Source organism: Gulbenkiania mobilis (genome assembly GCA_004346645.1).
Taxonomy (GTDB): domain Bacteria; phylum Pseudomonadota; class Gammaproteobacteria; order Burkholderiales; family Chromobacteriaceae; genus Gulbenkiania; species Gulbenkiania mobilis.
The window spans coordinates 102317-159326 of sequence record SMDA01000006.1 but is presented as its reverse complement, the minus strand read 5'-3'; the positions used below and the strand labels follow the sequence as shown (position 1 = coordinate 159326).

53 protein-coding genes (2 of these 53 cut by a window edge) are annotated in these 57010 nt (G+C 63.4%); 21 read left to right on the top strand and 32 right to left on the bottom strand.

The window, feature by feature from the left end:
• A protein-coding gene (locus EV669_RS10605) for a hypothetical protein (RefSeq protein WP_207913870.1) crosses the window boundary here: on the top strand, positions 1 to 1245 show its 3' portion. 123 nt of this gene lie to the left of the window's left edge; 1245 of the gene's 1368 nt are visible here — the last part of the coding sequence; its start codon lies beyond the left edge, outside the window; its stop codon occupies positions 1243 to 1245.
• Here EV669_RS10605 and EV669_RS10600 read toward each other — a convergent pair.
• Positions 1179 to 1934 (bottom strand): ZIP family metal transporter, encoded by a 756-nt coding sequence (locus EV669_RS10600; protein WP_132098646.1) that lies wholly within the window; start codon positions 1932 to 1934, stop codon positions 1179 to 1181. The genes EV669_RS10605 and EV669_RS10600 overlap by 67 nt on opposite strands.
• Positions 1935 to 2108: 174 nt before the next feature.
• Here EV669_RS10600 and ccoG point away from each other — a divergent pair, with 174 nt between their 5' ends.
• Positions 2109 to 3473, top strand: coding sequence for a cytochrome c oxidase accessory protein CcoG (ccoG, locus tag EV669_RS10595; protein ID WP_132098645.1), 1365 nt, complete (start codon positions 2109 to 2111; stop codon positions 3471 to 3473).
• On the opposite strand, the gene EV669_RS10590 is transcribed toward ccoG, so the two are convergent.
• From EV669_RS10590 to EV669_RS14075, 24 genes are all read right to left on the bottom strand, one after another.
• The gene (locus tag EV669_RS10590) at positions 3470 to 4795 is read right to left on the bottom strand and encodes an aminotransferase-like domain-containing protein (RefSeq protein ID WP_132098644.1); all 1326 of its coding nucleotides are present in this window, start codon (positions 4793 to 4795) and stop codon (positions 3470 to 3472) included. The genes ccoG and EV669_RS10590 overlap by 4 nt on opposite strands.
• A 121-nt stretch (positions 4796 to 4916) precedes the next feature.
• Positions 4917 to 5447, bottom strand: a complete 531-nt coding sequence (locus EV669_RS10585) for a hypothetical protein (protein WP_054286439.1) — start codon at positions 5445 to 5447, stop codon at positions 4917 to 4919.
• Positions 5448 to 5615: 168 nt separating this feature from the next.
• Positions 5616 to 6545 carry an NAD(P)H-hydrate dehydratase gene (locus tag EV669_RS10580; protein WP_132098643.1) on the bottom strand — a complete coding sequence of 310 codons (930 nt, stop codon included), beginning with the start codon at positions 6543 to 6545 and terminating at the stop codon, positions 5616 to 5618.
• Between the two features lie 12 nt (positions 6546 to 6557).
• The gene (locus tag EV669_RS10575; protein WP_207913867.1) at positions 6558 to 7328 is read right to left on the bottom strand and encodes a histidine phosphatase family protein; all 771 of its coding nucleotides are present in this window, start codon (positions 7326 to 7328) and stop codon (positions 6558 to 6560) included.
• Positions 7329 to 7509: 181 nt separating this feature from the next.
• Positions 7510 to 8811, bottom strand: coding sequence for a DEAD/DEAH box helicase (locus tag EV669_RS10570; RefSeq protein WP_132098642.1), 1302 nt, complete (start codon positions 8809 to 8811; stop codon positions 7510 to 7512).
• A gap of 310 nt (positions 8812 to 9121) precedes the next feature.
• A complete protein-coding gene (locus tag EV669_RS10565) occupies positions 9122 to 9478 on the bottom strand; it encodes a 2Fe-2S iron-sulfur cluster-binding protein (RefSeq protein ID WP_054286436.1) in 357 nt (118 codons plus the stop codon).
• On the bottom strand, positions 9475 to 10689 hold the full coding sequence (locus tag EV669_RS10560) for a molybdopterin molybdotransferase MoeA (RefSeq protein ID WP_054286435.1): 1215 nt from the start codon (positions 10687 to 10689) through the stop codon (positions 9475 to 9477). Before EV669_RS10560 ends, EV669_RS10565 begins: the two co-directional genes overlap by 4 nt.
• Positions 10690 to 10774: 85 nt before the next feature.
• A complete protein-coding gene (locus tag EV669_RS10555; protein WP_132098641.1) occupies positions 10775 to 11254 on the bottom strand; it encodes a DNA-deoxyinosine glycosylase in 480 nt (159 codons plus the stop codon).
• A gap of 18 nt (positions 11255 to 11272) precedes the next feature.
• Positions 11273 to 11860 (bottom strand): ribonuclease HII, encoded by a 588-nt coding sequence (rnhB, locus tag EV669_RS10550; protein ID WP_132098640.1) that lies wholly within the window; start codon positions 11858 to 11860, stop codon positions 11273 to 11275.
• The gene (lpxB, locus tag EV669_RS10545) at positions 11860 to 13029 is read right to left on the bottom strand and encodes a lipid-A-disaccharide synthase (protein ID WP_055433751.1); all 1170 of its coding nucleotides are present in this window, start codon (positions 13027 to 13029) and stop codon (positions 11860 to 11862) included. The genes rnhB and lpxB overlap by 1 nt, the downstream gene beginning before the upstream one ends.
• Positions 13030 to 13031: 2 nt before the next feature.
• On the bottom strand, positions 13032 to 13805 hold the full coding sequence (gene lpxA / locus EV669_RS10540) for an acyl-ACP--UDP-N-acetylglucosamine O-acyltransferase (protein ID WP_054286431.1): 774 nt from the start codon (positions 13803 to 13805) through the stop codon (positions 13032 to 13034).
• A gap of 2 nt (positions 13806 to 13807) precedes the next feature.
• The gene (gene fabZ, locus EV669_RS10535) at positions 13808 to 14275 is read right to left on the bottom strand and encodes a 3-hydroxyacyl-ACP dehydratase FabZ (protein ID WP_054286430.1); all 468 of its coding nucleotides are present in this window, start codon (positions 14273 to 14275) and stop codon (positions 13808 to 13810) included.
• A complete protein-coding gene (lpxD, locus tag EV669_RS10530) occupies positions 14272 to 15315 on the bottom strand; it encodes a UDP-3-O-(3-hydroxymyristoyl)glucosamine N-acyltransferase (protein WP_054286429.1) in 1044 nt (347 codons plus the stop codon). Before lpxD ends, fabZ begins: the two co-directional genes overlap by 4 nt.
• A gap of 47 nt (positions 15316 to 15362) precedes the next feature.
• The gene (locus EV669_RS10525; protein ID WP_235445597.1) at positions 15363 to 15851 is read right to left on the bottom strand and encodes an OmpH family outer membrane protein; all 489 of its coding nucleotides are present in this window, start codon (positions 15849 to 15851) and stop codon (positions 15363 to 15365) included.
• Positions 15852 to 15864: 13 nt separating this feature from the next.
• Positions 15865 to 18153 carry an outer membrane protein assembly factor BamA gene (bamA, locus tag EV669_RS10520; protein WP_132098639.1) on the bottom strand — a complete coding sequence of 763 codons (2289 nt, stop codon included), beginning with the start codon at positions 18151 to 18153 and terminating at the stop codon, positions 15865 to 15867.
• Between the two features lie 9 nt (positions 18154 to 18162).
• Positions 18163 to 19509, bottom strand: a complete 1347-nt coding sequence (rseP, locus tag EV669_RS10515; protein ID WP_132098638.1) for an RIP metalloprotease RseP — start codon at positions 19507 to 19509, stop codon at positions 18163 to 18165.
• Positions 19506 to 20684 carry a 1-deoxy-D-xylulose-5-phosphate reductoisomerase gene (ispC, locus tag EV669_RS10510; RefSeq protein WP_055433748.1) on the bottom strand — a complete coding sequence of 393 codons (1179 nt, stop codon included), beginning with the start codon at positions 20682 to 20684 and terminating at the stop codon, positions 19506 to 19508. Before ispC ends, rseP begins: the two co-directional genes overlap by 4 nt.
• 9 nt (positions 20685 to 20693) lie before the next feature.
• Positions 20694 to 21494, bottom strand: coding sequence for a phosphatidate cytidylyltransferase (locus tag EV669_RS10505; RefSeq protein WP_132098637.1), 801 nt, complete (start codon positions 21492 to 21494; stop codon positions 20694 to 20696).
• A gap of 2 nt (positions 21495 to 21496) precedes the next feature.
• Positions 21497 to 22252, bottom strand: a complete 756-nt coding sequence (gene uppS / locus EV669_RS10500) for a polyprenyl diphosphate synthase (RefSeq protein WP_054286423.1) — start codon at positions 22250 to 22252, stop codon at positions 21497 to 21499.
• Between the two features lie 4 nt (positions 22253 to 22256).
• The gene (frr, locus tag EV669_RS10495; protein WP_054286422.1) at positions 22257 to 22814 is read right to left on the bottom strand and encodes a ribosome recycling factor; all 558 of its coding nucleotides are present in this window, start codon (positions 22812 to 22814) and stop codon (positions 22257 to 22259) included.
• 75 nt (positions 22815 to 22889) lie between these two features.
• A complete protein-coding gene (gene pyrH, locus EV669_RS10490; RefSeq protein ID WP_054286421.1) occupies positions 22890 to 23609 on the bottom strand; it encodes a UMP kinase in 720 nt (239 codons plus the stop codon).
• Positions 23610 to 23703: 94 nt separating this feature from the next.
• Positions 23704 to 24576 (bottom strand): translation elongation factor Ts, encoded by an 873-nt coding sequence (tsf, locus tag EV669_RS10485; protein ID WP_055433746.1) that lies wholly within the window; start codon positions 24574 to 24576, stop codon positions 23704 to 23706.
• A gap of 78 nt (positions 24577 to 24654) precedes the next feature.
• Entirely contained in the window at positions 24655 to 25383 is a 729-nt protein-coding gene (gene rpsB, locus EV669_RS10480; protein ID WP_054286419.1) for a 30S ribosomal protein S2, read from the bottom strand.
• 132 nt (positions 25384 to 25515) lie between these two features.
• Positions 25516 to 25686, bottom strand: a complete 171-nt coding sequence (locus EV669_RS14075; RefSeq protein ID WP_165922746.1) for a hypothetical protein — start codon at positions 25684 to 25686, stop codon at positions 25516 to 25518.
• Positions 25687 to 25752: 66 nt separating this feature from the next.
• On the opposite strand from EV669_RS14075, the gene EV669_RS10475 reads away from it, so the two are divergent.
• Both EV669_RS10475 and EV669_RS10470 read left to right on the top strand, forming a co-directional pair.
• On the top strand, positions 25753 to 26784 hold the full coding sequence (locus EV669_RS10475; RefSeq protein WP_132098636.1) for an NAD(P)H-dependent flavin oxidoreductase: 1032 nt from the start codon (positions 25753 to 25755) through the stop codon (positions 26782 to 26784).
• 195 nt (positions 26785 to 26979) lie between these two features.
• Positions 26980 to 28308: an MFS transporter gene (locus EV669_RS10470; RefSeq protein WP_132098635.1), complete on the top strand. Its 1329-nt coding sequence runs from the start codon at positions 26980 to 26982 to the stop codon at positions 28306 to 28308.
• A 64-nt stretch (positions 28309 to 28372) separates the two neighbouring features.
• Here EV669_RS10470 and EV669_RS10465 read toward each other — a convergent pair whose 3' ends face one another.
• On the bottom strand, positions 28373 to 29191 hold the full coding sequence (locus tag EV669_RS10465; protein ID WP_318271421.1) for a M90 family metallopeptidase: 819 nt from the start codon (positions 29189 to 29191) through the stop codon (positions 28373 to 28375).
• A 101-nt stretch (positions 29192 to 29292) separates the two neighbouring features.
• On the opposite strand from EV669_RS10465, the gene EV669_RS10460 reads away from it, so the two are divergent.
• From EV669_RS10460 to nudC, 3 genes are read left to right on the top strand one after another with little or no spacing between them, the layout of a single operon-like run.
• Positions 29293 to 30486 carry a cation:proton antiporter gene (locus EV669_RS10460; protein ID WP_054286450.1) on the top strand — a complete coding sequence of 398 codons (1194 nt, stop codon included), beginning with the start codon at positions 29293 to 29295 and terminating at the stop codon, positions 30484 to 30486.
• A 15-nt stretch (positions 30487 to 30501) separates the two neighbouring features.
• Complete coding sequence (locus tag EV669_RS10455) at positions 30502 to 31635, top strand: YbdK family carboxylate-amine ligase (protein WP_054286415.1); 1134 nt, start codon at positions 30502 to 30504, stop codon at positions 31633 to 31635.
• A gap of 21 nt (positions 31636 to 31656) precedes the next feature.
• Positions 31657 to 32472, top strand: coding sequence for an NAD(+) diphosphatase (nudC, locus tag EV669_RS10450; protein WP_132098633.1), 816 nt, complete (start codon positions 31657 to 31659; stop codon positions 32470 to 32472).
• A 53-nt stretch (positions 32473 to 32525) separates the two neighbouring features.
• Here the strand turns inward: nudC and EV669_RS10445 are convergent, their stop codons facing one another.
• Positions 32526 to 33977: an aminoacyl-histidine dipeptidase gene (locus EV669_RS10445; RefSeq protein WP_055433741.1), complete on the bottom strand. Its 1452-nt coding sequence runs from the start codon at positions 33975 to 33977 to the stop codon at positions 32526 to 32528.
• A gap of 305 nt (positions 33978 to 34282) precedes the next feature.
• Between EV669_RS10445 and EV669_RS10440 the strand changes: the two genes are divergently transcribed.
• Entirely contained in the window at positions 34283 to 35413 is a 1131-nt protein-coding gene (locus EV669_RS10440; RefSeq protein WP_055433740.1) for an HD-GYP domain-containing protein, read from the top strand.
• Between the two features lie 68 nt (positions 35414 to 35481).
• Here the strand turns inward: EV669_RS10440 and EV669_RS10435 are convergent, their stop codons facing one another.
• Together EV669_RS10435 and apaG are read right to left on the bottom strand one after the other, a co-directional pair.
• Positions 35482 to 37287, bottom strand: a complete 1806-nt coding sequence (locus tag EV669_RS10435) for an ABCB family ABC transporter ATP-binding protein/permease (RefSeq protein ID WP_055433739.1) — start codon at positions 37285 to 37287, stop codon at positions 35482 to 35484.
• Between the two features lie 158 nt (positions 37288 to 37445).
• Positions 37446 to 37820 (bottom strand): Co2+/Mg2+ efflux protein ApaG, encoded by a 375-nt coding sequence (gene apaG, locus EV669_RS10430; protein ID WP_054286410.1) that lies wholly within the window; start codon positions 37818 to 37820, stop codon positions 37446 to 37448.
• A gap of 125 nt (positions 37821 to 37945) precedes the next feature.
• On the opposite strand from apaG, the gene EV669_RS10425 reads away from it, so the two are divergent.
• The 9 genes from EV669_RS10425 (at position 37946) to prmB (ending at position 46473) form a co-directional block, all read left to right on the top strand.
• Entirely contained in the window at positions 37946 to 38563 is a 618-nt protein-coding gene (locus tag EV669_RS10425; RefSeq protein ID WP_132098632.1) for a hypothetical protein, read from the top strand.
• A gap of 75 nt (positions 38564 to 38638) precedes the next feature.
• Positions 38639 to 39325 (top strand): ribulose-phosphate 3-epimerase, encoded by a 687-nt coding sequence (gene rpe, locus EV669_RS10420; RefSeq protein WP_132098631.1) that lies wholly within the window; start codon positions 38639 to 38641, stop codon positions 39323 to 39325.
• A complete protein-coding gene (locus EV669_RS10415) occupies positions 39322 to 40080 on the top strand; it encodes an SDR family NAD(P)-dependent oxidoreductase (protein WP_132098630.1) in 759 nt (252 codons plus the stop codon). The genes rpe and EV669_RS10415 overlap by 4 nt, the downstream gene beginning before the upstream one ends.
• 10 nt (positions 40081 to 40090) lie before the next feature.
• Positions 40091 to 40765: a phosphoglycolate phosphatase gene (locus tag EV669_RS10410; protein ID WP_132098629.1), complete on the top strand. Its 675-nt coding sequence runs from the start codon at positions 40091 to 40093 to the stop codon at positions 40763 to 40765.
• 134 nt (positions 40766 to 40899) lie between these two features.
• Positions 40900 to 42363, top strand: a complete 1464-nt coding sequence (gene trpE / locus EV669_RS10405) for an anthranilate synthase component I (RefSeq protein ID WP_132098628.1) — start codon at positions 40900 to 40902, stop codon at positions 42361 to 42363.
• A gap of 46 nt (positions 42364 to 42409) precedes the next feature.
• On the top strand, positions 42410 to 42982 hold the full coding sequence (locus EV669_RS10400; RefSeq protein ID WP_054286404.1) for an anthranilate synthase component II: 573 nt from the start codon (positions 42410 to 42412) through the stop codon (positions 42980 to 42982).
• A gap of 33 nt (positions 42983 to 43015) precedes the next feature.
• Positions 43016 to 44044: an anthranilate phosphoribosyltransferase gene (gene trpD / locus EV669_RS10395; RefSeq protein WP_132098627.1), complete on the top strand. Its 1029-nt coding sequence runs from the start codon at positions 43016 to 43018 to the stop codon at positions 44042 to 44044.
• 46 nt (positions 44045 to 44090) lie between these two features.
• A complete protein-coding gene (locus tag EV669_RS10390; RefSeq protein ID WP_055433731.1) occupies positions 44091 to 45473 on the top strand; it encodes a phosphomannomutase/phosphoglucomutase in 1383 nt (460 codons plus the stop codon).
• An 85-nt stretch (positions 45474 to 45558) separates the two neighbouring features.
• The gene (gene prmB, locus EV669_RS10385) at positions 45559 to 46473 is read left to right on the top strand and encodes a 50S ribosomal protein L3 N(5)-glutamine methyltransferase (RefSeq protein ID WP_055433797.1); all 915 of its coding nucleotides are present in this window, start codon (positions 45559 to 45561) and stop codon (positions 46471 to 46473) included.
• A gap of 51 nt (positions 46474 to 46524) precedes the next feature.
• Here prmB and EV669_RS10380 read toward each other — a convergent pair whose 3' ends face one another.
• Entirely contained in the window at positions 46525 to 47142 is a 618-nt protein-coding gene (locus EV669_RS10380) for a LysE/ArgO family amino acid transporter (RefSeq protein WP_132098626.1), read from the bottom strand.
• 99 nt (positions 47143 to 47241) lie between these two features.
• Between EV669_RS10380 and EV669_RS10375 the strand changes: the two genes are divergently transcribed.
• The gene (locus EV669_RS10375; RefSeq protein ID WP_054286399.1) at positions 47242 to 48153 is read left to right on the top strand and encodes a LysR family transcriptional regulator ArgP; all 912 of its coding nucleotides are present in this window, start codon (positions 47242 to 47244) and stop codon (positions 48151 to 48153) included.
• On the opposite strand, the gene EV669_RS10370 is transcribed toward EV669_RS10375, so the two are convergent.
• Positions 48154 to 50535, bottom strand: coding sequence for an EAL domain-containing protein (locus EV669_RS10370; RefSeq protein WP_132098625.1), 2382 nt, complete (start codon positions 50533 to 50535; stop codon positions 48154 to 48156).
• A gap of 220 nt (positions 50536 to 50755) precedes the next feature.
• Here EV669_RS10370 and EV669_RS10365 point away from each other — a divergent pair, with 220 nt between their 5' ends.
• Positions 50756 to 51181, top strand: coding sequence for a cytidine deaminase (locus EV669_RS10365; protein WP_082446399.1), 426 nt, complete (start codon positions 50756 to 50758; stop codon positions 51179 to 51181).
• A gap of 66 nt (positions 51182 to 51247) precedes the next feature.
• Here the strand turns inward: EV669_RS10365 and purL are convergent, their stop codons facing one another.
• Entirely contained in the window at positions 51248 to 55204 is a 3957-nt protein-coding gene (purL, locus tag EV669_RS10360; RefSeq protein WP_132098624.1) for a phosphoribosylformylglycinamidine synthase, read from the bottom strand.
• 133 nt (positions 55205 to 55337) lie between these two features.
• Here purL and EV669_RS10355 point away from each other — a divergent pair, with 133 nt between their 5' ends.
• Positions 55338 to 55676 (top strand): P-II family nitrogen regulator, encoded by a 339-nt coding sequence (locus tag EV669_RS10355; RefSeq protein WP_054286397.1) that lies wholly within the window; start codon positions 55338 to 55340, stop codon positions 55674 to 55676.
• A gap of 287 nt (positions 55677 to 55963) precedes the next feature.
• Positions 55964 to 57010 carry the 5' portion of a poly-beta-1,6-N-acetyl-D-glucosamine N-deacetylase PgaB gene (gene pgaB / locus EV669_RS10350; protein ID WP_054286396.1) on the top strand. Its footprint extends 918 nt past the window's final position, so the window shows 1047 of its 1965 coding nt (coding positions 1–1047); it begins with the start codon at positions 55964 to 55966; the stop codon falls past the right edge of the window.

Here is a 57010-nt window from a genome sequence, read left to right as displayed (position 1 = left end):
TACTGGATCGAATCGCGCCTCGACGAACTGGGCAGCATCTGGGGTGGATCGTCGTTCAAGTTCGGCGTGTTCTCGCGCAAAGACACCGAGGATAAGAAATCCGACGCCAAGCTTTCCTACTCGGATACACACGGCTGGTATTCATCGCTGGGCACCACGGCACAAGATGCCTTCGAGAAAGTGCGCGGCTTCGTGGTGCAGGTGGCCGACTGGGCGGCTCAGGGCGATCTGAAGGCCATCGAGTCATTCGAGCATCTGGGTGAAGCCTTCAAGTGGAAGATCGCCTTTCACTACCAAAACCGTCAGACGCCGGTGATCGTGGACATCTTCAAGCGTGCACCGCTGGCGGTATTCGTCAGCGGTACAGCCAGCCAAAGCATGGCCGCGTTGCAGCAGGCCACGGTAGCCAAGCGGCCCGGTGGACTGGGAATTCTGGAGTTTGGGCGGCAGGTGTGGGAAGCGTGGAGCCAGAAGAATCTGGCGATCTGGAAGCTCTCCCACGGCAACCCACCCAATTTCACCGATGCGGAGCGCCAGCAGTATCTGGATGGCCAATGGGCGGTGATGCACCGGGACACCGGCAAGGAGCAAGGCAAGAAGTTCGCGGAGGCACCGGTAGGCGCCTTGTTCTTCCTGTGCCACGGCAACAGCCCGCAGCGTATTGCTCAGTTCACATCGGCTGCCATGCCCTGCGACAAGGGTGACGGCTGGTTGCAGCGCAGCTACCGCGTGCTCAAGCCTGCCCAGCGTACCGACCGCTACACCGCCAACTCCAAGAACTGGTCGCCGCAGGGCAATTCGACCTTCTGGCAGGTGGGCGCACACGATCTGCCGGAATTCGAGTCCACTTTGCTCAAGCCGTTCTTCGGTACGGACTTGGCAGAAGTGGCCGCGCTGGCGGGCGAGCCAATTGAAGCTGCCAGCCTGGATGAAGGGGTGACTCCGCCGCCAACCACCACGCCGAGCACGGGCAACAAACACCCACCTACTTGCTTCAACCGCGTCTACTACGGCCCGCCCGGGACGGGTAAAACCTACACGTTGATGCAGTTGCTCAAGCGTGATTACGAGCCGCAGGCTGCATCCATCACCACGGAGGAATGGCGCACCCAGATCATTGCTGAGAAGGTCGCGGTGCTGAAGTGGTGGGAAGGCGCTGCCGCTGCGTTTCTGAGGCCTCAGCCGGCCCACTTGCTCAGCAGAAAGGCAAGCAGGAAACCAGTGGCCGTGATCAGCCCGCTGTAGTCGTGCGCGGACTCGTAGGCCTCTGGGATCATTGTGTCGGCCAGCATGGCCAGGATCGCCCCGGCGGCCACGGCATTGGTGGCCGCCACCACTTCGCCCGGAAAACGGCTGAACACGGTATAGCCTGCCAGCGCTGCCAGTCCCACCAGCAGGGCGATTCCGGTCCACAGTCCAAACACATACGCGGCCGAGCGCCCGCTCTTCTTCATGCCGGCCGCGCTGGAGAGGCCTTCCGGAATGTTGGACAGAAATACGGCCGCAACCGCGACGGTGCTTACCTTGCCGCTGCCGATCAGGCTGACGCCGATCACCACTGCTTCGGGAATTCCGTCCAACAAGGAACCTACGGCTATGGCCAGCCCTCCGCCTGCCCCCGAGGCTTCCTCCCGCTGCTGCGACCCCGAACGCTTGCGGTGGCGAGCGCCGGCCCGTGCCAAGAGCACGTTGGCGCCGGTGTAGACAGCAGCGCCCGCCAGAAAACCAAGCATGGTGGCGTCAAAGCCCCCCTGCTCGAAGGCTTCCTGCATCAACTCCAGCGACAGAGCGGAAATCAGGACGCCGCTGCCAAAAGCCATCACCGCAGCCACCATGCGCTGCGACAGGCGCGTGCAGTAACCCAGCGTCGCTCCGATGACCAATGCGCCCCCGGACAGCAACCCCCACAACAATGCCTGTAGCCAGACCGGCATGATGACCCTCCTTCAATTCGTGCCTTCGCCCCGGCAAGCGCGGTGCCAGGCACCTGGCGGCGTGGAAGCGGCCAGAGGCCGCGGCTGTGCCCCGCACTGAGGTACGGTCTGTGTCTGTTGCCCGGGTGCACGCTTCCCTAAGCTGCCGGCATTTCATCGCAGGATTTAGGCACCATGTCGCAAAAGCTACAGTTTCAGACCCTCAAGATTTATCCCAGGCCGGTGACGGGGCGCTTCAATCGCTGGCGTGTCGGCTTCGTCGCCGTTACCCAGCTCGTCTTCTTCCTGCTGCCCTGGCTGATGTGGAATGGCCGGCCGGCGGTGCGGTTCGACTTTGGCACCATGCGGGGCTACCTCTTCGATCTGGTGTTACTGCCGCAGGACCTGATCTATCTGGCCGGGGCGCTGATCCTGTCGGTGCTGGGCCTCTTCCTTTGGACCACGCTGGCCGGCCGGCTGTGGTGCGGATTTTCGTGTCCCCAGACGGTGTACACGCAGATCATGCTCTGGATTGAGCAAGTGTTCGAAGGCCCACAGCGCACACGCCGGCTGCGTGATGCAGGGCCATGGACACCGGAAAAAATCCTGCGCAAGACGGCAAGCCAGGGCGCCATGGCCGTGTTCGCGCTGTGGACTGGGCTGACGTTGGTGGGCTACTTCAGCCCGATGCGCCCTATGGTGGCAAGGTTGGCCGAAGGAATGCTGGGCCCTTGGGAGACCGGCTTCGCCTTGGGCTATGCCGCTTTCACCTGGCTCTTGGCAGGACACCTGCGCGAAGCGGTGTGCAAGCACATGTGTCCGTATGCGCGCTTTCAGGGAGTGATGTACGACCGGGACACACTGCATGTGACCTACGACCCCACGCGCGGCGAACCGCGCGGGGCACTGCGGCGGTCAACGCCTGCCGCCGCCCGGCCGCAAGGGGACTGTGTGGATTGTGGGCTGTGTGTACAAGTGTGCCCTGCCGGGATCGACATTCGCCAGGGGCTGCAGTACGAATGCATCAACTGCGGGCTTTGCATTGATGCCTGCGATCCAGTGATGGACAAGACCGGGCGACCACGCGGGCTGATCCGTTTTTCTACCCAGAATGCACTGGAGAGCGGCCAGCCGCCCTTGGGCTGGCTACAGCGCCCGCGGGCACTGTTCTATAGCGGGCTGATGATTGTATGCAGCGCGGTGATGGGGGTCGGGCTCTACCTGCATGCGCCGTTCAAGGTGGATGTGCTGCGGGACCGGGCGGTATTCGCACGCGAGAATGAGGCGGGAGAGATCGAAAATGCCTACACGCTGCGTATCTTCAACACCCGGGGCGAGCACCGCCACTACCGGGTGCGTCTGGAAGGCGCCCCAGGTGTGCGCCTGGAGGGGGCGGATGGTTTTCAAGTGCCGGCAGACGCCGATGGAAGCTTCGTGGTGACGGTAGCCGCCCAGCCGGAGGCGCTGTCCAGCGGCAGCCACCCGCTGCGTTTTGTGGTGGAGGACGCCGCCGATCCGCTGCGCACGGTGGAAGCCCATGCTCCCTTCCTGATGCCCTAGGCCAAGCGACGCAGACGCAGCGCCAAGGCCTCCAGGGCCGGCCGCTGCTGCGCGGGCTGATAGAAGCTGGCATTCAGGCGCAGTGCATGCGCTCCGGCCAAGCCCGGGTGACAGGCGTTGCCCGGCGTGAAGTGCAGCGCCGGATGGCCCGAACCCGTCGCCAGTTGCGTGACAGGCGCCGGAAGGCCCGGCAGCCAGATAAAGCAGCCTCCCTCTGCCGTCTGCGGCACGGGTAGGCCCACCTCGGCCAGATCCGCCTCCAGCCGTCGCACACGCTGCCCCAGGCCGGCAGTCAGACGCGCGAGCGCCGGGCGGTAACGGTTGCCCGCCAACAGCTCAGCCAGCGCCAACTGATTGGGCAAAGGAGATGCCAGTGTGTGGGACGTCTTCAGCCGGGCCGCGATGGCCGCGTACCGCCCCGGTAGCAGCCAGCCCACCCGGTAACCGGGTGACAGGGACTTGGAAAAGGTGCCGCACAAGAGGATGCGCCCTGCCCGGTCCTGTGCCTTGAGCGGTGACGGGATGTCGCCGGAAAACCCGAGCCAGCGGTAGGCATCATCCTCGATCAACGGCACGTCGTAGCGTTCGGAGAGCGCCAGCAGTTGTTGGGTCACAGCCGAAGGGAGGCTGCGGCCGTGCGGATGGGCATGCACCGGCATCAAGGCAATCGCCTGCAGTTGCCCCGCCGCCAGCGCCGCCTCGAGCCTGGTGGTATCCAGGCGACCGTCCGCCCCCACCTCCAGCGGAAGCATGCGGATCCCCTGCTCGGCCAACCTGCCCAGCAGGCCGGGAAACGCCGGCAACAGTACCGCCACCTGCGGCGAGGCGGCACCATGGGTGACGGCTCCGATCGCCAGTGACAGCGCTTCCATTCCGCCACAGGTGATCAGCATCTCATCGGCATACATCTCCCAACCTTCCTGCGCAGCCAGCCTGGCTAGCTGTCGGCGCAGGGCGGGCAGTCCGGCCGGGGCGGGGTCGACCAGTGCGTCGTGGTAGTGACGCATGGCCCCGACAAAGGCGTGCGAGAGTGCGCGGGTATCGTAAAGCGAGGGATGGGGAAAGGGAGAAGCCAGGCTGGCAGCTTCACCGGACTGATCGGCCGTCCGTCCGCCTGCAGTCACTACATAGCCGCTACGCGGGCGGGCCTCGATATAGCCCAGACGCTCCAGTTCGTAGTAGGCGCGCCGGGCGGTGTTGAGGCTGATGCCATATTGCTGCTGCAGCGTCCGCAAGGAAGGCACCGCCTCTCCCGGGCGGTAATCGCCGCGTTCGATCCGTTCTGCAACCAAGCGCACCAGTTCGCCGTACTTGCTCAACATTGTTCCCCTTGCGGACAAGGGCGTCATTATCGCCGCTGGTCCTTGGGCTGTCATGCCGAGCCCGGACGTGCGCGTGCCCCGGCAGATGCACCCGCCGGGGCACGTTTTAGGCCGCTGGCGCTCAGTAGCTGCCGACCACTTCCACGCCGGCTTCCTTGAGGATGCGGGTGGTATCGGCGCGTTCCTTTTCGCTCTTGGGATGGGCGATTACCGCGCACTTGCCCGTATCCACCGCCTTGCGCACCGTCTCCACCACTACGGTGTGGTCGGGGCGGATGGCGACCAGTCCGCCCAACAGCATGCCGAACACGAGGCCGAGGATGATCGCCGCCAGGAAGGAGGCCACCGGGCTCAGTATCACGAAATCCACATGCAGCAACCACATCAGCCCGTAGGCGAGCAGCCCCACTACCAGGCCCAGTCCACCGAGGATGAGGTGGGTGCGGGCAGCAGTCTTGACCATGCCGCGCGGCTCCGGCTCCAGCTTCAGGCTGAACTTCGGATCGTTGGGGAATACGACCTGCACCTGCTCCTGCGACAGGTGCCCGTCGCGCTGCAGGCGCTGGGCTACCGCGTTGGCCCGGTCAGGGGTGTCGCACACCCCGGCCAGCTTGGTCAGGGCGCGCTCGCCAAATAGCATCGACACATTCATGGTGGATTCCTTTCTCAAGCAGGTTGATCTGACGGATACGACGTGGCGGGTGGTCGTTTGCATACCCCAGAGCAACTTCGATGCCATCGGACTGACGCCAGAGGCAAAGGCATGAAAAAGGCCGAAACCCGAGAGCTTCGGCCAACCTTGCATCTGCCACCGGCAGGCTTACCAGTGACCCAGATAATGCGGCTGTCCGCCACCTGGCTGATGGGCCAGGCTGTGCATCAGCAGCGGGATCTCGTCCAGGATCTCGCGGGCAAGATAGCCCAGCGGGCCCTTGCGCTCTGCCAAGCGTTCCCCTGCGCGTGCGTGCAGGGCCACGCCCCAGGCGCAGGCTTGCGTCAGCGGCGCGCCGCGCGCCACCAGTCCGGCGATGATGCCGGCTAGGGTGTCGCCGGAGCCAGAGCAGGCCAGGCCGACATTACCTCCGGCATGGTGCCATAAGCCGCCTTCGGCATCAGCGATGTAGGTATCCGCCCCCTTCACTGCTACTACGGCCTTCCAGCGTTCGGCAGCGGCCCGGGCGGCCGAGGCCGGGTCTTCCTGCACGGCGGCTTTGGCAGTACCGCTCAGATGCGCCATTTCCCCTGCATGCGGGGTCATCAGCACCGGTGTGTTAAAGGCGAGGTCATCCTGCTGACGCACCACGCCCATGGCGCAGGCATCCAGTAGCAACGGTGTATTGTCCAGCCGGGGCAGCAGCCGCTCCACGAAGGCGGCCGTAGCCGTTTCGTCCACCATGCCCGGCCCGATCAGCACTGCACCGGCACGGCGTGCCAGGTCGGCGATCTCTTCAACGCCTTCCGCAGCCAGGCCGCCCGTCTGGGTTTCCGGCAGGCCGATCACGCGGGATTCTGGGATTTCCATCGCCACCAGCGGTGCGGCGCTGCTACTGGTGGCGATCGCCACCTTGCCGGCACCGGCTCGCAGCGCTGCGGTGGCAGCCAGGATCACGGCTCCCGGCATCTCGCGGGAACCTCCGACGATCAGTACTCGGCCGCGCTCTTCCTTATCGGCCTCTTCAGGGGGCATGGGCAGTGGCCATGCCCCCAGACATGCTTCATCCACACATATGCCAGGGGGAGGCAAGTTCATGCTGTTCTCCGGTCAGGGTTTGGGGGCCGCCGGGGCGTCGGGCTCGGCTGTTACCGGTGCACCCGCCTCCTCCAACGGCACGACGAAGTTGACGAGATCGGTCACCAGTTTTCCGTGGCGGCCGCGCTGGGGGTCAAAACGGTAGGAAGTGACGGCACAGTTGGGCACGTCGCTGTCACGGTCGATCAGTAGGATGGTTTCTTCATCCAGCCGCTCCAGCAGGTAGCGCAGGCAGTTGACGATCACCTGATGTGCCACGATCAACACCCGCTCGCCGCGGTAGTCACGGGTAAGCGTGTCGAGCATGCTGCGCAGGCGCAGGATGACGTCGCACCAGCTCTCGCCGCCTGGAGGGCGAAAGTAGAACTTGCCTACGTGACGGCGCTGGGCGTGTAGCTCCGGATAGCGCTGGGCAATGCCGTGCTTGGTCAGTCGGTCGAGGATGCCGAATTCTTTTTCCCGCAGCCGTTCGTCGGCCACAAGCGGAATCTCTGCCTGGTCGTGTCCGGCATGCTCCAGAATCAGCTTCGCAGTCATCCGGGCCCGCTTGTACGGCGAACACAGCACCACGGTGGGAGTGGCGTCCTCACCCAGGCGGCCAAACCACTGGCCCAGCGCCCGGGACTGCCGTTCCCCAAGGACGGACAAGGGCACATCCATGTCCCGGGTGGCAATGTCGATCAGGGCTAAACCGGCGGACTCGGCCTCGTCTCGTGCCACGTTGCCAGCACTCTGGCCGTGCCGGACCACCCACAGGTAATCTGGCCACTTCTGTTCCATCATCCTCTGCGTTTCCTTCCTCTTGTGCTGGCCATTTGGCCGTTCACTACGTGGGCACTGGCCGCATGTTTTAAACGTGCCATTGCAAATAGCGTGCGTGCGCAACGATTCGTAAAAAGCACAAAACAAAAACGGCAGCGTAAACGCTGCCGTATAAGAAAGGTGTAAAGGTGGGGGGAGGTGATCAGTCGCGCGAAAACTCGCTGCGCGGCGCGCCCCGACGGTCACCACCGTGACGAGCACCCTGGCCGCCCGGCTTCTTGCCGGCATAGCCGCCACCGTTGCCGTAGCGACGCTTGTTGTCGCCCGGGCGACCGGCAGTGTGACGCTTCGGACCCTTGGGGGGGCGACGGGTCGGTTCCATACCCTCAATCACGCCCTCGGTAATCTGGCGCTTCAGGTACTGCTCGATCCGGCGTACCTTGTGAAATTCCTTCACCTCGGCGAGGGTAATCGCCATGCCGTCACGACCGGCACGACCGGTACGGCCGATGCGGTGCACGTAATCTTCGGCCTGCTTGGGCAGATCGTAGTTGATCACATGGGTAATGGTGGGCACGTCGATGCCGCGAGCGGCCACGTCGGTGGCTACCAGAATCTTGATGCGGCCACGACGCAGGTCGTTCAGTGTGCGGTTGCGCCAGCTCTGGGGCATGTCACCATGCAGGCAGGCCGCTGCGTGGCCGTCGTCGGCCAGACGGTCCGCCATTTCTTCGGCGCCAATCTTGGTGGCGGTGAAGATCACGGCTTGGTCGTAGCCAGACTCCTTCAGCACGTGGTTCAGCAGGCGGTTCTTGTGGTTGCCGTCATCCGCGTACAACAGATGCTCTTCGATCTGGCCGCCGGTTTCGACATGGGCGATCTCGATGCGCTGCGGATCGCGTGTCATGCGCTCGGCCAGCTTGCCAACGGTGCCGTCCAGCGTGGCAGAGAAGAGCACAGTCTGGCGGGTGGCCGGCGTGGCGCGAACAATGGTCTCGATATCCTCGATGAAGCCCATGTCCAGCATGCGGTCGGCCTCATCCAGGACCAGCATTTCCAGGCGGGAGAAATCCACGCGACCGGAGCGCATGTGGTCCATCAGCCGGCCAGGGGTGGCCACCACCAGATCAACCGGACGCGACAAGGCGCGGATCTGGAAGCCGAAGGAAGAGCCGCCTACCAGCGTGGCAGTGCGCAGGAAGCGCATGTGCTTGCCGTAGGTGAGTGCGTTCTTTTCTACCTGCTGGGCCAGTTCACGGGTCGGAGTCAGCACCAGCACCCGCGGTCCGGAGCCCGGCAGGGTGGAACGCTCGCTCATTTTCATCAGGGCGGGCAACAGGAAGGCTGCGGTCTTGCCGCTGCCGGTCTGTGCCGACACCAGAAGATCGTGTCCAGCGATAGCGGCCGGAATGGCAGCACCCTGCACCGGGGTCGGGGTGGTGTAGCCAGCTTCGTCAAGGGCGCGGGTAATGATGGGCGCAAGGCCCAGATCGTTGAAATGCATGGAGTTCCTTTCGTGCCGGGTTGTTCGGCGGGAAGGTGCCCGAAGGCGATCAAATGGCGCGAAGCCATGTTCATCGGCACCAACCTGCAAGCGGCGAACAGCAAACCCGGGCGCGTGAAACTCTGCCGGTGGACGAAGCCTGGAAATGGTCAGGGACGATGAGGACAATCTGTCCGGCGGGAGTGCCAGACAGGGAAATCGCTAAAAGTCCGCCATACTAGCGCTTTTTTTGAGTAAAAGCAAGGCTTTTTCATGAAAGGCACGCCAAGCCCATGAATTGTCATACAAACGGAAATCAGCCCCTGCAAAACTAGTTGGTGTCCGGCGCGGGGAGTAGTACGTCGAAGGGTGTCTCACCGGCTTCAAGATAGCAGGCAAGGCGCCAGGTTTCCGGTACATCCGGCCATTGCGTGGCGCCCGCCCGAGCCGCATCGACAAGACCGGCACGCAGCAGTACGTTGCGCTCGCGGCGCCCCACCTCCACTACGGCCGGCTGGGCCGCATGGCGGACATGCACGCGGCAGGTGCCGCAGGTGCCCTGCCCGCAACGCCAGTGCAAGGGAAGATCATGAAAGCGCGCTACATCCAGCAGCAGGTCACCCGGCATCGCATCGACCTCGGCCACGACGTGCCCGCTGGTCAGGTCGATGAAGCGGATGCAGGTCATATTCCCTCCGGGAAAGGCATAAACTCAATCAGGTCACCCGCCGCCAGCACTTGGCCTGGTGCCACACGCGCCAGGCCATGCGCCCATGCGCACGAGGCAAGCACCCCAGAGCCCTGATGCGGAAATTTCTCCAGCCGCTGTCCCGTCTCTCCGGTCACGATGCGCACCCGCAGGTATTCCGTGCGCTTCGGGTCCGGTCGAAGCCAGTCGAAGCCCACTGGCAGGCGCATCACGCGAGGGTGGAGCCGGTCTTCGGCCAACCCTGCCCGTCGCAGAAGGAAGGGGCGCACCAGCGTGGCAAAGGTGACGAAACCCGAAACAGGGTTGCCCGGCAGGCCGATGAAGTCCGCACTGCCGACGCTACCGCACGCGAACGGTTTGCCCGGCTTGATGGCCAGCTTCCAGAGGTCCAGACGGCCTTCAGCCTCCACAGCCGACCGGACATGATCCTCCTCCCCCACCGACACGCCCCCGCAGGTCATGATGACATCACAGGACCCGGCAGCTTGGCGCAGCGCAGCCCGGGTCGCTTCGAGCGTGTCGGGCACGATACCCAGATCGCATACCGTACAGCCCAGGGCTTCCAGCGCAGGCACCAGCCAGTAGCGGTTTGAGTTATAGATCTGCGCTGCACCCAACGCCTGGCCGGGCTCCACGAGCTCGTCCCCGGTGAAAAACACCGCTACCCGTAGCGGCCGCACAACTTCCACCGTGGCCTGACCGATCGACGCCGCAAGCCCCAGGTCCGACGCCGACAGGGGACTGCCCGCCGGCAGGATGACGGCGCCGGCAGCGATGTCCTCGCCGGCGCAGCGGATATTCTGCCCAGCCCGCACCGGACGCGTGAAGCGTACGCGACCATCCTCTTCCTGCAGCGTCTCCTCCTGCATGACCACCGCATCACAGCCAGCCGGAACGGGGGCGCCGGTGAAAATACGCGCAACCGTGCCTGGTTCCAACGGCGCCGGCTGGCTGCCTGCGGGGATTCGCTGACTGACCGGCAATGCCACGTCCGTGCACTCACTACTGCGCACTGCGTAGCCGTCCATTGCACTATTGTCGTGAGGGGGCACGTCCAGGGTCGCCACGACCGGGGCGGCGAGGATGCGGCCACGGGCGCGCAGCAAGGCGCAGGGTTCGGTTTCGGCAAGCGGCGTGGCGCGGGTCAGCAGCCACGCCAGTGCAGCATCGATATCGGTTAGTTGAGTCATGTCGGATTCCGAAAAAAGGTGCCGGCCCAGACCTGGCGACGTGCGGCAATGATAGCACCGCCCCCCGGGGCCCGCCTCTCCGCCATCATAGGTAGTCGCGCAGCACCATCCAGCCAGCCAGTTTCTCCTCGAACGGGCGGGTGTAGGCCGGACTAGAAGATGGCAGGGACAGGCAGGCAAGGTCTGCGCGCCCGAGCTGGTGGCGGGCCTTGTAAGAGGCTGCGCCATTGAATCCCACCGCGCGCAGCGCGGGCAGCTCCGCCACCAGCGAGGCGAGGCTGTTGTACTCGATGGCACGCATCGCACCATCCAGACTGCCTTGCCGCTCGGCACCGGCCACCACGTCCCAGAGCGCAACACCGTGGGCGACCAACCGCTCCAACCGTTGCGGATAAGGCAATGTGGCCAAGTCAGTGTTCAGGACCTCACCCAGAAGGCGCCAGAACTGGTTGCGCGGATGGGCATAGTACTGACTGGCCTTGAGCGAAACCTCGCCTGGCAGGGTACCTAGCAGCAGGATACGCGCATCGGGTGCATAGACAGGAGGAAAGGAATACTTGCGCATGCCGGTACGACCGGCCCATCAACCGAAGAGTTCGCGCTGCCCCGCCTGCAACAGCACCCGTATCGGGCCAAAGGTTCGCCTGTGAATCGGCAACACGCCCAGGCGCTCGATGGCGGCGAGGTGCTCGGCTGTCGGATAGCCCTTGTGCCGGGCAAAACCGTAGTTCGGATAACGGGCATCAAGGGCGACCAGATCGGCATCGCGTGCCGTCTTCGCCAGTATGGAGGCCGCTGAGATGGCTGGCTCGGTGGCATCCCCTTTCACGATGGCTTCGGCCGCTACCGGAAACTGGCGTGGCACCCGGTTGCCATCGATCAGCGCCCGGGCGGGCACGACCGCCAGCCCGGCCACGGCACGCTGCATCGCGAGAAAGGTGGCCTGCAGAATGTTGAGCCGGTCGATCTCCTCCACACTGGCAGAGGCCACATGCCAAGCCAGTGCCCGTTCGCGAATGGCTTCGGCCAAGCTTTCACGTCGCGCAGCAGTAAGCTTTTTGGAGTCGGCCAGCCCGTCGATAGGGCGCTCGGGGTCGAGAATGACGGCAGCGGCAAACACTGCCCCCGCCAGGGGCCCCCTGCCCGCCTCATCCACACCACATACCCACATCAGCCGACCACCCCAAGAATGGCTTGTGCGGCAAGGTTGGCCGAATCGGCCTGCAAGGACGCATGCAGGGTGGTGAAGGTGGCCTCCACTTCTGCCTGATAGCCCTTGTCCTCATAGATGCGCAACATCTCTGCGGCCAGCCGCTCCGGGGTGGCATCGTGTTGGAGCAACTCCGGCACCACCTGCCGCCCGCACAGGATGTTGGGCAGCCCGACGTAGGGCAGCCTGATCTTGCGTTTGACGAGGTGGTAGGTCAGTGCGGACAGCTTGTAGCTGATGACCATCGGCCGTTTGCACAACGCCACCTCCAGCGTGGCGGTGCCGCTCGTGACCAGGACAACATCGCTGGCGATCATCGCCATCTGGGCATGGCCGAACAGCTTGCGAATCGGCAGCTCCCACCCCTTATGTTTTACGAGCAACCGGTCGAACTGGTCCATGGTGGCACGGGTGGCCAGCGGCACCAGAAACTGGGCATCGGGGTGGGCGGCCAAGAGCCGCTTGGCCGTTTCAATGTAAAGCGGCCCCATGTAGTCCAGCTCGCTCTGCCGGCTACCCGGCAGGAGGGCAAACACAGGGCTGCTCTGTGGCAGGGCCAGGCGCTCGCGCATGGCGCGCTTGTCCGGCTGCATCGGAATCTCGCTGGCCAGGGGATGGCCGACGAAGGTAACCGGCACCCCCGCCTGCCGGTAGAGCGGCGGCTCCATCGGAAACAGGCAGAGCATGTGACTTACCGAGCGACCGATGCGCCCTACCCGCTCCGGTCGCCAGGCCCAGACCGAAGGACTGACATAATGCACGGTTGGAATGCCCTGCTTTTTGAGGGCGGCTTCAAGCCCGAGGTTGAAGTCGGGTGCATCGATACCGATGAAGACATCGGGACGCTCCGCCAGCAGCGCTTCCCTAAGCCGGCCGCGAATGCGCAACAGCTCCGGCAAACTGCGCAGCACTTCCAGATAGCCGCGCACGGCCAGCTTTTCCTGCGGAACCTGCGTCCTAAACCCTCGGGCCAGCATGCGCGGCCCACCGATGCCGGCAAACTCGGCATCGGGGCAGTGCTGACGCAGAGCATCGATGAGATGGGCGCCCAGCAGGTCGCCCGAGGCTTCGCCTGCCACCATCGCGATGCGCAGGCCGGCCTTGTTGGGGGTAAACAGCGTTTCGGGCATGGCTAGCGGATAATGCTCCGTTTCGACTGCTCGAAGAAGCGCACGAAGGCCATCAGTTCAGGTTGCCCAGCCGCAGCTTCAATGATGCTGGCGCGCGCCTCCTCATACGACAGGCCCTGACGGTACAGCGCTTTGTACGCATTGCGGATGGCGCGGATCGCTTCGGGTGTGAACCCCCGGCGCTTCAGACCCTCCGCGTTGATGCCACTGGGAGTGGCCCGATTGCCGGCCGCCATTACATAGGGGGGTACGTCCTGCGCCACCGCGCTGGCAAAGGCCGTCATCGCGTGCTCGCCGATCACGGTGAACTGGTGCACGCTGGTGAAACCGCCCAGGATCACCCAGTCACCCAGATGCACATGGCCGCCCAATGTGGCATTGTTAGCCAGGATGGTGTGGTTTCCCACCTGACAGTCATGCCCAAGATGGACGTAGGCCATCACCCAGTTGTCGCTGCCAAGCCGGGTCACGCCCGCATCCTGCGCCGTACCGATGTTGAAGGTGCAGAATTCGCGGATGGTGTTGTTGTCGCCGATCTCCAGCCGGGTGGGCTCGCCAGCGTACTTCTTGTCTTGCGGAATCGCCCCCAGCGAGCAGAACTGGAAAATGCGGTTGTTGCGACCGATGCGGGTGTGGCCCTCGATGACGACATGCGGGCCGATCCAAGTGCCCTCACCGATGACCACATTCGGCCCGATGATCGAATAGGCACCAATCTCAACATTGGCGGCGATCTCTGCATTCGGATCGACGATGGCGGTCGGATGGATGGCCATGCTCAGACCTCCCGCTTGGCGCACATGATCTGGGCCTCGCAGGCCACCTGCCCTTCCACCAGCGCGCGGGCGGTGTACTTGGCAATACCGCGCTTGGAGGCGAGCTGTTCCACCTCCAGCACCAGCACATCGCCCGGCACCACCTGACGCTTGAAGCGCGCGTTATCGATCCCCACAAAGAAGTAGAGTTCGTTCTCGGCGCGGCCGCCCTGGCTACGAATCGCAAGCACCCCGGCGGCCTGGGCCAGTGCTTCGATGATCAGCACGCCGGGCATCACCGGGTACTGCTCGAAATGGCCGATGAAGAACGGCTCGTTGACGGTGACGTTCTTGATCGCCTTGATGCGGTGATCCGCTTCGAATTCGGTTACCTTGTCCACCAGCAGAAAGGGGTAGCGGTGCGGCAAGTAACGCATGATTTCGCGCACGTCGATCTGCACGGCGCTTCCGTTGGCTACGGCTTCAGTCATTCTTTGTCTTCCTCAGAGTTTCGAAGTGCCCCCACCTCGCGCTCGATTTTCTTGAGCCGCTCGACATAGTCGTCCAGATGGCGCAGGTGTACCGCATTGCTCAGCCAGTCCTTCATCGTGGACAAGGGATACGAAGAGGCGTAGTTGTCCGGCTTGCGGATCGATTTGGAAACCAGTGTGCCGCCCCCGATGTGGGTGCGGTCGGCAATTTCGATGTGCCCCACGAACATCGCTGCCCCGCCCACGGTGCAATAGGCGCCGATGTGCGTGCTGCCTGCGATACCGACGCAGCCGGCGATGGCGGTGTGTTCGCCGATGTGGACGTTATGGGCGATCTGCACCAGATTGTCGATCTTCACTCCGTTGGCGATGACAGTATCCGCCATGGCGCCACGATCGATGGTGGTGTTGGCACCGATCTCCACATCATCACCGATCACCACAACGCCCGTTTGCGGAATCTTGAACCAGTGATCCTTGGCCCACGCCAGCCCGAAGCCGTCCGATCCGATCACGGTACCGGCATGGACCGTGACCCGGGAGCCGATGCGGCAGCCTGCATAGATGGTCACATTGGGATGAAGGACAACGTCGTCCCCCAGCACCACATCGTCTCCAACCACCACGCCGGGCAAGAGGCGGCAGCGTTCTCCGATCACCGTGTTGCGACCGATGCTCACGCCCTCCCGCACTTCGCTGCTGCCCCCTACCCGGCTGTCCTCGCCCACTACCGCCCGCGGGTGGATACCGGGAACGGCGACCGGGGTCGGGTGGAACAGCGTGGCCACCTGTGCAAAATAGAGATAGGGATCGCGCGCGACGATCAGGCTACGGCCTGCCGCGGCCTCAGCCATGTCGGGAGAAACAATGACGGCACTGGCCGCCGTGCCGTCCAGCTGCTTGCGATACTTGGGATTGGCGAGAAAGGTCAGCGCGCCGGGACCGGCCGCATCCAGCGGCGCCAGGCGTTCGATCGTGATATCCGGACCAACGAGTTCGCCGCCCAGCTTGGCGACGATGTATGAAAGCAAGTAGCTCATCAAAAATAAAGCCGACCCGAGGCCGGCTTCTCCAGCTTGGGAAAAGCTTACTTTTCCAGTTCTTTCAAGACCTTGGGCGTCAGGTCGTACTTGGGGTTAACGTAGACCGCATCTTGCAGGATGAGGTCGTACTGTTCCTTTTCGGCGATCTGACGTAGCAGACGGTTGGCACGTTCCTGCACTGCGGCGAACTCTTCGTTGCGGCGCTGGTTGAAGTCCTCGGAGAACTCACGTGCCTTGGCCCGGTAGTCACGGTCCAGACCGGCCATCTCGCGCTCAGCCTTCTTGCGATCTGCCGCCGGTAGGTTGGCACGGCCAAGCTGGGCTTCCAGATCCCGGGCGCGCGCCTCCATCTTCTTCAGCTCGTTGCGCCGGTCTGCGAACTCGCGCTCCAGCTTCTTCTGTATGGCCTGCGCAGGCGCGGCCTCACGATAAATGCGCTCGGTGTTGACGTAGCCGAACTTGAAATCGGCGGCCATCAGGTTGGCCGAAACGAGGAGCATGAGGGCGGTCAGCCCATGTTGCAGACGTTTCAAGGGCTCTCTCCGTTTAGAACACGGTACCCAGCTGGAACTGGAACCGCTGCAATTTGTCGCCTTCCTTCTTGCCGAATGGCACGGCGTAGCTGAACTTCATCGGCCCCACCGGGGACAGCCAGGTCAGAGCCAAGCCCGCAGAATAGCGCAGCTCCTCGGACATCGAACTGCCTTGTACCTTAGGATCCCATAGGCTGCCAGCATCGACGAACATACTGGTGCGCAGCGACTTGTTGTCACGCATTCCCGGGAAGGGGAACAGGAGCTCGGCATTGGCCACAATCTTGCGCGTGCCGCCCAGGTAATCGTCGTCCACATCCTTCGGACCCAGGCTGCCGTTGTCGTAGCCACGCACGGAGCCGATACCGCCGAGATAGAAGTTCTGGAAGAACGGCATCCGCGGAGTCTGGCCATAACCGTTGGCATAGCCCAGCTCGCCGTTGAGCATCAGCGTGAAGGTCTTGGACAGCGGGAAGAACCAGGTCTGTTGGTGCGTCAGCCGGTAGTATTCCAGATCACCGCCGGGCAGACCGGCATCGGCCGCTACACGGATCGTAGCGCCACGCGTCGGCCATACCGCGCTGTCTCGAGTATCACGGGCCCAGCCCACCGAACCGAGCAGGGTCAGGTTGGAACGGCCAAATTCGTTGACGAAGTCCTTATAGCGCTGGGGACTGTCCTCGTAGGTGTCGATCGCGGTATGTTCCGGACCGAGGCTAAAGTTGATGCGGTCATACTCGGTTACGGGGACCCCCATCCGCACGGCAAAGCCGGTGGTGGCTGACTTGTACTTTGACCGGTCTACTTTCTTCGGGTTGTAGGTACGGTGATACACGTCATAGCCGAGGCTGACGCCATCTGGCGTAAAGTACGGATCGGTGAACGAGAGCGTGGCGTTCTTGTTGGCCGAACCGGTGGAGATGCTGGCCGACAGGGCCTTGCCCGAACCGAAGATGTTGCTCTGGGAAATATTCCCCGACAGCTGCAAGCCCTCGCCCTGCACGAAGCCGATCCCCGCCGAGATGCTGCCGGTGGGCCGCTCCTTGACGGTCAGGTTCATGTCCACTTGGTCGGGCGAATCCAGCACGGCCGGCGTTTCGATCGTCACATCCTCGAAATAGCCCAGCAGTTCGGCGCGTTCCTTGCTGCGCTTGATTTTCTCGGACGAGTAAACCGCGCCTTCGAGCTGGCGCATCTCGCGACGCACCACTTCGTCACGGGTCTTGGTATTGCCGTTGATGTTGATGCGGCGGACATAGGTCTTGCGGCCCGGGTCGACGAAGAAGGTGAAGGCTACCTGCTGCTTTTCGCGGTCGATTTCCGGCAGTACGTTGACGTTCGCAAAGGCATAGCCGTCATTGCCCAGCCGGTCGCTCATCGCGGTAACCGATTCGTTCACCTTTTCGCGGTTGAACACGTCGCCCGGTTTAACCTGCAGCAACTTGCGCAGGTCGGCTTCTGGCGCTTTCAGGTCACCGGCGAACTTGATGTCGGAGATCGTGTAGCGCTTGCCTTCGTTGACGTTGATTGTCAGATAGATCGATTCCTTGTCCGGGCTGATGGACACCTGCGTGGAGTCGATGTTGAATTCGAGATAGCCCTGGTTCTGGTAGAACGCCTTCAGCTTCTCCAGGTCGCCCGACAACTTCTGCTTGGAGTACTGGTTGTCCTTGGTAATCCACGACAACCAGCCGCCGCTCGTCAGGCCAAACTGGTCCAGGAGATCGTCCTCGGGGAAGGCCTGCGCCCCCACGATGCGAATCTCGTGAATCTTCGCAGTGATACCTTCGGCGATATCGAGCGTGACAGCAACCCGGTTGCGTTCGAGCTTGGTGACATTGGGGGTGATCTCGACCGCGTATTTGCCACGACTGTAGTACTGGCGCTTGAGCTCCTGCAGCGCGCCATCCAGCAGCGCCTGGTCAAAGGTGCGGGACTCGGCGAAACCGTTGTTCTTCAGGGCAGTCTTGAGCTGCTCCTTGTCGAACTCCTTGGCACCGTTGATGTTCAGCGTTGCAATCACCGGACGCTCGGCCACCGCCACGACGATGACATCGCCCTCGGTCTCGATACGCACGTCGTTGAAGAAGCCGGTGGCAAACAGCGACTGGATGGCGTCCTGGGCCTTCTGATCGGTGAAGGTGTCGCCCACCTTCAGCGGCAGGTAGTTGAAGACGGTGCCCGCTTCGGTCCGTTGCAGGCCCTCTACCCGGATGTCCTTGATGGTGAACGGCTCCACCGCCCAAGCAGAGGCAGCGTAAGACAGACCGAGAACGGCTGCCGCGAGGAATTTCAATTTCATAGGCGCGTATTAACCCCCGAAAAGGCGGCTGAGGTCGTTGATGAATGCCAGAGCCATCAGCGATGCCAGCAATGCGAAGCCGATCCGCTGTCCCAGCGCCTGGGTGCGCTCGGACAGGGGGCGACCCTTGATGAGTTCCGCCGTATGATACATTAAGTGCCCGCCATCCAGTACGGGTATAGGCAGAAGATTGAGCACGCCGATGCTGATGCTGATGAGCGCGAGAAACTCCAAGTACGCGATCAGGCCGACACGTGCGGTCTGCCCCGCCACCGAGGCAATCGTGAGCGGACCACTGAGATTGTCGAGCGAAGCCTGTCCGGTCACCATGCGCCCGAGAAAGCGCAAGCTCATCCATGCCGTGTCTGCCGTGCGCTCGACTGCACCCTGCCCGGCTTGGCCGATGCTGTATTCCTTACGAAAGCGCAGGCTGTCGATCCAGGCGCGGTCAGCTGTGGGGCCCGCCCCGATGCGGCCCACCAACCCGTCCGGGGTCTGCTGGCTGTCCGGACGCAGCGCCAGCGCAAGCCGCTTGCCACCCCGCTCCACCTCCACTCGCATCAGACGGCCCGGGTTGTGCTGGATGGTGCGCACCCAGGTCTGCCACGAAGACACCGGGCTGCCATCCAGCGTCAGCAGGCGATCCCCGGGACGCAGGCCGGCTCGCCGGGCGGCCCCCTCTTCTTCCACCATGCCCACCACCGGCAGGTAGCGCGCCGGAGTCAGACCCACTGCGCCCTGACGGTAGCCGGCCTGAACGGCGTCCGGAAATCGTGCCGCCAGCAGCGTGCGACTGGTTTGCCGCCCCTCCTGGTCGCGAACGGCGACCTTGAGCGGTGTTTCCGGATCCATGGGCACATCGAGAAAGGCGCTCTGGATATCCTGCCAGCTGCCCACCGGGACCTCTCCCACCCGGATAATGGTGTCCCCAGGCCGAAACCCAGCCGCCGCGGCCGGTGTTTCACTCAGCACGGTCCCGACCACGGGACGCAGCAGATCCACACCCTGCGCCAAGACCACCCAGTAGAGGACGATTGCTAACACAAGGTTGGCCACCGGGCCCGCAGCCACGATCAGCATCCGCTGCCATATCGGTCGACTGCCAAAGGCCCGTGGCAGGTCTTCGGGTGTAACGGGCTCTTCACTCGCATCGAGCATCTTGACGTAACCGCCCAAGGGGATCGGGCACAGCGCCCATTCTGTTTCACCCCGCTGCCAGGTGAACAGGGGTCGGCCGAAGCCGATGGAAAAGCGCAACACCTTGACGCCACACAGCCGGGCCACCCAGTAATGCCCCAGCTCGTGAAAGGTGACCAGGACGCCAATCGCAACCAGGAAGGCCAGGAAAGTGATCATGCGGCAAGTTGCCTTTCGGTATGGCGCCGTGCCTGTGCATCCTTTTCGAGCAGCGCCTCGAGGGAGGTGCTGGCCGCAAGATCCAGGCCGGCCAGCGAAGAGGCCACCAGTTCCGGAATGCGCATGAAGCCGATTCTTCCTTCCAGAAAGGCTGCCACCGCCACTTCGTTGGCCGCATTAAGGACGGCAGGTGCGTCGCCCCCAGCTTCGAGCGCTTCGAACGCCAGACGCAGACAAGGGAAACGGTCGAGGTCGGGCTTTTCAAAGGTCAAACCGGACAGGGCGTGAAAATCCAGCGGCGCAACGCCAGCCGTAATACGCTGCGGCCAGGCGAGGGCATGGGCGATCGGGGTACGCATGTCGGGCGAACCCAACTGGGCGATCACCGACCCGTCACGGTAGCGGACCATGGAATGGATCACACTCTGAGGATGCACCACGACCTCGATCTGCCGTGCCGGCACACTGAAGAGCCAGCTGGCTTCGATCACCTCCAGCCCCTTGTTCATCAACGTGGCTGAGTCCACTGAAATCTTGCGTCCCATGCTCCAGTTCGGGTGCCGGCAGGCATCCTCAGGTGTCACCCCGTGCAAGGCTGCCCGCGATGTGTTTCGGAACGGCCCGCCGGATGCGGTCAAGATCAGGCTGTCGATGCCGGAAGCCTCCAGGGAGCCGGCATAATCGGCAGGCAGGGACTGGAAAATGGCGTTGTGCTCACTGTCAACCGGCAGCAGGGTAGCGCCACCGGCGCGTACAGTCTCGGTAAACAGCGGGCCTGCCATGACTAACGCTTCCTTGTTGGCAAGAAGGATACGCTTGCCAGCGCGAGCTGCCGCAAGGGTTGGCCGAAGCCCGGCCGCCCCGACAATGGCCGCCATCACCACGTCCACTTCGGGCAGGGATGCGACCTCTTCCAGCGCGGCAGGCCCGGCAAGCACTTCCGTCGTGTCGGCCCGTCCCTGCAGGCGGGCACGCAGGGCAGCGGCATCTTCCGGCGTGCCTGTCACCGCATAGCGGGGCCTGAACCTGAGGCACTGCTCGGCGAGGCGTTCAATCTGGCTGTGACCTGTGAGGGCCACGACATGAAAGCGTTCGGGATGGCGAGCCACCACGTCAAGCGTACTGGTGCCGATGCTGCCGGTGGCGCCCAGTACGGCAATACCTTGTGATTTCATAGGAGAGGCTTAAAGACTGCCAAGCACGCGCAGGGCGTTGCTTACGGCCAGAACGGCCACAAGACTGTCGATACGGTCGTAGACGCCACCATGCCCTGGAAGCAAGTGACTGCTGTCCTTGATGCCGGCAACGCGCTTGAACCAGGATTCCATCAGGTCACCGACGATGCTGACCGCCGTCAGCACCACCGCCAGGGGCAAGAGCACGTAAAGGGGAACCGGGTGTGGGAACCACCCCAGTTGGTGGACGAGAACGGTATAGGCCATTACGGCCACCACGGCGCCAGCCACCCCTTCCCAACTCTTGCCGGGGCTGATGGCCGGAGCCAGCTTCCGACGGCCAAAGGTACGCCCGGCAAAGTAGGCGGCAATGTCAGCCACCCAAACCAAGCCCATGATGGCCAGCAGGATCAGGCCCGAGGCAGAGGTGGGGCGCCACTCCAGAAAACCGAACCACGCCGGCAGTGCCAGCACCCAGCCCACCAGCATGGAAAGTTCGGGCTTGTGTCCCTTCCACTGCCGCTTGAGCCACATGGGGGCCGCCACCAGCCAGAAGAGCAGCGCAATGCCATGCAGCCAGAGCGGCGCGGTACCGTGCTGCAGGTAGAGAAAGCCGGCCACAGCCGTGGAAACTACCAGATAGCCCCAGCGCAAAGGCCCATCGATACCGGTCATGCGTGTGAATTCCCACAGCGCCAGTACCACGATCAGCCAGCTGAACCCCGCCCAGGCTTGCGGCCCCAGGCCGAACAGCGCAAACAGCATCAGGGGCAGCAGCACCAAGGCAGTCAGGACACGGGTGATCAGCATGTTTATTCTCGGCGCAAGGTTTCGGGAAGCTGCTCGCTCGTGCGGCCGAAGCGCCGCTCGCGCTGCCGATAGGAGTCGATGGCCAACTCCAGCGCAGCCCGGTCAAAGTCGGGCCACAACGTATCGGTGAAGTACAGTTCGGCATACGCCAGCTGCCAGAGCAGGAAATTGCTGATGCGCTGCTCGCCACCCGTACGGATGAAGAGATCCGGCTCGGGTGCATAGGCCATGGACAGCCGCCCGGTGAGCGCGGCTTCGTCCAGACTGGTACACCCTTCCGACAGCAAGCTATTGGCGGCCTGCAGGATATCCCACCGGCCGCCATAATCCGCGGCAATGGTGAGCACGAGGCCCGTATTGCCAGCCGTGCGTGCTTCGGCCGCCTCGATGCGCTCCACGAGGGACGGCGCAAGGCGCTCGCGACTGCCGATCACTCGCAAGCGAATATTGTTCCCGGCCAGCTTGGCGACCTCATGTTCCAGGGCCCGCAAAAACAGATCCATGAGGAAGGACACCTCATCACTCGGGCGACGCCAGTTCTCGGTAGAAAAGGCAAACAGCGTCAGATACTGCACCCCCAGTTCGGTGCATGCTGCCACGGTGGCGCGCACTGCTTCCAGACCGCGCTTGTGGCCCGCCACCCGTGGGAGAAACCGCTTCTTGGCCCAGCGGCCGTTGCCATCCATGATGATGGCAACATGCCGCGGAACCGGCAGAACATCCGGAATGACGGATGTCGAACTCTGAAAGAAGGTCAATCTGTCACACCGCGAGCAGGTCGGTTTCCTTGGCCGAAAGCGCCTTGTCGATCTCGGCGATGTACTTATCGGTCAGCTTCTGCACGTCGTCCTGCGCACGGCGCTCCTCATCCTCGGTGATGGCCTTGTCCTTGATGAGGTTCTTGAGTTCGTTGTTGGCATCGCGACGGATGTTGCGGATCGCTACACGGGCGTTCTCCGCCTCGCCGCGCACCACCTTGATCAGGTCACGGCGGCGCTCTTCCGTCAGCATGGGCATTGGTACCCGGATGATCTCGCCCATGGCAGCGGGGTTCAACCCGAGATCGGAATCGCGAATGGCCTTCTCTACCTTGGCCAGCATGCTTTTTTCCCATGGCTGCACACCGATGGTGCGAGCATCCAGCAGGGTAACGTTGGCGACCTGGCTGATCGGCACATCGCTGCCATAGTAGTCCACGACGACGTGGTCAAGAATGCCGGTGTGCGCGCGGCCGGTCCGTACCTTGGTCAGATCGGTCTTGAACGCTTCCAGCGACTTCTGCATCTTTTGTTCTGCCGATTTCTTGACGTCGTTAATCATCTCAGCTCCAGTTCGAAACTCGGAAAAACAAGGCGGAAAGCGGCTTGGCGCCGTTTCCGCCCACAAATCACCAACTCAGCAGTGTACCAGCGTGCCTTCGTCTTCGCCAAGCACGACCCGCTTGAGCGCGCCGCCCTTGAAAATGCTGAACACCTTGATGTTGAGGTTCTGATCACGACACAGCGCGAACGCCGTAGCGTCCATCACCTTCAGGTTGCGGCCGATGGCCTCATCGAAGGTTAGGCTCTGGTAGCGTACCGCGTCCGGGTTCTTCTTCGGGTCGTCGGTATAAACGCCATCCACCTTGGTGGCCTTGAGCATGATGTCGACGTTCATTTCCATCCCACGCAGGGCCGCAGCGGTGTCGGTGGTGAAGAAGGGGTTGCCGGTACCGGCGGCGAAGATCACCACCTTGCCTTCTTCCAGATATTGCATCGCCTTGCCGCGCACGTAGGGCTCGGCAATCTGCTGCATGGTCAGGGCCGACTGCACGCGCGCTACCAGCCCCACCTTGGTCATCGCATCCTTCAAGGCCAGGGCGTTCATCACCGTGGCCATCATGCCCATGTAGTCCGCGGTAGCCCGGTCCATACCCGCAGCGGCCGGCGCCACGCCGCGGAAGATGTTGCCACCCCCGATCACGATCCCGACCTGGACACCCAGTTCGACCACTTCCTTGATCTGCCCGACGATCTGCTCGATGGTGGCGCGATTGATGCCGTAGCTGTCGTCACCCATGAGGGCTTCGCCGGAAAGTTTGAGCAGGATGCGCTTGTAGGTGGGGGCTTGGCTCATGATTACCTCGGAATGATAGAGCGATGACGGAATTCAGTTTGCAAAACGGCACCCTGCTGGCAGGGTGCCGTTCGGTCGATCAGGAGCCCAGGGCTCAGATCTTGGCGGCAGCGGCCACTTCGGCGGCGTAGTCCACCACTTTCTTTTCGATGCCCTCGCCCACCACGAACATGGTGAAGGCATTGACCTTCGCGCCTTTGGAAGCCAGCAGCTTCTCAACGGTCTGGTCCGGATCCTTCACGAAGGGCTGGCCCACCAGGGTGACCTCGGCCAGATACTTGGTGATGCGGCCTTCCACCATCTTGGCAACGATCTCGGCCGGCTTGCCGCTCTGTGCAGCCTGCTCGGTGTAGATGCGGCGCTCGGTTTCCAGAGTCTCGGCCGGAACCTCATCCTTCGAAACGCAGATCGGCTTGGAGGCGGCGATATGCATGGCGATATCCTTGCCCAGTTGCTCGTCACCCCCGGTGTAATCGACGATCACGCCAATCTTGGAACCGTGCAGGTAAGTGGCGATCTGGCCTTCGGTTTCGTAGCGTACGAAACGACGCACGGACATGTTTTCGCCCAGCTTCGCGATGGCAGCCTTGCGGATTTCCTCAACGCTCTGACCGCTGGCGGCCTGAACGGCACCCAGCGCTTCCACGTCGGCCGGGTTGGCCTTGGCGGCAGCCTCGGCAGCAGCCTTGGCAAAGGCGAGGAAGGTTTCGTCCTTGGCTACAAAGTCGGTTTCGCAGTTGACTTCCACCAGTGCGCCGACCTTGCCTTCAACGAAGGTGGCGATCACGCCCTCGGCAGCGGTACGGCCGGCCAGCTTGGAGGCCTTGGCACCGGACTTGATGCGCAGGATTTCTTCGGCTTTGGCCAGATCGCCTTCGGCCTCAACCAGCGCCTTCTTGCATTCCATCATGCCAAGACCAGTGGCAGCGCGCAGGTCGGCGACCATTTTTGCGGTGATTTCCGCCATGCTAGAACTCCTTAATTCTGTATTCGGTAAGGGGAATGAACAGGTCCAAAAAAAGGGGCTTTCGCCCCTTTTGCCTGCTTACTCGGCCTGGGCCGCTTCGGCAGCAACGATTTCCTGGATCGACTGGGCACGGCCTTCGAGCACCGCGTCGGCGATGCCACGCGCGTACAGACGAATGGCACGGCTGGAGTCGTCGTTGCCCGGGATAATGTAGTCGATGCCTTCGGGCGAGTTGTTGGTGTCCACCACGCCGATGACCGGAATGCCCAGTTTCTTGGCTTCAACGATGGCACCCTTCTGGTAGCCAGTGTCGATCACGAACAGGGCGTCCGGCAGACCCTTCATGTCCTTGATACCGCCGAGGCTGCGCTCGAGCTTCTCAACTTCACGCTGCAGGTCCAGCAGTTCTTTCTTGTTGTAGCCGGTGTCGCCGGCGCTTTCCAGAATGGCGCGCTTTTCTTCCAGGCGCTTGATCGACTGCTTGACCGTCTTGTAGTTGGTCAGCATGCCGCCGAGCCAGCGGTGGTCGACGAACGGGCTGCCGGCGCGGGTGGCTTCCTCACGCACGATCTCACGCGCCTGACGCTTGGTACCCACGAACAGGATGGTGCCCTTGTTGGCAGCGAGGCGACGCACATATTCCTGGGCTTCCACAAACATCGGAAGGGTCTTTTCCAGGTTGATGATGTGAATCTTGTTGCGGCTGCCGAAGATGAACGGGTTCATCTTGGGGTTCCAGAAGCGGGTCTGGTGGCCGAAGTGTACGCCGGCTTCCAGCATCTGACGCATGGTAACGGTAGTGCTCATTCGAAAACTCCAAAAAGGGTTATGCCTCCATCCGCGCAGACAACCCCTTCGGGGCACCCTTTGGCGCGGATGTGCGTAGTACTTCCCGGATTCGGGAAGGCGCAAGATTCTAGCACCAGAGCGCCCGCCACCTCAAGTGCCGGTCTCTTCATTCCTGCGGCGCCTGCTTCGGCCAAGCCACCCCAGGAACAGCACGGGGAGCAGACCCAGAAAGAAGAGCACCAGCATGCCACGCACCAGAGTCTCCTGTGCCACGGCAAACATCAGCACGACGTACAACCAGCCAATCAGGACAAGATACATGTCAAACAATCGTTTGAATTATGATAAAAAGGAATTTCGCACCCCCCCATTACCGGAACCTGGACCATGAAAACCTCCTTCACCGAAACCTTCGGCATCGAGCGGCCGCTCGTCTGCCCGGGCATGAGCTATATCGCCGTACCGGAACTCGTGGCCGCCGTGTCCAATGCAGGCGGCCTGGGCATTCTGGCTTCGGGCCCGCTGTCGCCACAGGCTACCCGTGAGGCGATCCACCGCATCCGCAAGCTGACCGACCGCCCCTTCGGGGTAGGGTGCACCCTGATGATGCCGGGTGCCGCCGACAATGCCAAGGTGGCCCTGGAGGAACAGGTGCCGGTGATCAACTTCTCCCTCGGCAAAGGGGACTGGATCGTCGAGGGCGCACGCCGCTACGGCGGCAAGGTGATCGCCACCGTGGTGACAGAGAAGCACGCGCAGTCAGCCGAGCGCATCGGTGTGGACGCGCTCCTGGTGACGGGACATGAGGCTGCCGCACACGGTGGCGAGGTGACCTCGCTGGTGTTGGTGCCCGCCATCCGACGCGTGAGTCAGCTTCCGATCATCGCTGCGGGCGGTTTTGCCGATGGTGCCGGGCTCCTGGCCGCCCTGGCGCTGGGCGCGGACGCAGTGGCGATGGGCAGCCGGCTGGCGATGACGCAAGAAAGCCCGGTACACGATCGCACCAAGGGCCTGATCCGCGATAAGTCGGTGAACGACACCATCTATTCGCGCAACTTCGACGGCCTGTACTGCAGGGTGATGGACACGCCGACGGCGCGGCGAGCCACCCGACGGCCGCTGGGCCTGGCTACGGCCGCCTGGCGTTCCATGGGGCAGGCGCGGCGCATGCAGATGCCAGTGGGCAAGGTGGTATTGGGCGGATTGCTGCGCCAGCCGCAGGCATTGCGCCAGCTCGCGCAGTTCGGTGCCGCTACCGAGTCGATCCGCCTGGCTATCGAGGATGGCAATCATGAGCGGGGCGTCCAGCTGATCGGTCAGGTACAGGGACTGATCGATGATGTGCCAAGCGTGGGCGAACTGTTCGAACGCATCATGGCGGAGGCCTTGGCCACTCGCGAGCGGCTGGCCGGGCTGTGATCCACCCTGCGTGAACCCGGCCCTGCCGGCCGCAAGGGTTGCCCTGCGGCCCGGCGGCCGGTACTCTCGTTTCTGGCAGAACTGTCACGGACGTTACCAAACGGCCGCTTCAAAACTTAAAACTCTTGCCGGCACCAGGGCGGCAGAGCGGCCCATCGACAGTTCCCGTTTATCACAGTCAAGACAGAGAGACGCATGGACACGCATCAGACTTCCCCGACCAATGGGGCGGCTCCGGCACGCCCGCTCAACCGACAGGATTACAAGACGCTTTCCCTCGCTGCACTCGGAGGCGCGCTGGAATTCTACGACTTCATCATCTTCGTTTTCTTTGCGGTGGTGATCGGCAATCTGTTCTTTCCGCCAGACATGCCCGATTGGCTGCGCCAGTTCCAGACCTTCGGCATCTTCGCGGCCGGCTATCTGGCGCGTCCGCTGGGCGGCATCATCATGGCTCACTTCGGCGACCTCTTCGGCCGCAAGCGGATGTTCACGCTCAGCATCATCCTGATGGCCCTGCCTACGCTGGCCATGGGCCTGCTGCCCACCTACGCTGCGATCGGCATCGGGGCGCCGCTGGCGCTGCTGGCGCTGCGCATTCTGCAGGGCGCAGCGATCGGTGGAGAGGTGCCAGGTGCGTGGGTGTTCGTGTCGGAGCACGTGCCCGACCGTCACACGGGCTACGCTTGTGGCACGCTGACCGCCGGCCTGACGGCGGGAATCCTGCTCGGCTCACTGATCGCCACCGCAATCAACACGTCTTTCACTCAGTCGCAGATCGCTGACTGGGCATGGCGGATCCCGTTCATCGTGGGCGGGGTATTCGGCCTGGTGGCGATGTACCTGCGCCGCTGGTTGCACGAAACGCCGGTCTTCGCCGAGATGCAGGCGCGCAAGGCGCTGGCGGAAGAGCTGCCGCTCAAGACGGTGCTCAAGGCACACAAACGCGCAGTAGTGGTGTCCATGCTGCTGACGTGGCTACTTTCCGCAGCCATTGTAGTGGTAATCCTGATGACGCCGGCCTACTTGCAAAAGCAGTTTGGTGTGGACCCGGCCACCTCGCTCAAAGCCAATAGCCTGGCGACGATAGCCCTGACCATTGGCTGCATCGTGGCGGGCCGGGTGATCGACCGCATCGGCAGCGGCGCCACTTTCATCGGTGGCAGCGCCCTGCTGGGCGTATCGAGCTATGTGTTCTACCAGACCATGACTACCGACCCGTCCCAGCTTTACCTGCTCTACACCGTGGCCGGCTTCTCCGTCGGTATCGTCGGGGCGGTCCCGTACGTAATGGTGCGCGCCTTCCCAGCACCGGTACGCTTTACCGGTCTTTCATTCTCCTACAACGTGTCGTACGCCATCTTCGGCGGGCTGACCCCGATGGTGGTCACACTGTGGATGAAGGCAGACCCGCTGGCGCCGGCCCATTATGTGGCCAGCCTGTGCACGCTGGGCCTGGTGCTCGGCTTCTACCTGCTACTGAACCAGCGCGGCGCCGCCAAGCTGGCTTTTGCCACCCGATAGAACGGGTTCTGGCAGACAGGGTTGGCCGAAGCCGCTTCGGCCAACCCTTTTATTTCGCTGGCGCTCAATCGTGCGCCGTCGACCCTGCTTCGGGCGGCGGCAACAAGCCCTCTAGAGGCAGGCGGGCCAGACGTCCCGCAGGGTCTTGACGATAGAACTGCGCTAGCTGCTGGTAAAGCGCGGGATAGTCGTCCCGTACCCAGTGCGGGGCTTCGAAGAAGTATTCGCTGAGCACGGCAAAGAACTCGGCCGGATGCTCGCCGGCGTAAGGGTCCAGCCACCCCTCTTCGCCCCGCTCCAGCGCCCGTCCGAACCCTTCGTAAGCATCGCTCCACGCGGCATGCCAGGCAGCCCGATCCATGCCGCGATGCAAGGGGGGATAGCCGTTGGCCTCCCCATCCAGCTGGTCGAGCTTGTGCGCCAGCTCGTGAATGGCCACGTTCCAGCCATCAAGCCGCGGCGAATCGAGCACATCGGGCAGCGAGAGGATCAACGGTCCGTCATGCCGCGCCTCACCCACCAGCCAGCGATCCGCCTCGTGCATCAGTCCGTCGTCGTCCAGCCAGACATCGCGCACACGGAACGCATCCGGATAGACGATCACCTCCTCCCAGCCGGCAAACGCCGCCTCGCCCAGATGCAGCGCCGGCAGGGCCAGCTGTAGGGCCAGCACAGCCACCGCCTCGTCGTCCAGCGTGGTCCCATCTGCGGTGACAAAAGCCTTGTTCCGGATCAGCCAGCCTGCCAGAGCCACGAGCGTGCCTCTATCGGGAACGGAAAGCCCAGCAAGAATGGGCATGCCACTTGCTATAGAGTCGAGCCCGCGGTTAACAGCATCGTTCGTGCCGTGCCCGGGTGTTTTGCGAAACCAGTCCAAGAACATACGAAAGAAATAATGAACCTCTAGGTTTATGACAACTCGTAATTCCCACGCCCCTTCATGCGAGAAGGATTACCAACCAGAAGGCCATCATGGGAGGCGAAATGTCTGAATGGTCCCTACCTACCCTCACCCTTAACCCGCTGGCCGCATTCGGCATCCTACTGATCGTGGGCGTGCTGGGCGGGCAGATCGCGCGGCGCGTGGTGCATCTACCCGCCATTACCGGCTACGTGTTGGCCGGCCTGATCATCAGCCCGGCCGGCCTTGCCCTGATCGACGCGGAAATGCTGCGTTCGGCCAACCTGTTCCTGCAGCTGGCCTTGGGACTGGCGCTGTTCGAGATTGGCCGCCGCATCGACCTGACCTGGCTGCGGCGCGAGCGCATCCTGCTGGGTACGGTGGCCATCGGCTGCCTGATCGTTTTTGTTGGCGTGTTTGCCGTGCTGGTCGCGCTGGGCATTCCGGGCGGCGCAGCGGTGCTCACGGCCTCGGTGGCAATGATGACGTCTCCGGTGGTGATTCTCGAGATCGTGCGGGAAAGTCGGGCCGAAGGGCAAGTGACCGAACGCCTGATGACCGCCACCGGCCTTGGCAACCTGTTTGGCCTGGTCGCTTTTGGCATCGCCATTTCCTACAACCACTTCGAAGCCGCGCACGGCGTGGAGGAATCCCTCATCGGACCGGGCTGGCTGGTACTGGGTTCTGTGGCCCTGGGCCTGGTCAGCGCCAGCGTCGCCATCCGTGTCAACCAGTGGCTGGGTGGACGCGAGCGCGATGCACAGGCGGTGCTGCTATTTGGCATCATCGCGCTGGTGGTGGGGCTGTCAGCCCTGCTCGACTTCCTGCCGCCACTGGCTTTGCTGGTCCTGGGCGTGGGCACCCGCCAGATCGAACGCGGCCACACGGTGACCGAACCGCCTCTGGCCGGACGTAGTAGCTTCTTCTTCGTGGCCTTTTTCGTGGCAGCCGGTGCACAGCTGTCCCCTGGTGACCTACGCCACTTCGCCTTGGTTGCCACCGCCTGGCTCGCGGTACGCACGCTGAGCATGATGGTGGTGTGGTGGGCCGCCGCCCGCGCCAACGGGCTGACCCACCGGCGCGGTGCATGGCTGGGTTTGGCCTTGTCCCCCCTGTCGGGCGGAACACATTCGCTGGCGCTTCTGGGCGCCACCTCACTGCCCGCCGGTTCGGCTGCCTTCACTGGCCTGATGCTCGCCGGGGTGTTCATCCTCGAGATCGCTGGACCGATCCTCACCCGTTTTGCCTTGCAGCAGGCCGGCGAAACGCCGCGCTGATCCGTGGAGACATGCATGCTGGAATTCAAGAACAGCACCCCGCTCACCCTGGGGGTGGAACTCGAACTGATGATCGTGAACCGTCGCGACTACAACCTGACGCGCGGTTCGGACGACCTGCTGCTGCAGATCGAATCGATTGACCACGGTTTCGACATCAAGCCTGAAATCACCCAAGGCATGATCGAGATCGGCACGGCAGTGCACACCAGCGTCGACGAGATGCTGCAGGAACTGCTGGCGATCCGCGCCCTGCTCGTCAAGAGCGCCCAGAAACTCAACCTGGGGTTGGCTGGCGGGGGCACCCACGCCTTTCAGCACTGGGGCGACCAGCAGATCTACCCCAAGGAACGCTACCGCCTGGTGTCAGAACTTTACGGCTATCTGGCCAAGCAGTTTACGGTGTATGGGCAGCACATCCACATTGGCTGCCCGGACGGGGACGCCGGCGTGCGCCTCACCCATTTCCTGGCACGCTACATGCCGCATTTCATCGCGCTGTCGGCGTCCTCACCCTTCTCCCAGGGTGTTGACACCCTGTTCCAGAGTGCGCGGCTGACGAGCGTGAACGCCTTCCCGCTGTCTGGCCTGATGCCGGCGGTGCAGACTTGGGACGCCTTCAACACCTACTTCCAGAAAATGGCTGGCTTGGGCATCGTGGCGAGCATGAAGGACTTTTACTGGGACATCCGGCCCAAGCCCGAGTACGGCACAGTGGAGATCCGCATCTGCGACACGCCCCTGGCCATCGACACCCCTGTGCTGCTCGCTGCGTATGCGCAGATGCTGGCGCGCGAGTGTCTGGAAGGCGAACCCCGGCCGTACAACCCGGATCACATGCTCACCTACAGTTACAACCGCTTTCAGGCGTGCCGCTTCGGCTACGACGCAGTGCTGGTGGATGCGGCAGAACAGCGCCAGACCAGCCTGCTGGAAGACATGCTGTTCACGCTGGACAGGCTGTGGCCGCATGCCGAGGCGCTGGGCTGCACCAATGCGCACGCAGCGCTGCGCGAGCGCATCCTCAAGCGCAACAGCGACAGCCTGTGGCTGCGGGAAGCCTATGCCGACAGCGGCTCGCTGTCGGAGGTGGTGCGTCGCCAGAGCGAACGCTGGATGTACGGACGCCCCACCCTCGCCGTACACTGACGCTTTTGCCCGGACACCGCCATGCCTTTCGAACTGCCCGCACAGCCCGACCCGCACCTGCCAGAGCGCTGGTGCATCTTTGACGGGCCGTTGCTGTGGCTGACTTCGGACGGCGCACTACCCGATGCGCAGGGTGCTGCGGGACGGAGCCTTGGCGGACGCCACTTTCTGGGCTGTCACGAAGGCGTCAACCTCTTTCTAGCGGAAGAGGTGGCGCCTTCTCCCGACCGGCCTGGCCAGTGGCTGCCGCTGCGCCAGGCGCTGATGACGCTTTCGGCCAACCTTGTGCCGGCGGTGGCGCGGGCGGCACAGATCCGCCAGTTCCGCCACACCCATCGCTACTGCGGCCATTGCGCTGCGCCGCTGTATCCCCATGCGCATGACCAAGGCTTGGCCTGCCGTGCCTGCGGCCAGATGTATTACCCACGGCTGTCACCGGCAATGATGGTAGCGGTCTGGCGCGGAGAAGAGCTGCTGCTGGCCCGCTCGCCGCACTTCGCACCCGGCATCTACAGCGCACTGGCCGGCTTCGTGGAGCCGGGCGAGACGCTTGAGGAATGCGTGCACCGGGAAACGCATGAAGAAGTGGGCGTCACCGTGCACAACCTGCGGTATGTCGGCTCGCAGTCCTGGCCGTTCCCGCATTCGCTGATGCTGGCCTTCACTGCCGAGTACCGGGATGGCGTGCTGACGCCGCAGCCGGGAGAGATCGAGGCGGCGGGCTGGTTCTCCGTGCATGATCTGCCGGAGATTCCGCGTCAGCTGTCCATCGCCCACTGGCTGATTACCCGGACAGCCCGATGGCTGCGGGCAGGTCGCCCGGAATCCGGCGCCTGAAGAGCAAAAAGCCCCGCGTTGCGGGGCTTTGGTTTTAAGGCGCGCAAGACGGCTCATGCCGGCACGGCGGCAAGCACGGCCTTGAGGAAGGACCAGGCGCGCCCTACCGAGTCTACGCTCACCCGCTCGCCCGGCGCGTGCGCGCCACGGATATCCGGGCCGAACGACACCATGTCCATACCCGGGTACTTGGCACCGAGGATGCCGCACTCCAGCCCGGCGTGGATCACCTTCACCTGTGCCGGCTTACCATATTCCCGCGCATACACCTCCTGAAAGAGCGCCAGCAGCGGCGAGGTCGGATCCGGCGCCCAGCCTGGGTAGCCGCCCTCCATCTGAATCTCGAAGCCGCCCAGACGGAACAGGCTTTCAATCTCCTGCGCCAACATCCAAGTACCCGAATCCAGCAGGGAACGCACCATCAGGTTGGCAAATGCCTTGCCCTCTTCCACCACCACCACGCCGAGATTGTTGGAGGTTTCGACCACGCCCTCGACGCGGCGGCTCATCCGCTTGACGCCATGCGGAGCAGCATGAAGTGCGGAAAAGACCGCCTGCTGGTCGGCTGGGGCCAGCACATCGTTGGCCGAAGCCTGCTCTGCAGCAATCATAATCTGATCGTCCACATCGGCTAGCTCGAAGCGCATCAGTGCCTGGAAAGCTTCCAGTCGTGCCGGCAGGCTGGCGGCCTGGTCTTGCGGCAGGCTCACTACCGCCCAGGCTTCCCGGGCCAGCGCGTTGCGCGCAGTACCGCCTTTGAAGGCCGCCACGCGCAGGCCGCACTCCACCTCCAGAGTCTTGATCAGCCGCAGCAGGATTTTGTTGGCGTTGCCACGCCCCAGGTGAATGTCGGCCCCGGAGTGCCCCCCCGTCAGCCCTTTCACCACCAAACGCAGGACGGCATGGTCTTGGGGTACCGGCTCGGTGGCGTAGCTGCGGCTGACGTTAACGTCCACCCCGCCGGCGCAGCCCATGTAGAACTCACCCCATTCCTCGGTATCGATGTTGATCAGCATCCGTCCCTGCAGCAGGCCGGGCTCCAGGCCCAGCGCGCCCCCCATCCCCGCCTCTTCGTCCAGCGTGAACAGGGCTTCCACCGGGCCGTGCGGGATATCCTCGCTGGCCAGCACCGCAAGCGCCAGCGCCACGCCGATGCCATTGTCGGCCCCGAGGGTGGTATCGCGTGCCACCAGCCAACCGTCTTCCAGCACTGGCCGGATCGGGTCCTTGAAAAAGTCGTGCGCCGTGCTGCTGTTGGCCTGGCAGACCATGTCCAGGTGGCCCTGTAGCACCACCCCCGGACGGTTCTCGTAACCCGGGGTGGCCGGCTTGCGGATGATGAGGTTGCCTACCCCGTCCACCACCGTCTCCAGACCCCGCAGCTCGGCCCAGCCCTTGATGTAATCCCGCACCGCCTCCTCATGCTTGGAAGGGCGCGGAATGTCGCACAGCATCTGGAAGTGTTCCCACACTTCCGTGGGGTTCAGGTCGGCAATACGGGTCACGGTGTCATCCTCGTGCGCAAGCGGGCCGCCTCGTGAGCAGCCCGAACGTTATCGGAAGAGCCAGCCCAGGCACGTCGCCCGCTCCCGAAGATGGGCAGCACACAGGACTGAAAAGACCGACTTTATCACGCCCCCTGCAGGGCGTCATGGCCGGCCCGGCGCCTCCCTCCGGCTCATTACTGTTCCGGTGGCGCCAGCGCTCGTTTCAAGCATTCGTTTGACATGAACCATGTTTGACCAATATCAAGCGCGGCGGCTGGCAATGACAAATAATTCGGGGTTCATTCACCTCAAGACTGATGCCCATGGCTGATACCCCGCTCCTTAAACGCCTCTCTCCCGCAGAAGTGCTGATCGACAAGCCGCTCGAGGAAGCCGTGTACGATGCGGACGGCACCCTGCTGCTGTCCAAGGGAGCGGTGCTCAAGGACCCGAACCTCAAGAGTAAGGTTGTCGAGCGCGGTCATCGCAAGGTGGACCCGCTCGCCCCGCCCGCGCCACGATCGGGCGGACCGCTGGAAAAGCCGCGCGAGCCGGTGTTCTCCAACGTGCAGCACATTGCCTCTTCGCTGAACGTCATCCTCACCGATTACCTTGCGGGGCGCCATGCCCACACTTTTGAATCACGCATCCGCTCGTTGGCCACCCGGCTGGCCGCAGCCTGCGCGGACGATGCCGAGGCAGCCATTGCCGCCATCCACCTCTTCCACGAGGGGGACTACGCCATCCGCCACCATCTTTCGGTGGCAACCGTCACCGCGCTGATCGCCCAAGGGCTGGATCTGCCGGCAGAAGCAGTGAACAGCCTCGTGTGCGCGGCGGCCACCCACGACATAGGCATCCTGCAACTGGCCAACCATACCGCCGAACTGCCTGAACGGCACAAGATCCTGATCCGCCAGCATCCCACCCTCTCGCTCAACGTCCTCAAGGAGCATGGCGTGGAAGATCCGCTGTGGCTGGAAGCGGTGATGCAGCATCACGAGCGGCTGGATGGTACCGGCTACCCCTACGGTCTGTCTGGCAGCGAGATCAGCCAGGCCGGACGCATTCTTGCCGTGGCCGATGTGTACTGCGCCATGACCCGTCCACGCCCCTACCGCCCCAAGGCCTACTTTCCGATGGCGGCAATGCGCGACCTCTACGTCGGCCAGTCGCACCAGCTGGATAATGCTTTGATCCAGATGCTGATCAAGGTGATGGGGCTCGTGCCGCCCGGCTCGCTGGTGCGTTTGAAAAACGGCGAGCTGGCGGTGGTCAAGAAGCGCAGCAATTCGCTCAATCCGCTGTGCTTTGCACTGCAGTCCCCTACCGGCACGCCACTGATGCCCCCGGAGCGGCGCGACACCCGCGAGCCTACGCTCGCCATCAGCGGTCGGGTCGATCCCGAGCAGTGTACGCCCATCATGGCGCTGATCCGTCGCCTCTGGGCCTGAATGATGGCTTGACCATGCAAAGGGCGCCGACGGCGCCCTTTGCATTGATGGGTCCGACGCTGCCAGGCTCAGACCTGTTCGCTGGCCTGGGTTACGGCCGAGTCCCCTTCCTGCTGCAACGCCCACATCTGCGCATAGCGGCCATTGCGGCTAAGAAGCGCGGCATGCGTGCCGCGCTCGATGATGCGCCCCCCTTCCATCACCAGAATCTCGTGGGCATGCACCACGGTGGAAAGGCGGTGAGCGATGATCAGCGTGGTGCGGTTGGCCGAAATCTCTGCCAGCTCCCGCTGGATGGCCTTTTCCGTATGCGAGTCGAGCGCACTGGTGGCCTCGTCGAAAATCAGGATCGGCGGGTTTTTGAGAATGGTGCGTGCAATCGCCACCCGCTGCTTCTCGCCACCCGAGAGCTTTAGACCCCGCTCGCCGACGGCGGTGTCATAGCCGTCCGGCAGGCTGCTGACGAAGGCGTGGATATGCGCCGAGCGCGCCGCGTCGATCACCGCGTCGCGTGATGCGTCCGGCGCACCGTAGGCGATGTTGTAGTAGATGCTGTCATTGAACAGCACCGTATCTTGGGGGACGATGCCAATGTGGCGGCGCAGCGAGTCCTGCGTCAATGCACGGATGTCGGTGCCGTTGATGCGGATGGTGCCGGCCGTCACGTCATAAAAACGGAACAGCAGGCGGGCCAGTGTGCTTTTGCCGGCACCACTGGCGCCCACCACCGCCACCGTATGGCCGGCCGGAATTTCGAAGCTGACGTCGTGCAGGATCTTGCGGTTGGCATCGTAGCCGAAGTCCACATGCTCGAAGCGCACGCTGGCCTCGCGGGTGGCCAGCGGTATGGCTGCTGGGGCGTCGTCCACCTCCGCACCCGCATCCAGCAGCCCAAACATGCGTTCCATGTCCGCCAGCGAATGCTTGATCTCGCGGTAGACGAAACCAAGGAAGTGCAGTGGTGCATACAGCTGGGTCAGATAAGTGGACACCAGCACGACATCCCCCACCGTCATCTCGCGCGCAACCACCCCACGGGCAGCCAGCACCATCAGCGCTGTCACCCCGGCGACGATGATCAGTCCCTGACCCGCGTTGAGGAAGGACAGCGATACCTGATTCTTGATGGCAGAGGCTTCCCACGCCGCAAGGTTCTGGTCATAACGAGCCGATTCGTAGCGCTCGTTGTTGAAGTACTTGACCGTCTCGTAGTTGATGAGCGCATCGATGGCCTTGGAATTGGCCTTGGAGTCCAGCTCGTTCATGCTGCGGCGGAACACGGTGCGCCACTCGGTGACGGTAAGCGTAAACGCGATGTAGGCGACGATGGTGCCCAGGGTGACCACGGCAAACCACACGCTGTAGCGCGAGAACAGGATGATCGACACCAGCGTGATTTCCAGCAGCGTGGGCAGGATGTTGAAGACGGTGAAGTTGAGCAGGAAACCAATGCCCTTGGTACCGCGCTCGATGTCACGGCTCATGCCACCGGTCTGGCGGTTGAGATGGAAACGCAGCGACAGGCGAAACAGATGATCGAAGACATTGCGCGCCACGGTGCGCACCGCACCCTGGATGACTCGGGCGAATACCGCATCCCGTAGTTCTCCAAACACGCTGGCGCACAGGCGGGCAAAACCGTAGCCGATCAGCGCACCCACCGGCACCGCCAGCATCGTGGCCGGCACCGACAGTTCGTCGATAATGTCCTTCAGGTAGAGCGGCATGATCACGTTGGCCACCTTGGCCGCGATCAGGCAGGAGAGCGCAGTTAGCACCCGCCCCTTGAAAGCCCACAGATAGGGCAGGAGCGTCTTGAGGGTTTTAAGGTCGTTTCGTTCGGTCGGCGCTGGGCCGGTATGGGTGAAGCGCATCGGAGCGTTGCCTGTTACGGAGGGGTTGGCCGAAGATGGAGGCCCCTCATCGTAAAAGAAAGCCCGCCATGTGGATACTCGTTCTCGAAGCACTGCTGGCCCTGGGGTTGGCCGGCTTCATCATCTGGTGGACCTGGCCGCGTCGCTAACGATCGTGCTCAATGCAGAATGCGCGGTGCAATGAGCTGGAACTCCGGGATGTCGGCCTCGAAGCGGGTGCCGTCGTCGGCCAGCATCTGATAGCTGCCGCGCATGCTGCCAAAGGGCGTGGAGATCTGCGTCCAGCTGTTGTACTCGTAACGCTCCCCCGGTGCCAGGCGAGGGTGCTCGCCCACCACGCCCATGCCGCGCACCTCCTCGACACGGTTGTGGGCATCGGTGATGAACCAGTGGCGGCTTACCAGACGGGCCGGCGCATCGCCCTCATTCACGATCACCACCTTGTAGCCGAAGACGTAGCGCTGCTCGTCGGGCTCGGATTTGTCTTCCATGTAGTACGGGTCGGCTTCCACCCTGATCGTGTAGTTTTTCATTGCGCTCTCCAGGTCAGCACGGATTTTGCCAAGAATTCTAGCAAACGCCTCTCCTGTGAACACGGGCGCGCGGTGACCGCCGCCCCACGGCAGAGCCAGGCAACCTTCAACCTGCGAGAACGAAGATGAAACCCAAGGACCTCACCCGACACGGGCGCCCCGGCTGGCGCCCCCTGCGGGCCGGGCTCGCCGGCGCCGCCCTCCTCTCCTTGGCCGCCGTGGCCACCGCCGGCTGGATGGTGCTTCGGCCAACCCCGGCAGTGCAGCCGCTGACAGGCCAGAGCGACAACGCCCCGAGCTATGTGGAAACCCTCTCTCCTGCCACGCCTTCATCCAACACCAGCGTAGTCAGCGGGTATTACGTCAGCCGCCCCCTGCCGCTGGACGAGGACCCGCTCGCCTTGAAACCAGGCGACCCCAGGTACGGCGGGCTGCCCGAAGCAGACCAACTGGCTCACTTCGAACCCTTGCCCCAGGCTTCACCGGGGGAGCGCAACCTGTCACGCCTTCAGGCCGACATCCGGCCCCTGCTCAGTCAGGCGCGCCGCTCGCTGGAGGAGAATGACCTCTATCTTGCCCAAGGCCTGATCGACGTCCTGGAGGCCCGGGCCGCCGATACGCCGGAAGTGGCCGATTTGCGGGCCGAACTCGACGACCGGATCGAAGCGGCCACCGGGCGTGCGGTATGCCGGGACGGCGCTGCCTGTGGCCGGATGACACTCAGCCAGGCAGAGACCCCCTGATGCTGGCCCGGCCGCAGACGTGGCCGGCATCGGGCGGCGCGGGTAGAATCCGGGTTTTGCCCGAAGCCTCCCGCCATGAGCTACCGCATCGCCCCCAGCATCCTCTCCGCAGACTTCGCCCGGCTGGGCGAAGAAGTCCGCACCGTGATCGAAGCCGGCGCCGACCTTATCCATTTTGATGTGATGGACAACCATTACGTGCCCAACCTGACGATGGGCCCAATGTTCTGCGAGGCCATTCGCCCGCACAGCAGTGTGCCGATCGACGTGCACCTGATGGTCAAGCCGGTGGATGCGCTGGCCGCGGCCTTCGCCAAGGCAGGTGCCGGTCTGATCACCTTCCATCCGGAAGCTTCCGAACACATCGATCGTACGCTCGGGCTGATCAGGGATGCTGGCTGCAAGGCAGGCCTTGTATTCAACCCGGCCACACCCTTGACGTATCTGGATCACGTGATGGACAAGCTCGACATGGTGCTGATCATGTCTGTGAACCCTGGCTTCGGCGGGCAGAAGTTCATTCCAGAGGCGCTCAACAAGATCCGCGCCGTACGCCAGCGGATCGACGAGCACACCGCGCGCCATGGTGGTGAGATCTGGCTGGAAGTGGATGGCGGCGTGAAGGTTGACAACATCCGAGCCATCGCCGAAGCCGGCGCCGACACCTTCGTGGCCGGCAGTGCCGTTTTCGGCCAACCCGATTATCAGGCGGTCATCGCCGCGATGCGCGCCGAACTGGCGCAGTCCCGGAGGATCGCATGAACGCCGTCATTCTGACTGGGGCCTCGCGCGGTCTGGGGCTGGCCCTGGCGACCGATCTTGCGCTCGCGGGCACGACCGTAGTGGGCGTTGCCCGCAAGGAAAGCGAGGGCTGGTGCGCGCTTGCGGCCCGCTGCCCGGGCAGCGTCCACTTCATCGCCGCCGACCTCTCCTCCGCCGGCGCCTTGTCCGCGCTGATGCCCGCGGCGCTGGCCGCGCTTTCCGGACAACGTCTGCGCACCCTGGCTCTGATCAATAATGCGGGGGTGGTCACCCCGGTGGCGCGCGTCGGCGAGGCCGATCCGGCACAAACCGCAGCGGCCCTGCACATCAACCTGCTGGCGCCGATGGTGCTGACGGGAGATTTCATCCGTCTGAGCGAAGGTCTGGCCGACGATCGGCGTGTGCTCAACATTTCCTCGGGCGCAGCCGTTAAGACCCTCCCGGGCTGGGCGGTGTACGGTGCCACCAAGGCCGGGCTGGACCATTACACCCGTCACGCCGCCGCCGAAGCCGCCCAACGCGGCAAGGGCCTGCGCGTAGTGTCGCTGTATCCGGGCGTGGTGGATACCGACATGCAGGCCACCATCCGCAGCAGCGACCCCGACGCCTTTCCGGACCGCCCCGCCTTCGAGGCGCTCAAGCGCGACGGTGGGCTCGCCTCGCCGGCCGACACCGCCCGCCACATCGCCACCTACCTGTTCGCGCCGTCGTTCGGCTCCACGCCGGTCGATGACATTCGCACCGCTTCTGCCTGAGATCGCCTGCATGACCGCTTCCCTCTACCGCGCCGTTGCCTTCGACCTGGACGGCACTCTCGTCGATTCGATCGCCGATCTGGCCGCCGCCGCCAACGCCATGCGCGAAGCGTTGGGTATGGCACCCTTGCCCCAGGCCCGCATCTGCACCCATGTGGGCGATGGCGTAGCCACACTGGTTCACCGCGCGTTAACCGACGCGCACGATGGCGAGGCGCCGCAAGCGCTGTGGGAGCAGGGCTTCGCCCTGTTCGTGCAGCACTACCGTACACATCTTGCCGATCATACCCGCCCCTATCCGGGCGTAACCGAAGCCTTGGGCCTGCTCAAGCAGCTGCAGCTCCCCCTGGCCGTGGTCACCAACAAGTCGTCGCGCCTGGCCATGCCGCTCTTGGAGCAGTTGGGGCTGGCGGGCTACTTCTGCATGGTGCTCGGTGGCGACAGTCTGCCCGAGAAGAAGCCTTCCGCGATGCCGCTGTTGCACGTGGCGGAGCAGTTGGCGCTGAAGCCGGGGCAGCTGCTGATGGTTGGAGATTCGGCCAACGATGTCCTGGCTGCCCGTGCCGCGGGGTGCGGTGCTGCCGTCGTGGCCTACGGCTACGCGGATGCCGCCACGCTGGGTGCCGACCATATCGTGACAAGCCTTGTCGAACTCTACGATTTGTTGAAAAATGAATCGCACTGACGTTTTAACCTGATAAATCCCCTGCGCATATCATGAAATTCCTGCCCAATCTGGCCAGCTGGCGATGGCAACGCTGAATCCCGGCGCCCCCCACCCCCATTGTTTTTCCCTTCTGGTCATTTTGGAGTCATGGCATGACGCACGACGAATTCGAGCGGCTGGCTGCCGCCGGCTATAACCGCATCCCGGTTTCGCTGGAGCTGTTCGCCGATCTGGACACCCCCCTGTCGGTCTACCTCAAGCTCGCCAACCAGCCCTACACCTACCTTCTGGAATCCGTGGTCGGCGGCGAACGCTTCGGCCGTTATTCCTTCATCGGCCTGCCCGCCACTACCCGACTGCGCATCAACCGTCGCAGCGTGCAGGTGGAATACGGTGACAAGGTGGTGGAGCGCCATGAAGGCGACCCGCTCGCCTTCATCGAAAGTTTTCAGGCCCGCTTCCGCACGCCGGTGCTGGAAGGTTTGCCGCGCTTTACCGGCGGGCTGGTAGGCTACTTTGGCTATGACACCATCCGCTATATCGAGAAGCGTCTGGCTGACATCGAAAAACCCGACCCGGTGGGCACGCCGGACATCCTGCTGATGCTGTCCGAAGAGCTGGCGGTAGTCGATAACCTTTCAGGCAAGCTCTACCTCATCGTCTACGCCGACCCGGCAGTCCCGAATGCCCGCCTCAAGGCCGAGGCCCGACTCGGTCAGCTGCGTGCCCGGCTACGCGATGCGGTCACCATTCCGCTGTCGCTGCCAGGACACGGCGGCAATGCGGTGTCCGAGATGGGCGCCGACGTCTTCATGCAGTCGGTGGAGGCTGCCAAAGCCTACATCCACGACGGCGATATCATGCAAGTGGTGCTTGCGCAGCGGATGCAGATGCCCTACGAAGAATCGCCGCTGTCGCTCTACCGCGCGCTGCGCAGCCTCAACCCTTCGCCGTACATGTTCCTCTACCACTTCGACGATTTCCACGTCGTGGGTGCCTCGCCGGAGATCCTGGTGCGTCGTGAAGGCAGCACTGCCACCGTACGCCCCATTGCCGGCACCCGGCCCCGTGGCCGCACGCGGGAAGAGGATGAGCGGCTGGCGGCCGAGCTTCTGACCGACCCGAAGGAAATTGCTGAGCACGTAATGCTGATGGACCTGGGCCGCAACGACATCGGGCGCGTGGCTGCCACCGGGAGCGTGCGCGTCACCGACAATATGGTCATTGAGCGCTACTCGCACGTGATGCACATCGTGTCGAGCGTGGAAGGCACAGTCGCGCCCGAGGTGTCGAATATCGACGTGCTGAAGGCTGCCTTCCCGGCCGGCACCCTCTCCGGTGCCCCCAAGGTGCGGGCCATGGAGATCATCGACGAGCTCGAGCCGACCAAGCGCGGCATCTATGGCGGCGCAGTCGGCTACCTCGGCTTCAATGGTGACATGGACTTGGCTATTGCCATCCGTACTGCGGTGCTGAAGAACGGCCGGCTCTACGTACAGGCGGGTGCGGGCATCGTGGCCGACTCGGTGCCGGAAGCCGAGTGGCAGGAGACCCGGAACAAGGCTCGGGCCGTGATCCGTGCCGCCGAACTCGCCCTGAACGGCCTCGACGCCTGACCCCATCGGCCGAGCGCTTCGGCCAACCTGCCGCAAAGGATGCAACATGTCGCTGTTAATGATCGACAACTACGACAGCTTTACCTACAACCTCGTCCAGTATTTCGGTGAGCTGGGTCAGGAAGTCCGTGTGTACCGCAATGATGAAATCACCGTCGAGGATATCGAACGGATGGCGCCGCAGTACCTGGTGCTCTCGCCAGGCCCCTGCACGCCCAACGAAGCCGGCGTTTCCGTACCTGCCATCCAGGCCTTTGCTGGCCGGCTGCCCATCTTGGGTGTGTGCCTTGGCCACCAAAGCATCGGCCAGGCCTTCGGTGGGCGCATCGTACACGCGCGCCAGCTAATGCATGGCAAGGTGTCCCCGGTGTTCCACAACGATGCCGGTGTCTTCGCCGGACTGCCCAATCCGGTCACCTGCACCCGCTACCATTCGCTGGTGATCGAGCGAGACACTCTGCCCGACTGCTTGGAGATCACCGCCTGGACCGAGGACGGCGAGATCATGGGCGTGCGGCACAAGACGCTGCCGATCGAGGGGGTCCAGTTCCATCCCGAATCCATCCTGACCGAGCACGGCCATGACATGCTCGCCAACTTCCTGCGCGAATTCGGCTAAGCCTTGCGCACCCAACGGACAGGAACGACAGCAATGATCACACCCCAGGCAGCCCTGAACCGGCTCATAGACGGTAACGAGCTCTTCTTCGACGAAATGCTGGATCTGATGCGCCAGATCATGCGTGGTGAGGTTTCCCCACCCCTGACGGCCGCCATCCTGATCGGCCTGCGTGTCAAGGTGGAAAGCGTGCTTGAGATTGCCGCTGCCGCCACGGTAATGCGCGAGTTCGCCACCCCCGTGCCCGTGAAGAACCGTCAGCATCTGGTAGACACCTGTGGCACCGGCGGCGACAAGGCCCATACCTTCAATATCTCCACCACCGCAGCCTTCGTGGTAGCCGCCGCAGGCGGACGGGTGGCCAAGCACGGCGGGCGTTCGGTGTCATCCAGCTCGGGTAGCGCCGACGTGCTGGAGGCCCTCGGCGTCAACCTCGACCTCACGCCTGAGCGCGTGGGTCAGGCCATCGACGAAATCGGCGTGGGCTTCATGTTTGCTCCCAACCATCACAGTGCGATGAAGCACGTCGCATCCATCCGCAAGGAACTGGGTGTGCGCACGCTGTTCAACATCCTGGGGCCGCTTACCAACCCTGCCGGTGCCGAAAGCCAGCTGATGGGCGTCTTCCATCCGGACCTGGTAGGTATCCAGGCCCGCGTGCTCAAGGCGCTGGGCAGCCGCCGCGCGATGATCGTGCATGGCTGTGACGGCCTGGACGAAATCACCCTCAGTGACCGAACGATGGTGGCCGAACTGCGTAACGGCGAAGTCCACGAATACCTGCTCGACCCCCGCGAGCTCGGCTTCGACTTCTTCGACCCGCGCGACATCCGGGTCACCGGCAAGGACGCAGCCCGCGCCCGGCTGCTCTCGGTACTGGACGGTGAGGCTGGCCCGGCCCGCGATATCGTGCTGCTGAACGCCGGCGCAGCCCTGTACGTCGCGGAAGTGGCCGACTCGCTGGTCGAAGGCATCGACCGGGCCCGCGAAGCCCTTCTGACCGGCCAGGCCCGCCGAAAACTGGGACAGCTGGTAGAATTCAGCCACTCAACCTCCCACTGATCTTTGGCCGGCTTTGCCGGCCAATTACTTCCAACACGGCGCTAACATGAAAAACACACTCTCCAAGGAGATTTTCAAGGCGTACGACATTCGCGGCATTGTCGGCAAGACGCTGACGACCGAGACCGCGAGGCTGATCGGCCAAGCCCTGGGCACCGTTGCCCGCGAGAAGAAGGTGAAGGCCCTGGTGATCGGCCGTGATGGTCGTCTGTCCGGCCCGGATCTGTCTCATGCCTTGGCCGAAGGCATCCGTGCCACGGGCACCGACGTCGTCGACGTGGGCCGCGTGGCCACCCCGATGCTGTACTTCGCCGCCCACGAGCTGGGTACCTATTCAGGCGTGATGGTCACCGGAAGCCACAACCCGCCCGACTACAACGGGTTCAAGATGGTGATGGCGGGCGACACGCTTTCGGGCGACGCCATCGAGGCACTCTACCAGCGCATCGTGGCGCGCGACTTCGAGACGGGCGAAGGGCAGTACCGTACTCACGACATCAGCGAGGCGTATTTCGAGCGCATCACCGGTGACATCAAGCTGGAGCGACCGATGAGCATCGTGGTGGACTGCGGCAACGGTGTGCCCGGCGCCTTCGCGCCCATCCTGTATCGTCGCCTGGGCTGCCGGGTGCGCGAGCTCTTCTGTGATGTGGACGGGCACTTCCCCAACCACCATCCGGACCCGGCCAAGCCAGAAAACCTGCAGGACGTGATCCAGGCACTGGAAAAGACCGATGCCGAGGTCGGGCTTGCCTTCGACGGCGACGGCGACCGGCTGGGTGTGGTCACCAAGGATGGCAACATCATCTGGCCCGACCGGCAGCTGATGCTGTTTGCTGCCGACGTACTGGAGCGCAACCCCAAAGCCCGCATCATCTACGACGTGAAGTGCACGCGCCTGCTGGCCGACTGGATACGCGAGAACAACGGCACGCCCGAGATCAGCCGCACCGGGCACAGCTTCATGAAGGCCGCGCTCAAAGCGCATGACGACGCCCTGCTGGCCGGTGAGATGAGCGGTCACGTCTTCTTCAAGGAGCGCTGGTATGGTTTCGACGACGGTATGTATGCCGGCGCGCGCCTTCTGGAGGTGCTCTCGCGCGTAGACGACCCCAGCGCCCTGCTCAATGCGCTGCCCAACGCCGTCAGCACGCCCGAGCTCAACCTGAAGATGGCTCACGAGGGCGAAAACCACGCCCTGATCGAGAAGCTGCAGGCGACGGCCAGCTTCACCGATGCCCGGGACGTAATTACCATCGACGGGCTGCGGGTAGAGTATGCGGATGGTTTTGGCCTGATGCGTGCCTCCAACACCACGCCGGTGATTGTGCTACGGTTCGAAGCGGACGATCAGGCTGCGCTCGAGCGCATCCAGGACGACTTCCGCCGCGTGCTGGCCCCGGAGGTGGACGCACCGCTGCCCTTCTGACCCCAGTTGGGTACTTGCCCGACCCGTGTTTTACAGGGACACCGCCCGGCGCGTGTCCCTGACGTTTTTGAAGAAAAGGAAGACCATGTACGCCGACGCTGCCAGCAGCCTCAAAACCGTGCGCGACCTGCTGCGCTTTGCCGTAACGCGTTTCAACGATGCCGGTCTGACCTTCGGTCACGGCACCACCAACGCCTACGATGAGGCCGCCTACCTGATCCTGGCCACGCTCAAGCTGCCTGTGGACCGGCTGGAACCCTTCCTGGACGCCACCTTGCTGCCTACCGAGGTCAAGGATGTGGTGGACCTGATCGAGCGTCGGGCCGAGGAGCGGGTGCCGGTAGCGTATCTGACGCACGAAGCCTGGCAGGGCGATTTCAACTTCTACGTGGACGAGCGCGTGATCGTGCCCCGTTCGTTCATCTACGAACTGCTCGGCCAACCGCTTTCGCCGTGGATTGAATACCCCGAGCTGGTCCATCGCGCACTGGATCTGTGCACCGGCTCGGGCTGTCTGGCAATCCAGATGGCCCATCACTACCCCGATGCCGAGATCGACGCGGTGGACATCTCGCTGGACGCGCTGGAAGTGGCCGCGATCAACGTGGAGAACTACGGACTCGAGGACCGGGTACAGCTGATCCATACCGACCTCTTCGAGGGGATCGAGGATACCTACGACCTGATCATCTCCAATCCGCCCTATGTGGACGAAGAGTCGGTGGACAGCCTCCCCGAGGAATACCTGCACGAGCCTGAGCTGGCGCTGGGCTCGGGCGAGGACGGGCTGGATGCCACGCGCCGCATTCTGGCGGCCGCGGCGGAGCGGCTCAACCCGCATGGTGTATTGCTGGTGGAGATCGGCCATAACCGCGAGGCACTGGAGGATGCGTATCCGCGCCTGCCTTTCGTCTGGCTGGAAACCAGTGGAGGGGACGGTTTTGTGTTCCTGCTGACCCGTGAAGATCTGGTGGAGGCACAGGTCAACGGCGACCTGTAAGTGTTTCGGCCAACCCCGCAACCGTTGCAAGGTTGGCCGAAGCCCCCCCCGCTACCGCAGGCCGAAATTGAAGACCAGCATGCCGGCGGTGAAGAACATTACGGCCGCGATGAAACCGTCCAGCACCCGCCAGCTGGCCGGCTTTTCGAAGTAAGGCGCCAGCTTGCCGGCAAAGAAACCGATCCCGGCAAACCAGCAGAACGAAGCCGTCAGGCTGCCGAGCAGGAAGGGCACCCTGCCGCTTTCGCCGTAGACCGTCGACAAACTGCCAATGAGCACCACGGTATCCAGCCAGACATAGGGGTTCAACAGCGTCACCATCAGGATGGTTCGGATCGCTGTCTTGCGGTCGCGTTCCACCCCGCCCTGCACCGTCAGCGCGCCGGGACGCAAGGCATTGCGCAGCGCCTTGATCCCTAGCCAGATGATGAAGCCGGCACCGCCCCAGGTCACAACCTGGATCAGCATCGGCTGCGTGGCGATCAGGCGGCCCAGGCCCAGCACGCCGCTGCCGATGAGCAGGATGTCGCAGGCGATGCAGATCGTCACGATGGGCAGCACGTGGCTGCGCCCGATGCCCTGGCGCAGCACATAGGCATTCTGCGGACCGATGCCCACAATCTGGCTGGCTGTCAGGCCCAGCGCCGAAAGATAGATGCTCCAGTTCAATGTTTTCTCCCGATGAATGTCTGCATTACACCGGCTTGTCCGGCAGAAGTAAAAGCAAACGTTTTGATGCCATATCAATCGAACTAATGGGAGCGCAGCATGCTTGATCCGCGCTGGCTGGAAGCTCTGACGGCCGTGGTGGACGAATCCGGTTTCGACCGTGCGGCGCAGCGGCTATGCCTGACGCAGTCGGCGGTGTCGCAACGCATCCGTCAGCTGGAGGAGCATCTGGGACAACCGGTCGTAAGCCGCACGCAACCGCCGGAGCCGACACCGGCAGGACGGCGGCTGATCCAGCACCATCGGCAGATGCGTTTGCTGGAGCAGGAGCTGCTGGGCACGCTTGCGCCCGCCGCTAGCGAGGCCAGCTATACACGGGTGTCGATCGGGGTGAATGCAGACTCGCTGGCGACCTGGTTCCTGGAAGCGGCCAGGCCAGCGGTGGAGGCACACCGGCTGCTGCTGGACATCCGGGTGGACGATCAGGATTACACCCATGCGCTGATGCGCGACGGTGACGTGATCGGCTGTGTCAGCACCCAAACGGTGCCCCTGCAAGGTGGCGAATGCCGCTTTCTTGGAGCCATGCGTTATCACTGCCTGGCCACCCCGGCCTTTAGCGCCCGGCACTTCCCGCATGGGCTGACTGCGGCAGCCTTGGCATCGGCACCCGCCATCCTCTACAGCCACAAGGACGACATCCACAGCGAATTTCTCGCCTCGGCGCTGGATTACCACGGGCCCTTTCCCAGCTTCCGTCTGCCTTCCGCCCAGGGTTTCCTGGAGTGCACGCTACAGGGCATGGCCTATTGCCTACTGCCGGAAATGATGACCACGGGCGCGTGCAGCGCCGGCCGGCTGGTGGACCTGCTGCCGGGGCAATGGGTGGACATCGGACTTTACTGGCATCAGTGGCGCATCGGCTCGCAGGTGGCCGCCTCGCTGGCGGACACGCTCGAGGCCTATGGCCGGGCGAACCTGCGACCGTCGGCGGAGCAGCCTGCGGGATGATCAGGCCGCAGGCGAAGCTTCGGCCAACCCAGAAGTTCGGGCGCTCAAAGGCCACGCCTTCAGCCACTGCAGTAAGGCATCCACCGGCAGTGGCGGGGAAATACCGTAGCCCTGCCCTTCAGTGCAGCCCAAGGCGCGCAGCCGGTCCCAGATTTGCCGGCTCTCGATTCCTTCCGCAACAAGTCGTCGTCCGGAATGCTGCGCAAATGCCTGCATGCTGCGAATGATGGCCTCGTTGCCTGGCACCTCCAGCAGCTGCTGCACGAAGCGTTGGTCGATCTTGAGCGCATCGAAAGGAAGCTGCTGCAGATGAACCAGCGAGGAGGCGCCGGTGCCAAAGTCATCCAGCGCCACCACGATGCCCAAACGGCGACAAGCTTCCAGCCGGTCGATCACAGCTTCTGCCTGCTGCTGCGAGACAGTTTCCAGCACTTCGAACTCCAGCATGCCCGGCGCCAGTGGAGTGCCGCGAAGCAGGGCGGCCACCTCATTGACAAAGGTGGGGTGGCCCAGCGTCTGCGCGGAAAGATTGATGCTGATGGGTAGGTGCAGCCCCGACGCCTGCCAGCGTACGGCCTGACGGATCGCTTGACGGATCACCCAGCGGTCCAGGTCACGCATCAGGTCGGTAGCCTCAATCGCCGGAAAGAAGGCCCCGGGCGCCAAGTGCCCCTCTTCCTGACGCCAACGCACCAGTGCTTCCACACCAAGGATTTCTTGCGTCTCGAGATGGATGCGCGGCTGGTAGAAAAGCTCCATTTCTCCGTTGCCCAGCGCATCGGCGAAGGCATTGCGCAAGGCATGGCGCCGATGGATCTCGGCATCCATGTCCTCATCGAAATAACGATAGTCGCGGCCGGTGCTCCGGGCCCGCGTCAGCGCCAGATCGGAGCGTCGCAATAGGGTAGAGGCATCGCAACTTCCGGCCTGCCCACTGGCCACACCCAGCGTTGCCCGCACCGGAATCCGGTCGCCTTGGCAGTGCACCGGTACCTGCATCACCGCGAGCAGGTCGGCCAGTACCCCTTCCAGCTGCGTGCTGCGGTCCGAGGCGATCAGGAAACGGGCTGTTCCCACGCGCCCAACGCTGCCGAAGGTCTGTACCAGCCGGCTGATCCGTCGGGCCACTTCGCACAGCACCATGTCGCCGCGGGCATGACCGATCCGGGCATTGATCTCGTCAAAGCCTTCGACGACCAATGTGAGTACCACCACTTCGTGGCCTTCGTGCACATACATCAGCAACTGGTCGATACGATCCAGCATCAGCTGCCGGTTCGGCAGACCCGTCAGCGCATCGTAGCTGGTCAGGTAGGCCACCTTCTGTTCGGCGCGCGTGCTGCGCTCCACTGCGTCCAAGCGCTCCAGAGCATGGCCGATCTCGCTGGCCAGTGTGGCCATCAGCTGCCGCTTGGAGGTATCGAAGAAATCGGGCTCGTGCGCATAGACGGCGAGCGAAGCGGCGGCCCGTCCGTGCAGCATCAGCGGCGCCACCAGCATGCTGCCGATGCCCTGCGCCTCCAGCAATGGCCGCCACGGCTCCAGCGAGCTGTCCTCACAGACGTTATTGACCACCTCGATCTGACCCGAACGCAGCGCACGCCCGGTCGGCCCTTGGCCGAAGGCCGTATCGGCCCGGAGCGACACATGGATCCGGTCGGCAAAGTCGCCAAGGTCGGCGCCGGCGGCGGAGACCGGTTCTACGAGCTCGCTGGCCTCGTCCACCCAGCCGATCATCGCGTAGCGGAATCCGCCTTCTTCGATGCATACCCGACAGATGGCATCGAACAGGGCGCGTCGGTCGGTCGCATGCACGATCGCCAGACTGACACTGCTGGAAAGCGCATACAGCCGTGACATGGAACGTAGATACTGCTGCTGGGCCTCGGCGTAGCTGTCTAGGCCACGCTGGTAACCCTGCAGTTGCAGCATCATGTCCACCAGCACCCGCTTGCGTACCGCCTCCTCCAGAAGCCGGCGCGAGGGCGGAGGCAGGTCCAGGTCCTCGATCCGCTCTTGGGTATGGATGAGATAACGCTCGTATGCTCCGGTCATCCACACCATGCTAATCCCCAGCCGGTGATGGAGCGCGCCCAAGGCCCGTACCCGCTCTGCCTGCGCCACGTCCAGCGGCTGCCGCAGCAAGGCGCCGAAGTAGCGCACCTGGGAGGTTACCAGTCCGTTCAGCCGCTCGGACGGTAGGGCCAGCAGCGAGTCGGCAGTCTCAGTGTTCTTGAGGAGATACCAATAGAAAGTCTTGCCCAGCGCATCGGGGTTGCCCAGCAGCTGTTCGGCATGCTCGGCGAGCAGCGCCAGATGCTGTGCACGCAAACCGACATAACGGCATAGGGATTCGAGCGGTGGCAGGGATTGGATGCTCATGCGTTGTTCAGTCAAGGACCGCCAAGGGCGGCAATGCACGCAAATTGATTTGAGTCAAGTGTGCGCGGCTAAGACAATGCCGAACAATACCATGAAACCCTGCCAACCCATATGGTTATTCTATGGAAATGTATTATGAATTCGAAATATCACCGCCGATGTATTGACCTTGCCAAAGGCAGCGCGCACCATCCGCCTCCCAGCATACAAGGACGACATGATGCCTACGCCTGAACAATGGACAGCGCTCGAACAGGCCGCCCGGGACGCAGCCCGTCTGGCCTACGTGCCCTACAGCCGGTTTGCCGTGGGGGCCGCCGTACTCACGCGTGACGGGCGCCTCTTTCCCGGATGCAACATCGAAAATGCGGCCTACGGGGTGACCAATTGCGCCGAACGCACTGCAGTATTCTCGGCCCGTATCAACGGCGGCATGGACGAAATCGTAGCCGTTTGCATCTACACTCCCACCGCCACGCCCACCCCGCCCTGCGGCGCCTGCCGTCAGGTGCTCAATGAATTTGGACCTGCCATGGCGGTTCGTGCCATTTGCGACGGACCGGACCATATCGACACCACGCTGGAAGCGCTACTTCCCGGCGCCTTCGGACCGCGCAACCTTTATGCTGCGGCCGCGGACCACTAGCCTTCTCAGGCGGGGCCATAAAAAACGGGCGCCCTGGCGCCCGTTTTTGTAACCTACCGAACCAGCTCAACCCACCCAGCGGCGGGCGGATGCGAACATGCGGAACCAGGCCCCGTTTTCGCCCCAGCCCTCAGGATGCCAGCTGTTGAGAACGGTACGGAACACCCGCTCCGGATGCGGCATCATGATGGTGAAACGGCCATCCTCTGTGGTCACCCCGGTAATCCCCGCCGGCGAGCCATTGGGGTTGAGCGGGTAGGTTTCTGTCGGCTGCCCCGCCCCATCAATGTAGCGCAACGCTACCAGTGCCTTCTCCTGCGCCCCAGCCGCAAACACCGCACGACCCTCGCCGTGGCTCACCACCACCGGCAGACGGCTGCCTGCCATGTCGGCAAGGAAGATCGACGGCGAGGCGGGCACTTCCACCATGCTGAACCGTGCCTCGAACTGCTCCGAGGCATTGCGATGGAATTTTGGCCAGTGCTCCGCCCCCGGGATGATGCCCGACAGGTTGGACATCATCTGACAACCGTTACACACCCCCAAGGCGAAAGTGTCTTTGCGCCCGAAGAAGGCCTCGAACTCGGTCCGGGCACGCGGGTTGAAGAGAATGCTCTTCGCCCAGCCCTCGCCGGCCCCCAGCACATCGCCGTAGCTGAAGCCGCCGCAGGCCGCCAGTCCTTTGAAATCGGCCAGCGACACACGCCCGGCGATCACGTCGCTCATGTGCACGTCCACCGCTTCAAAGCCCGCACGGTCGAAGGCGGCACCCATCTCGATCTGGCCATTGACGCCCTGCTCGCGCAGGATCGCCACCCGCGGGCGGGCCCCGGTGGTAACGAAAGGCGCAGCCGGGTTCTCGTTGACGTTGAAGCTCAGCTCGGCGAACAGCCCACGCGCCTTGGGGTCGGACAGCAGTGCGTATTCGCTGTCGGCGCCGGCCGGATTGTCTCGCAAGCGTTGCATGCGGTAGCTGGTTTCCGACCAGGCACGATGCAGGTCGATACGCGACTCGTTGAAGAGCTCGACACCCTTGTGCTTGATGATGAAGCGGTCTTTACTGTTGACCTTGCCCAGCACGAAGAGCTCGCGCCCGATGCCGGCCTTCATGAAGCGGGCGATCACCTCGGCAGTGTCGGCCTTCTTAACCTGCAGTACGGCCCCAAGTTCTTCATTGAAGAGCACGCGCATGATGCGCGCATGGGTCGCCGCGTCCGGCGTCGGCTGCACAAAATCATCGATGATGCGCTGGGTGTTGCGGCGTTCAACGACCAGCTCCTGCAGGTCAATGGAAACCCCCACGTGGCCCGCGAACATCATTTCGGCCAAGGTGGTGAAGAGACCACCGTCGGAGCGGTCGTGGTAGGCCAGCAGCAGGTTGTCGCGCAGCAGCGTCTGGATGGTATTGAAGAAGGTGACAAGCTGGCTGGGACTCTCGATGTCCGGTGTGCGCCCGTTCATCCACTTCCATACCTGAGCGTAGGCGGAGCCTGCCAGACGGCAGCGGCCGTAGCCCAGGTCGATCAGGATCAGGTCAGTATCCTTGTCTTCCACCAGTGCCGGCGTCACTGTCTTGCGTACGTCTTCAACAGGAGCGAAGGCGGAAATGATCAGCGACAGCGGCGCCGTCACCGCCTTCTTCTCTCCGGCCTCTTCCCATACCGTCTTCATCGACAGCGAATCCTTGCCCACCGGGATGCTGACGCCGATTTCCTGGCAGAACGTGGAAACCGCCTCCACGGTGCGATAGAGGTTGGCATCCTCGCCCGGATGACCGGCAGCAGCCATCCAGTTGGCCGAAAGCTTCGCATTTTCAATGTGGCCGACATAGGCGGCTGCCAGATTGGTCAGCGCCTCGCCAACCGCCATGCGGCCGGATGCAGGCGCATTAAACAGTGCGGCGGGGGTGCGTTCGCCCACGGCCATGGCTTCGCCACGATAGGAGTTGAAACCCATGGCGGTTACGGCCACATCTGCAACCGGTACCTGCCAGCGGCCCACCATCTGGTCGCGTGCGGTCATGCCACCCACGGTGCGGTCGCCGATGGTGATCAGAAAGCTCTTGTCGGCCACCGACGGCAGGCGCAGCACACGGTAGGCGGTTTCCTTGAGCGGGAAGCGCGAGGCGTCGAACACCCGGAACTCCGGCGTCACCGTGGTCACGTCGCGGGTCATGCGCGGTGGCTTGCCCAGCAGCACTTCCAGCGGCATGTCCACCGGTTTGTTATCGAACACGTCGTCACGCACTTGCAGGTGGCCGTCGTCGGTAGCCACGCCGAGCACGGCGAACGGGCAGCGCTCGCGCTCACACAGGGCTCGGAAGGTGTCGAGATCGTCTGGCAGGATGGCCAGGACATAACGTTCCTGCGACTCGTTGGACCAGATCTGCATCGGGCTCATGCCCTTTTCCTCGAGATGCACTTTGCGCAGCTCGAAGATGGCGCCACGGCCGGCATCGTTCACCAGCTCGGGGAAAGCATTCGACAGGCCGCCCGCGCCGACGTCATGAATCGATTGGATCGGGTTGTGTTCGCCCATCTGCCAGCAGCGGTCGATCACTTCCTGGCAGCGGCGCTGAATTTCCGGGTTCCCCCGTTGCACAGAGTCGAAGTCCAGATTCTCGCTGTTGGCGCCGGTGTCCATCGAGGAGGCCGCCCCCCCGCCCAGGCCGATCAGCAGCCCGGGGCCGCCCAGCTGGATCAGTAGTGCGCCTTCCGGGATCTCGTTCTTGTGGATCTGCTGCTGCTGAATGTTTCCCACGCCGCCGGCGAGCATGATCGGCTTGTGATAACCGCGCATTTCGCCGTCGACCACTTCCTCGAAGGTGCGGAAGTAACCGGCAAGGTTGGGACGTCCGAATTCATTGTTGAAGGCGGCGCCGCCGATCGGCCCCTCGAGCATGATTTCCAGGGCGGAGGCGATACGACCGGGGCGACCGTACTCGGCCTGGGTATCACTGTAAGTCTCCCAAGGCTGCCTGAAGCCGGGAATGTTGAGGTTGGACACCGAAAAGCCGGTCAGGCCTGCCTTGGGGCGCGAGCCACGCCCGGTGGCCCCCTCGTCGCGGATCTCGCCGCCGGAGCCGGTGGAGGCGCCCGGGAAGGGCGAGATGGCCGTCGGGTGGTTGTGGGTTTCCACCTTCATCAGGATGTGCGTCGGCTCGGTGGTGTAGCCGTAGACATGACTGCCCGGGGTCGGGTAGAAGCGGTCGATGAAGCCGCCTTCGATGACCGAGGCGTTGTCCTTGTAGGCCACCAGCGTGCCCTGCGGGTGGGCGTCGTGGGTGTCACGGATCATGCGGAACAGGGACTTGGCCATCTTCTCGCCGTCGATCACGAACTCGGCGTTGAAGATTTTGTGGCGGCAATGCTCGGAGTTGGCCTGCGCGAACATCATCAGTTCGACGTCGCTGGGATTGCGGCCCAGGCGCTGGAAGTTCTCGACCAGGTAGTCGATCTCGTCCTCGGACAGGGCCAGGCCCAGCGAAAGGTTGGCCGAAGCCAGTGCCGCACGTCCACCGCCGAGGATGTCCACGGTAGACATCGGCTGCGGATCGATGTGGGTGAAGAGGCGATCGGCATCGTCCAGGGAAGCCAGCACCGTTTCCGTCATGCGGTCGTGCAGCAGGCCCGTCAACACGCGCCGCTCCGCGTCGGACAGCGGCCGGGTCGGGGTGACGTGGTAAGCGATGCCGCGCTCGATGCGCGCCACGGCCTCCAGGCCGCAATGCACGGCAATGTCGGTCGCCTTGGAGGCCCAGGGCGAGAGCGTACCCAGGCGAGGGGTCACCAGGAACATCTCGCCGGTGGGCACGGTGATCAGAGGCGCTTCGCCGTAGGTCAGCAGCTTGTCCAGTACCGCCTGCTCTTCCGGGGCCAAGGCACGCGTGCATTCGGCAAAGTGCCAGTACTCGCTGGCAATGGCCAGCTCCGGCAGGCCGGCTTCGCGTGCGCGCTCCTGAAGTTTATCGAGACGGAACCGGGACAGAGCAACTCCGCCCCGCAGCTTGAGAATGTGCGACATTCGACACCCGCGACAAGTATCATCAAAGCGCGTCATAATACAGCAAACCCCCTTGAAAATTAAGGCCGTTCCAAGGTTTCGTCCTACAGGCGACAATCGACGGCGCATAAGGTGAACCAGGAGTGCTATTCCAATGAAGAAGGTCGAAGCCATCATCAAACCCTTCAAGCTCGACGAAGTGCGCGAAGCCTTGTCCGAAATCGGCATCAATGGCCTGACAGTCACCGAGGTCAAGGGCTTCGGCCGCCAGAAGGGGCATACCGAGCTATACCGTGGTGCGGAATATGTGGTGGACTTCCTGCCCAAGGTGAAGGTGGAAGTGGTGCTGGCCGAGGAGCTGGTGGACCGCGCGATTGAGGCCATTGTTGCCACGGCCCGCACCGGCAAGATCGGCGACGGCAAGATCTTTGTCACTCCGGTGGAACAAGTGGTGCGCATCCGCACCGGCGAGACGGACGAGGACGCGGTCTGAACCAGGCAGGTTGGCCGAAGAAAAACAAGGTGGACCGATGTCCACCTTTTTCTTTTTCATGCGTTAGGCAAGGGTAAACCCACGGCCAGCAGCACGGACCGGGCGCACGCTGGCGGGTTTTGCAACACAAGACGATGGTGGCCTGCCGGTTAGCCCGCTTTATTGCGCTGCACCAGCGACAAGCCTGCTAGAATCGCAGCCCGGCCCGCCCGCAACGCGGCAGGCCCTGTTACACCCCTGGAGCGGCCCGGTCCGCCGCCCCATCCTGGACCCACCGAATACTTGCAATGACGAAACGTTTACGTTCCCTGCTGCTGGCCATTGCGCTGCAGTTCGTGGCCGCCTGCGCACTGGCCGCGCCCGCCAAACTGACCATCCTCAGCTACCACGAAATCGCCGAGAAGAATCAGGCCCTGGTTCCGGATTATGCGGTCTCCCCGACCAACTTCGTCCGCCAGATGGACTGGCTCAAGAACAACGGTTACCACTTCGTCGGCCTGGGGGATGTGATTGCCGATCGCCAGGGCAAGAAACCCCTTCCCCCCAAGGCCGTGCTGTTGACCTTCGACGACGGCTACCGTTCTGTGTATGACCACGCCTACCCTACGCTGAAGCTCTTTCACGCCCCCGCGGTAATTGCCCTGGTGGGCAAGTGGCTGGAACCGGAAAGCGGCACCGTCAGCTTCGACGGCAAGGCAGTACCCCGCAGCGACCTGCTGTCGTGGGCGCAAATCAAGGAAATGACCGAAAGCGGACTGGTCGAGGTGGCCAGCCACAGCCACTCCATGCATGAAGGCATCCGCGCCAACCCCCAGGGCAACATGGAGCCAGCCGCCACCACGCGCCGCTATCTGACCGACCAGAAGCACTATGAGAACGAGGCCGTCTACCGGCAGCGCGTGCTGGACGACCTGCGCCACAACAATGAAGTGCTTTACCGGCACACCGGTCAGCGCCCCCGAGCCATTGCCTGGCCCTACGGCAGCTACAACACCACCACCGTGGCTGCCGCCCAGCAGTTGGGCATGCCGGTCGGCTTCACCCTGGACGACGGCCCCAACGACAGCCATACCCCACTGACCGGGCTGCGCCGTGTCCTGATCGAAAGCGGCTACACGCTTTGGGACCTGCGCAACGAGCTGGAAATCCGCGACGCAGGCCTGACCGATAACGATCGTCCGGCCAAGATCATGCATGTCGACCTGGACTACATCTATGACCCGGACCCGGCCCAACAGGAGCGCAACCTCGGCCATCTGCTCGACCGCATTGTTGCCATGGGCGTCAACACTGTCTACCTGCAGGCTTATGCCGACCCCGACGGCAACGGCGCA

Excerpts from the sequence above, each read along its gene's own strand:
- EV669_RS10600 (WP_132098646.1), bottom strand. The coding sequence starts at position 1,934 with ATGCCGGTCTGGCTACAGGCATTGTTGTGGGGGTTGCTGTCCGGGGGC.
- ccoG (WP_132098645.1), top strand. The coding sequence starts at position 2,109 with ATGTCGCAAAAGCTACAGTTTCAGACCCTCAAGATTTATCCCAGGCCG.
- EV669_RS10590 (WP_132098644.1), bottom strand. The coding sequence starts at position 4,795 with ATGTTGAGCAAGTACGGCGAACTGGTGCGCTTGGTTGCAGAACGGATC.
- EV669_RS10585 (WP_054286439.1), bottom strand. The coding sequence starts at position 5,447 with ATGAATGTGTCGATGCTATTTGGCGAGCGCGCCCTGACCAAGCTGGCC.
- EV669_RS10580 (WP_132098643.1), bottom strand. The coding sequence starts at position 6,545 with ATGAACTTGCCTCCCCCTGGCATATGTGTGGATGAAGCATGTCTGGGG.
- EV669_RS10575 (WP_207913867.1), bottom strand. The coding sequence starts at position 7,328 with ATGATGGAACAGAAGTGGCCAGATTACCTGTGGGTGGTCCGGCACGGC.
- EV669_RS10570 (WP_132098642.1), bottom strand. The coding sequence starts at position 8,811 with ATGCATTTCAACGATCTGGGCCTTGCGCCCATCATTACCCGCGCCCTT.
- EV669_RS10565 (WP_054286436.1), bottom strand. The coding sequence starts at position 9,478 with ATGACCTGCATCCGCTTCATCGACCTGACCAGCGGGCACGTCGTGGCC.
- EV669_RS10560 (WP_054286435.1), bottom strand. The coding sequence starts at position 10,689 with ATGACTCAACTAACCGATATCGATGCTGCACTGGCGTGGCTGCTGACC.
- EV669_RS10555 (WP_132098641.1), bottom strand. The coding sequence starts at position 11,254 with ATGCGCAAGTATTCCTTTCCTCCTGTCTATGCACCCGATGCGCGTATC.
- rnhB (WP_132098640.1), bottom strand. The coding sequence starts at position 11,860 with ATGTGGGTATGTGGTGTGGATGAGGCGGGCAGGGGGCCCCTGGCGGGG.
- lpxB (WP_055433751.1), bottom strand. The coding sequence starts at position 13,029 with ATGCCCGAAACGCTGTTTACCCCCAACAAGGCCGGCCTGCGCATCGCG.
- lpxA (WP_054286431.1), bottom strand. The coding sequence starts at position 13,805 with ATGGCCATCCATCCGACCGCCATCGTCGATCCGAATGCAGAGATCGCC.
- fabZ (WP_054286430.1), bottom strand. The coding sequence starts at position 14,275 with ATGACTGAAGCCGTAGCCAACGGAAGCGCCGTGCAGATCGACGTGCGC.
- lpxD (WP_054286429.1), bottom strand. The coding sequence starts at position 15,315 with ATGAGCTACTTGCTTTCATACATCGTCGCCAAGCTGGGCGGCGAACTC.
- bamA (WP_132098639.1), bottom strand. The coding sequence starts at position 18,153 with ATGAAATTGAAATTCCTCGCGGCAGCCGTTCTCGGTCTGTCTTACGCT.
- rseP (WP_132098638.1), bottom strand. The coding sequence starts at position 19,509 with ATGATCACTTTCCTGGCCTTCCTGGTTGCGATTGGCGTCCTGGTCACC.
- ispC (WP_055433748.1), bottom strand. The coding sequence starts at position 20,684 with ATGAAATCACAAGGTATTGCCGTACTGGGCGCCACCGGCAGCATCGGC.
- EV669_RS10505 (WP_132098637.1), bottom strand. The coding sequence starts at position 21,494 with ATGCTGATCACCCGTGTCCTGACTGCCTTGGTGCTGCTGCCCCTGATG.
- frr (WP_054286422.1), bottom strand. The coding sequence starts at position 22,814 with ATGATTAACGACGTCAAGAAATCGGCAGAACAAAAGATGCAGAAGTCG.
- pyrH (WP_054286421.1), bottom strand. The coding sequence starts at position 23,609 with ATGAGCCAAGCCCCCACCTACAAGCGCATCCTGCTCAAACTTTCCGGC.
- tsf (WP_055433746.1), bottom strand. The coding sequence starts at position 24,576 with ATGGCGGAAATCACCGCAAAAATGGTCGCCGACCTGCGCGCTGCCACT.
- rpsB (WP_054286419.1), bottom strand. The coding sequence starts at position 25,383 with ATGAGCACTACCGTTACCATGCGTCAGATGCTGGAAGCCGGCGTACAC.
- EV669_RS14075 (WP_165922746.1), bottom strand. The coding sequence starts at position 25,686 with ATGTATCTTGTCCTGATTGGCTGGTTGTACGTCGTGCTGATGTTTGCC.
- EV669_RS10475 (WP_132098636.1), top strand. The coding sequence starts at position 25,753 with ATGAAAACCTCCTTCACCGAAACCTTCGGCATCGAGCGGCCGCTCGTC.
- EV669_RS10470 (WP_132098635.1), top strand. The coding sequence starts at position 26,980 with ATGGACACGCATCAGACTTCCCCGACCAATGGGGCGGCTCCGGCACGC.
- EV669_RS10465 (WP_318271421.1), bottom strand. The coding sequence starts at position 29,191 with ATGTTCTTGGACTGGTTTCGCAAAACACCCGGGCACGGCACGAACGAT.
- EV669_RS10460 (WP_054286450.1), top strand. The coding sequence starts at position 29,293 with ATGTCTGAATGGTCCCTACCTACCCTCACCCTTAACCCGCTGGCCGCA.
- EV669_RS10455 (WP_054286415.1), top strand. The coding sequence starts at position 30,502 with ATGCTGGAATTCAAGAACAGCACCCCGCTCACCCTGGGGGTGGAACTC.
- nudC (WP_132098633.1), top strand. The coding sequence starts at position 31,657 with ATGCCTTTCGAACTGCCCGCACAGCCCGACCCGCACCTGCCAGAGCGC.
- EV669_RS10440 (WP_055433740.1), top strand. The coding sequence starts at position 34,283 with ATGGCTGATACCCCGCTCCTTAAACGCCTCTCTCCCGCAGAAGTGCTG.
- EV669_RS10435 (WP_055433739.1), bottom strand. The coding sequence starts at position 37,287 with ATGCGCTTCACCCATACCGGCCCAGCGCCGACCGAACGAAACGACCTT.
- apaG (WP_054286410.1), bottom strand. The coding sequence starts at position 37,820 with ATGAAAAACTACACGATCAGGGTGGAAGCCGACCCGTACTACATGGAA.
- EV669_RS10425 (WP_132098632.1), top strand. The coding sequence starts at position 37,946 with ATGAAACCCAAGGACCTCACCCGACACGGGCGCCCCGGCTGGCGCCCC.
- rpe (WP_132098631.1), top strand. The coding sequence starts at position 38,639 with ATGAGCTACCGCATCGCCCCCAGCATCCTCTCCGCAGACTTCGCCCGG.
- EV669_RS10415 (WP_132098630.1), top strand. The coding sequence starts at position 39,322 with ATGAACGCCGTCATTCTGACTGGGGCCTCGCGCGGTCTGGGGCTGGCC.
- EV669_RS10410 (WP_132098629.1), top strand. The coding sequence starts at position 40,091 with ATGACCGCTTCCCTCTACCGCGCCGTTGCCTTCGACCTGGACGGCACT.
- trpE (WP_132098628.1), top strand. The coding sequence starts at position 40,900 with ATGACGCACGACGAATTCGAGCGGCTGGCTGCCGCCGGCTATAACCGC.
- EV669_RS10400 (WP_054286404.1), top strand. The coding sequence starts at position 42,410 with ATGTCGCTGTTAATGATCGACAACTACGACAGCTTTACCTACAACCTC.
- trpD (WP_132098627.1), top strand. The coding sequence starts at position 43,016 with ATGATCACACCCCAGGCAGCCCTGAACCGGCTCATAGACGGTAACGAG.
- EV669_RS10390 (WP_055433731.1), top strand. The coding sequence starts at position 44,091 with ATGAAAAACACACTCTCCAAGGAGATTTTCAAGGCGTACGACATTCGC.
- prmB (WP_055433797.1), top strand. The coding sequence starts at position 45,559 with ATGTACGCCGACGCTGCCAGCAGCCTCAAAACCGTGCGCGACCTGCTG.
- EV669_RS10375 (WP_054286399.1), top strand. The coding sequence starts at position 47,242 with ATGCTTGATCCGCGCTGGCTGGAAGCTCTGACGGCCGTGGTGGACGAA.
- EV669_RS10370 (WP_132098625.1), bottom strand. The coding sequence starts at position 50,535 with ATGAGCATCCAATCCCTGCCACCGCTCGAATCCCTATGCCGTTATGTC.
- EV669_RS10365 (WP_082446399.1), top strand. The coding sequence starts at position 50,756 with ATGCCTACGCCTGAACAATGGACAGCGCTCGAACAGGCCGCCCGGGAC.
- purL (WP_132098624.1), bottom strand. The coding sequence starts at position 55,204 with ATGTCGCACATTCTCAAGCTGCGGGGCGGAGTTGCTCTGTCCCGGTTC.
- EV669_RS10355 (WP_054286397.1), top strand. The coding sequence starts at position 55,338 with ATGAAGAAGGTCGAAGCCATCATCAAACCCTTCAAGCTCGACGAAGTG.